At 61.3% G+C, this 55148-nt stretch carries 53 protein-coding genes, 2 tRNA genes and 1 riboswitch (1 of these 56 running past the window's edge); of the genes, 38 read left to right on the top strand and 17 right to left on the bottom strand.

All coding sequences use genetic code 11. From position 1 onward, the window contains the following. From C1X29_RS22830 to C1X29_RS22820, 3 genes are all read left to right on the top strand, one after another. Positions 1 to 357 carry the 3' portion of a PaaI family thioesterase gene (locus C1X29_RS22830; protein WP_007959014.1) on the top strand. Its footprint begins 96 nt before the window's first position, so 357 of the gene's 453 nt are visible here — the last part of the coding sequence; its start codon lies beyond the left edge, outside the window; it ends in the stop codon at positions 355 to 357. A gap of 81 nt (positions 358 to 438) precedes the next feature. Continuing rightward, the gene (htpG, locus tag C1X29_RS22825) at positions 439 to 2343 is read left to right on the top strand and encodes a molecular chaperone HtpG (RefSeq protein WP_102718433.1); all 1905 of its coding nucleotides are present in this window, start codon (positions 439 to 441) and stop codon (positions 2341 to 2343) included. Positions 2344 to 2411: 68 nt separating this feature from the next. After that, the gene (locus tag C1X29_RS22820; protein ID WP_085747076.1) at positions 2412 to 3140 is read left to right on the top strand and encodes a dienelactone hydrolase family protein; all 729 of its coding nucleotides are present in this window, start codon (positions 2412 to 2414) and stop codon (positions 3138 to 3140) included. Positions 3141 to 3341: 201 nt separating this feature from the next. On the opposite strand, the gene C1X29_RS22815 is transcribed toward C1X29_RS22820, so the two are convergent. Both C1X29_RS22815 and C1X29_RS22810 read right to left on the bottom strand, forming a co-directional pair. Beyond that, positions 3342 to 4208 carry a pirin family protein gene (locus C1X29_RS22815; RefSeq protein WP_102718428.1) on the bottom strand — a complete coding sequence of 289 codons (867 nt, stop codon included), beginning with the start codon at positions 4206 to 4208 and terminating at the stop codon, positions 3342 to 3344. Between the two features lie 61 nt (positions 4209 to 4269). Beyond that, entirely contained in the window at positions 4270 to 4686 is a 417-nt protein-coding gene (locus tag C1X29_RS22810) for an OsmC family protein (protein WP_102718427.1), read from the bottom strand. Positions 4687 to 4839: 153 nt separating this feature from the next. Here C1X29_RS22810 and C1X29_RS22805 point away from each other — a divergent pair, with 153 nt between their 5' ends. Next, entirely contained in the window at positions 4840 to 5871 is a 1032-nt protein-coding gene (locus C1X29_RS22805; protein ID WP_173940211.1) for an amidohydrolase family protein, read from the top strand. Between the two features lie 130 nt (positions 5872 to 6001). After that, a complete protein-coding gene (locus tag C1X29_RS22800; RefSeq protein ID WP_102718425.1) occupies positions 6002 to 7627 on the top strand; it encodes a methyl-accepting chemotaxis protein in 1626 nt (541 codons plus the stop codon). A gap of 53 nt (positions 7628 to 7680) precedes the next feature. Here C1X29_RS22800 and C1X29_RS22795 read toward each other — a convergent pair whose 3' ends face one another. From C1X29_RS22795 to purM, 3 genes are read right to left on the bottom strand one after another with little or no spacing between them, the layout of a single operon-like run. Further along, entirely contained in the window at positions 7681 to 8394 is a 714-nt protein-coding gene (locus C1X29_RS22795; protein ID WP_085747072.1) for a DUF3108 domain-containing protein, read from the bottom strand. Between the two features lie 8 nt (positions 8395 to 8402). Next, entirely contained in the window at positions 8403 to 9053 is a 651-nt protein-coding gene (purN, locus tag C1X29_RS22790) for a phosphoribosylglycinamide formyltransferase (protein WP_085608847.1), read from the bottom strand. After that, positions 9053 to 10111 (bottom strand): phosphoribosylformylglycinamidine cyclo-ligase, encoded by a 1059-nt coding sequence (purM, locus tag C1X29_RS22785; RefSeq protein ID WP_007950393.1) that lies wholly within the window; start codon positions 10109 to 10111, stop codon positions 9053 to 9055. Before purM ends, purN begins: the two co-directional genes overlap by 1 nt. A 376-nt stretch (positions 10112 to 10487) precedes the next feature. Between purM and C1X29_RS22780 the strand changes: the two genes are divergently transcribed. The 5 genes from C1X29_RS22780 (at position 10488) to C1X29_RS22760 (ending at position 15161) form a co-directional block, all read left to right on the top strand. Continuing rightward, a complete protein-coding gene (locus C1X29_RS22780; protein WP_102718424.1) occupies positions 10488 to 11546 on the top strand; it encodes a DUF2066 domain-containing protein in 1059 nt (352 codons plus the stop codon). Between the two features lie 35 nt (positions 11547 to 11581). Further along, a complete protein-coding gene (locus tag C1X29_RS22775; protein ID WP_007950395.1) occupies positions 11582 to 12655 on the top strand; it encodes an AI-2E family transporter in 1074 nt (357 codons plus the stop codon). A gap of 210 nt (positions 12656 to 12865) precedes the next feature. Further along, entirely contained in the window at positions 12866 to 13570 is a 705-nt protein-coding gene (gene hda / locus C1X29_RS22770) for a DnaA regulatory inactivator Hda (RefSeq protein WP_007950396.1), read from the top strand. Between the two features lie 214 nt (positions 13571 to 13784). Then, positions 13785 to 14405, top strand: a complete 621-nt coding sequence (locus tag C1X29_RS22765; protein WP_007950397.1) for a C40 family peptidase — start codon at positions 13785 to 13787, stop codon at positions 14403 to 14405. Positions 14406 to 14624: 219 nt separating this feature from the next. Beyond that, positions 14625 to 15161: a C40 family peptidase gene (locus tag C1X29_RS22760; protein WP_102718423.1), complete on the top strand. Its 537-nt coding sequence runs from the start codon at positions 14625 to 14627 to the stop codon at positions 15159 to 15161. Positions 15162 to 15225: 64 nt separating this feature from the next. On the opposite strand, the gene C1X29_RS22755 is transcribed toward C1X29_RS22760, so the two are convergent. Both C1X29_RS22755 and C1X29_RS22750 read right to left on the bottom strand, forming a co-directional pair. Next, complete coding sequence (locus C1X29_RS22755) at positions 15226 to 16539, bottom strand: sorbosone dehydrogenase family protein (protein WP_102718422.1); 1314 nt, start codon at positions 16537 to 16539, stop codon at positions 15226 to 15228. 65 nt (positions 16540 to 16604) lie between these two features. After that, a complete protein-coding gene (locus tag C1X29_RS22750) occupies positions 16605 to 17189 on the bottom strand; it encodes a hypothetical protein (RefSeq protein WP_039769816.1) in 585 nt (194 codons plus the stop codon). A gap of 166 nt (positions 17190 to 17355) precedes the next feature. Continuing rightward, a riboswitch (cobalamin riboswitch) is annotated at positions 17356 to 17582 on the top strand. 80 nt (positions 17583 to 17662) lie between these two features. Here C1X29_RS22750 and cobO point away from each other — a divergent pair. The 14 genes from cobO to C1X29_RS22685 are packed head-to-tail and all read left to right on the top strand — an operon-like array spanning position 17663 to position 28906. After that, complete coding sequence (gene cobO, locus C1X29_RS22745) at positions 17663 to 18274, top strand: cob(I)yrinic acid a,c-diamide adenosyltransferase (protein WP_064378669.1); 612 nt, start codon at positions 17663 to 17665, stop codon at positions 18272 to 18274. Further along, the gene (locus C1X29_RS22740) at positions 18271 to 19566 is read left to right on the top strand and encodes a cobyrinate a,c-diamide synthase (RefSeq protein ID WP_102718421.1); all 1296 of its coding nucleotides are present in this window, start codon (positions 18271 to 18273) and stop codon (positions 19564 to 19566) included. The genes cobO and C1X29_RS22740 overlap by 4 nt, the downstream gene beginning before the upstream one ends. Beyond that, entirely contained in the window at positions 19563 to 20213 is a 651-nt protein-coding gene (bluB, locus tag C1X29_RS22735; RefSeq protein ID WP_085747066.1) for a 5,6-dimethylbenzimidazole synthase, read from the top strand. The genes C1X29_RS22740 and bluB overlap by 4 nt, the downstream gene beginning before the upstream one ends. Then, positions 20210 to 21118 carry an adenosylcobinamide-phosphate synthase CbiB gene (gene cbiB / locus C1X29_RS22730; protein WP_102687980.1) on the top strand — a complete coding sequence of 303 codons (909 nt, stop codon included), beginning with the start codon at positions 20210 to 20212 and terminating at the stop codon, positions 21116 to 21118. The genes bluB and cbiB overlap by 4 nt, the downstream gene beginning before the upstream one ends. Next, complete coding sequence (gene cobD, locus C1X29_RS22725; RefSeq protein WP_102718420.1) at positions 21111 to 22118, top strand: threonine-phosphate decarboxylase CobD; 1008 nt, start codon at positions 21111 to 21113, stop codon at positions 22116 to 22118. Before cbiB ends, cobD begins: the two co-directional genes overlap by 8 nt. Continuing rightward, positions 22115 to 23581: a cobyric acid synthase gene (locus C1X29_RS22720; protein ID WP_102718419.1), complete on the top strand. Its 1467-nt coding sequence runs from the start codon at positions 22115 to 22117 to the stop codon at positions 23579 to 23581. Before cobD ends, C1X29_RS22720 begins: the two co-directional genes overlap by 4 nt. Continuing rightward, positions 23569 to 24090, top strand: a complete 522-nt coding sequence (gene cobU / locus C1X29_RS22715; protein ID WP_102718418.1) for a bifunctional adenosylcobinamide kinase/adenosylcobinamide-phosphate guanylyltransferase — start codon at positions 23569 to 23571, stop codon at positions 24088 to 24090. The genes C1X29_RS22720 and cobU overlap by 13 nt, the downstream gene beginning before the upstream one ends. Then, the gene (gene cobT, locus C1X29_RS22710; protein ID WP_102718417.1) at positions 24087 to 25142 is read left to right on the top strand and encodes a nicotinate-nucleotide--dimethylbenzimidazole phosphoribosyltransferase; all 1056 of its coding nucleotides are present in this window, start codon (positions 24087 to 24089) and stop codon (positions 25140 to 25142) included. The genes cobU and cobT overlap by 4 nt, the downstream gene beginning before the upstream one ends. Then, the gene (gene cobC / locus C1X29_RS22705) at positions 25139 to 25714 is read left to right on the top strand and encodes an alpha-ribazole phosphatase family protein (protein ID WP_102687984.1); all 576 of its coding nucleotides are present in this window, start codon (positions 25139 to 25141) and stop codon (positions 25712 to 25714) included. The genes cobT and cobC overlap by 4 nt, the downstream gene beginning before the upstream one ends. Before the next feature lies 1 nt (position 25715). Then, positions 25716 to 26447 (top strand): adenosylcobinamide-GDP ribazoletransferase, encoded by a 732-nt coding sequence (locus C1X29_RS22700; protein ID WP_102718416.1) that lies wholly within the window; start codon positions 25716 to 25718, stop codon positions 26445 to 26447. A gap of 56 nt (positions 26448 to 26503) precedes the next feature. Further along, a complete protein-coding gene (locus tag C1X29_RS22695; RefSeq protein WP_007950413.1) occupies positions 26504 to 26908 on the top strand; it encodes a MarR family winged helix-turn-helix transcriptional regulator in 405 nt (134 codons plus the stop codon). A 54-nt stretch (positions 26909 to 26962) separates the two neighbouring features. Next, positions 26963 to 28171 carry an MFS transporter gene (locus tag C1X29_RS22690; RefSeq protein WP_102718415.1) on the top strand — a complete coding sequence of 403 codons (1209 nt, stop codon included), beginning with the start codon at positions 26963 to 26965 and terminating at the stop codon, positions 28169 to 28171. Continuing rightward, entirely contained in the window at positions 28168 to 28290 is a 123-nt protein-coding gene (locus C1X29_RS29730; protein WP_256584388.1) for a hypothetical protein, read from the top strand. The genes C1X29_RS22690 and C1X29_RS29730 overlap by 4 nt, the downstream gene beginning before the upstream one ends. Before the next feature lie 55 nt (positions 28291 to 28345). Beyond that, on the top strand, positions 28346 to 28906 hold the full coding sequence (locus C1X29_RS22685) for a glutathione peroxidase (RefSeq protein ID WP_102687988.1): 561 nt from the start codon (positions 28346 to 28348) through the stop codon (positions 28904 to 28906). Between the two features lie 97 nt (positions 28907 to 29003). Here the strand turns inward: C1X29_RS22685 and C1X29_RS22680 are convergent, their stop codons facing one another. The 3 genes from C1X29_RS22680 to C1X29_RS22670 form a co-directional block, all read right to left on the bottom strand. Continuing rightward, on the bottom strand, positions 29004 to 30275 hold the full coding sequence (locus C1X29_RS22680) for an OmpP1/FadL family transporter (protein ID WP_102718414.1): 1272 nt from the start codon (positions 30273 to 30275) through the stop codon (positions 29004 to 29006). A 146-nt stretch (positions 30276 to 30421) separates the two neighbouring features. Further along, complete coding sequence (locus C1X29_RS22675) at positions 30422 to 30904, bottom strand: hypothetical protein (RefSeq protein ID WP_102718413.1); 483 nt, start codon at positions 30902 to 30904, stop codon at positions 30422 to 30424. Between the two features lie 276 nt (positions 30905 to 31180). Beyond that, positions 31181 to 31405 carry a hypothetical protein gene (locus tag C1X29_RS22670; RefSeq protein ID WP_007950419.1) on the bottom strand — a complete coding sequence of 75 codons (225 nt, stop codon included), beginning with the start codon at positions 31403 to 31405 and terminating at the stop codon, positions 31181 to 31183. Between the two features lie 954 nt (positions 31406 to 32359). On the opposite strand from C1X29_RS22670, the gene C1X29_RS22660 reads away from it, so the two are divergent. Further along, positions 32360 to 32683, top strand: a complete 324-nt coding sequence (locus C1X29_RS22660) for a hypothetical protein (protein ID WP_085611478.1) — start codon at positions 32360 to 32362, stop codon at positions 32681 to 32683. 175 nt (positions 32684 to 32858) lie between these two features. Continuing rightward, a complete protein-coding gene (rmuC, locus tag C1X29_RS22655; protein WP_165369556.1) occupies positions 32859 to 34223 on the top strand; it encodes a DNA recombination protein RmuC in 1365 nt (454 codons plus the stop codon). A gap of 9 nt (positions 34224 to 34232) precedes the next feature. On the opposite strand, the gene C1X29_RS22650 is transcribed toward rmuC, so the two are convergent. Next, entirely contained in the window at positions 34233 to 37703 is a 3471-nt protein-coding gene (locus C1X29_RS22650; protein WP_102718412.1) for a hybrid sensor histidine kinase/response regulator, read from the bottom strand. Positions 37704 to 37837: 134 nt separating this feature from the next. Continuing rightward, the gene (locus C1X29_RS22645) at positions 37838 to 38380 is read right to left on the bottom strand and encodes a TetR/AcrR family transcriptional regulator (protein ID WP_102718411.1); all 543 of its coding nucleotides are present in this window, start codon (positions 38378 to 38380) and stop codon (positions 37838 to 37840) included. 91 nt (positions 38381 to 38471) lie between these two features. On the opposite strand from C1X29_RS22645, the gene C1X29_RS22640 reads away from it, so the two are divergent. The 4 genes from C1X29_RS22640 (at position 38472) to C1X29_RS22625 (ending at position 43266) form a co-directional block, all read left to right on the top strand. After that, a complete protein-coding gene (locus tag C1X29_RS22640; RefSeq protein WP_102718410.1) occupies positions 38472 to 39659 on the top strand; it encodes an MFS transporter in 1188 nt (395 codons plus the stop codon). A 53-nt stretch (positions 39660 to 39712) separates the two neighbouring features. After that, a complete protein-coding gene (locus C1X29_RS22635; protein ID WP_102718409.1) occupies positions 39713 to 40024 on the top strand; it encodes a cupin in 312 nt (103 codons plus the stop codon). Positions 40025 to 40129: 105 nt separating this feature from the next. Then, positions 40130 to 41281, top strand: a complete 1152-nt coding sequence (locus C1X29_RS22630) for a TDT family transporter (RefSeq protein ID WP_102718408.1) — start codon at positions 40130 to 40132, stop codon at positions 41279 to 41281. 110 nt (positions 41282 to 41391) lie between these two features. Continuing rightward, positions 41392 to 43266 (top strand): MFS transporter, encoded by a 1875-nt coding sequence (locus tag C1X29_RS22625; RefSeq protein WP_102718407.1) that lies wholly within the window; start codon positions 41392 to 41394, stop codon positions 43264 to 43266. Between the two features lie 104 nt (positions 43267 to 43370). On the opposite strand, the gene sugE is transcribed toward C1X29_RS22625, so the two are convergent. The 3 genes from sugE to rdgC form a co-directional block, all read right to left on the bottom strand. Beyond that, positions 43371 to 43685, bottom strand: a complete 315-nt coding sequence (gene sugE / locus C1X29_RS22620; RefSeq protein WP_039769847.1) for a quaternary ammonium compound efflux SMR transporter SugE — start codon at positions 43683 to 43685, stop codon at positions 43371 to 43373. A 118-nt stretch (positions 43686 to 43803) separates the two neighbouring features. Next, positions 43804 to 44769: a bile acid:sodium symporter family protein gene (locus tag C1X29_RS22615; protein WP_064378690.1), complete on the bottom strand. Its 966-nt coding sequence runs from the start codon at positions 44767 to 44769 to the stop codon at positions 43804 to 43806. A gap of 74 nt (positions 44770 to 44843) precedes the next feature. Continuing rightward, complete coding sequence (gene rdgC, locus C1X29_RS22610; RefSeq protein WP_007950430.1) at positions 44844 to 45764, bottom strand: recombination-associated protein RdgC; 921 nt, start codon at positions 45762 to 45764, stop codon at positions 44844 to 44846. A gap of 159 nt (positions 45765 to 45923) precedes the next feature. Between rdgC and C1X29_RS22605 the strand changes: the two genes are divergently transcribed. Both C1X29_RS22605 and C1X29_RS22600 read left to right on the top strand, forming a co-directional pair. Then, positions 45924 to 45999, top strand: a tRNA-Val gene (locus tag C1X29_RS22605). Between the two features lie 19 nt (positions 46000 to 46018). After that, positions 46019 to 46095 (top strand) — tRNA-Asp (locus tag C1X29_RS22600). A 144-nt stretch (positions 46096 to 46239) separates the two neighbouring features. Here the strand turns inward: C1X29_RS22600 and C1X29_RS22595 are convergent. Together C1X29_RS22595 and C1X29_RS22590 are read right to left on the bottom strand one after the other, a co-directional pair. Beyond that, the gene (locus C1X29_RS22595) at positions 46240 to 47376 is read right to left on the bottom strand and encodes a catalase family protein (protein WP_173940212.1); all 1137 of its coding nucleotides are present in this window, start codon (positions 47374 to 47376) and stop codon (positions 46240 to 46242) included. 26 nt (positions 47377 to 47402) lie between these two features. Beyond that, entirely contained in the window at positions 47403 to 49211 is a 1809-nt protein-coding gene (locus tag C1X29_RS22590) for a di-heme-cytochrome C peroxidase (protein ID WP_102718432.1), read from the bottom strand. A gap of 270 nt (positions 49212 to 49481) precedes the next feature. Between C1X29_RS22590 and C1X29_RS22585 the strand changes: the two genes are divergently transcribed. The 6 genes from C1X29_RS22585 to C1X29_RS22560 all read left to right on the top strand — a co-directional run. After that, positions 49482 to 50198 carry an FKBP-type peptidyl-prolyl cis-trans isomerase gene (locus tag C1X29_RS22585; RefSeq protein WP_007950433.1) on the top strand — a complete coding sequence of 239 codons (717 nt, stop codon included), beginning with the start codon at positions 49482 to 49484 and terminating at the stop codon, positions 50196 to 50198. Positions 50199 to 50492: 294 nt separating this feature from the next. Then, positions 50493 to 50948 carry a YkvA family protein gene (locus C1X29_RS22580; protein ID WP_007950434.1) on the top strand — a complete coding sequence of 152 codons (456 nt, stop codon included), beginning with the start codon at positions 50493 to 50495 and terminating at the stop codon, positions 50946 to 50948. A 114-nt stretch (positions 50949 to 51062) separates the two neighbouring features. Next, complete coding sequence (locus C1X29_RS22575; RefSeq protein WP_102688669.1) at positions 51063 to 51404, top strand: helix-turn-helix transcriptional regulator; 342 nt, start codon at positions 51063 to 51065, stop codon at positions 51402 to 51404. After that, positions 51401 to 51772: a hypothetical protein gene (locus C1X29_RS22570; protein ID WP_003223109.1), complete on the top strand. Its 372-nt coding sequence runs from the start codon at positions 51401 to 51403 to the stop codon at positions 51770 to 51772. The genes C1X29_RS22575 and C1X29_RS22570 overlap by 4 nt, the downstream gene beginning before the upstream one ends. After that, positions 51773 to 52180, top strand: a complete 408-nt coding sequence (locus C1X29_RS22565; RefSeq protein WP_064378694.1) for an SEL1-like repeat protein — start codon at positions 51773 to 51775, stop codon at positions 52178 to 52180. It begins immediately after the preceding gene. 225 nt (positions 52181 to 52405) lie between these two features. Beyond that, a partial coding sequence (locus tag C1X29_RS22560) for a DUF6531 domain-containing protein (protein ID WP_146023266.1) occupies positions 52406 to 55148 on the top strand: 2743 nt, incomplete at its 3' end.

The following is a 55148-nucleotide window of genomic DNA, read 5'->3' as shown; positions in this document are numbered from 1 at the left end:
GTCGAGTGCTCGCGAGTCGGTGATGATTTACTGTTCAAGTTGCCGGCCAACAAGGACAACATTGGTAACCCTTTATTGCCGGCGATCCACGGCGGGGTGATTGCCGGGTTCATGGAGCTGTCTGCGGCCCTGCACCTGCTGATTTTCACCGGCGCGCCGGGTGTGCCGAAGATTATCGATTTCTCCCTCGATTACCTGCGGGCCGGGCAGTTTCGCGACACCTGGGCCCGGTGTCAGGTCTGCCGTCAGGGCCGGCGGGTGGCCAACGTCGCGGTCACGGCGTGGCAAAGCACCGAAAGCGAACCGATTGCCACTGCCCGCGCGCACTTCAAAATCGATGAGCCCTTGAAATCCTGAAGCACGCCCCCAACTCACAGAACAACCCGCCGCCGACCAGCAAGGTCGCGGCCAATGCCATCTGATTGGAGTTTGATGACCATGAGTGTGGAAACTCAAAAGGAAACCCTGGGCTTCCAGACCGAGGTGAAGCAACTGCTGCACCTCATGATCCATTCGCTGTATTCCAACAAGGAAATCTTCCTTCGCGAATTGATCTCGAACGCCTCTGACGCCGTCGACAAATTGCGCTTCGAAGCCCTGGCCAAGCCTGAGTTGCTCGAAGGTGGCGATGAACTGAAAATCCGTGTGAGCTTCGACAAGGACGCCAAGACCGTCACCCTCGAAGACAACGGCATCGGCATGAACCGTGACGATGTGATCACCCACCTGGGTACCATCGCCAAATCCGGCACCGCCGATTTCATGAAAAACCTGTCCGGCGATCAGAAGAAGGATTCGCACCTGATCGGTCAGTTCGGTGTGGGCTTCTACTCGGCCTTCATCGTCGCTGACAAAGTTGACGTGTACAGCCGTCGCGCCGGCACCGCCGCCAGCGAAGGCGTGCACTGGTCGTCGAAAGGCGAGGGCGAATTCGAAGTCGCCACCATCGACAAGCCGGAGCGCGGCACCCGCATCGTTCTGCACCTGAAATCCGGTGAAGACGAGTTCGCCGATGGCTGGCGTCTGCGCAACATCATCAAGAAGTACTCCGACCACATCGCGCTGCCGATCGAGCTGCCGAAAGAAGTGGCCGCTGCCGAAGGCGAAGAGAAGCCTGAAGTTGAATGGGAAACCGTCAACCGCGCCAGCGCTCTGTGGACCCGTCCTCGCACCGAAGTGAAGGACGAGGAATACCAGGAGTTCTACAAACACATCGCCCACGACTTCGAAAATCCGCTGTCGTGGAGCCACAACAAGGTCGAAGGCAAGCTCGAGTACAGCTCGCTGCTGTACGTGCCGGCCCGCGCACCGTTCGATCTGTACCAGCGTGAAGCGCCAAAAGGCCTGAAGCTGTACGTGCAGCGCGTGTTCGTGATGGATCAGGCCGAGTCGTTCCTGCCGCTGTACCTGCGCTTCATCAAAGGCGTGGTCGATTCCAACGACCTGTCGCTGAACGTGTCGCGGGAAATCCTGCAGAAAGACCCGATCATCGACTCGATGAAATCGGCGCTGACCAAGCGCGTGCTGGACATGCTGGAAAAACTGGCGAAGAACGAGCCTGAGCAATACAAGGGCTTCTGGAAAAACTTCGGTCAGGTCATGAAAGAAGGCCCGGCAGAAGATTTCGCCAACAAGGAAAAAATTGCCGGTCTGCTGCGTTTCGCATCGACCAACGGCACCGATGGCGAGCAGATCGTCGGTCTGGCCGAGTACCTGGCGCGCGCCAAGGAAGGTCAGGACAAGATCTACTACCTCACCGGCGAAACCTACGCGCAGGTCAAGAACAGCCCGCACCTGGAAGTCTTCCGCAAGAAAGGCATCGAAGTGCTGCTGCTGACCGACCGTATCGACGAATGGCTGATGAGCTACCTCAGCGAATTCGACGGCAAGACGTTTGTCGACGTCGCGCGCGGTGACCTGGACCTGGGCAACCTGGACTCGGAAGAGGACAAGAAGGCTGCTGAAGAAGTCGCCAAGTCGAAAGAAGGTCTGGTCGAGCGTCTGAAAACCGCACTGGGCGATTCCGTTGCCGAAGTCCGGGTTTCCCATCGCCTGACCGATTCGCCAGCCATTCTGGCCATCGGCGAGCAGGATCTGGGTCTGCAAATGCGTCAGATCCTCGAGGCCAGCGGGCAGAAAGTGCCGGATTCGAAGCCGATCTTCGAATTCAACCCGAGCCACCCGCTGATCGAGAAGCTCGACAACGAGGCCAGCGAAGATCGCTTCAGCGACCTGTCGCACATCCTCTTCGACCAGGCCGCCCTGGCGGCGGGCGACAGCTTGAAAGACCCGGCCGCTTACGTGAAGCGTCTGAACAAGCTGCTGGTTGAACTGTCGGTTTAACCAAGCTGCAGAAAAACCCGCTTCGGCGGGTTTTTTCATTCTGGTGTTCAACCAATCAGGAGTCAGAAATGAGCCAAGTCACTGTACGTTCCGTGGTCTATCAGATTGACGGCCAGCCTTATGAAGGTCGCCTGGCGTTCGACGCCGAGCACAAAGGCGCGCGTCCGGGTCTGTTGATGGCGCCGAACTGGATGGGTGTCAGCGCTGGCGCTGAAGAGATCGCCAAATCGGTGGCGGCCAAGGGTTATGTGGTGCTGATCGCTGACGTGTACGGCCAGGCGGTGCGTCCGCAGAATGCCGATCAGGCCGGTGCGGCGATGATGCCGCTGAAGGACGACCGCGCGCTGCTGCGCAAGCGTATGCAGGCCGCGTTCGAACAATTGCAGAAGCAGGGCGAGGCGGCGGTCGATACCTCGAAACTGGCGGTGTTCGGCTTCTGCTTCGGCGGTTGCTGTGCGCTGGATCTGGCCCGCACCGGTGCGCCGGTGAAAGCGGCGGTGTCGTTCCACGGCACGCTGGATTCGCCGAACCCGGCGGACGCGAAGAACATCAAGGGCTCGGTGCTGGTGCTGCACGGTGCTTCCGATCCGCTGGTGCCGAAAGAGCAGTTGCCGGCATTCGAAGACGAGATGAACGCTGCTGGTGTGGACTGGCAGTTGCTGAGCTACGGCGGCGCGGTGCACTCGTTCACCGATCCGCACGCCAATGTGCCGGGCAAGATGATGTACGACGCGAAGACCGCAGCGCGTGCGTTCAAGTCGATGCATGACTTGCTGGAAGAAGTGTTCAAGGGCTGAAGCCTAAGAGCAAAAGCCCCTCACCCTAACCCTCTCCCAGAGGGAGAGGGGACTGACCGTAAGTTTCTCGAGAGTTGCATCGACCTGAAAGTGAATCACCGAATCCATAATCGACTCGGTGTTTCAGGTCGATGTATGACATAAGACACCTCGGTCGGCTCCCTCTCCTCCTGGGAGAGGGCTGGGGTGAGGGCAGGCGGTTTAACGCGGTAATTCAATCCGCTCGACTTCCCCCGGCACCGTCGGCCAATCCGCGGCCGCCCACTTGCGCCGCGCCTCATCGATCGCCGCCGGATCGCTCGCGACAAAATTCCAGTTGATCCGCCGTGGCCCGTCCAGTGGCGCACCGCCGAACAGCACCGCGTGGCTGTCGCTTTCGGCGAACAGGCTCATCTCTTCCCCGGCCGGCAACACCACCAGCGCATGGGGTTCGACCGCTTCGCCATTCAATTGCACATCACCACTCAAGACATACAGCGCCCGCTCTTCATGCTCGGTCGGGATCAGCAGTGTGGTCGCGGTTTGCATCTTCAATTCGGCATACAGCGTAGGAGAAAGCACTGGCACCGGTGATTCCAGGCAAAAGCCTGACCCGGCGATCATGCGGATCTGCACGCCGAGGTTATCGCTGACCGGCAACGTGGAAGCCGGGTGGTGGCTGTAATGCCCCGGGCCTTGTTCGTGATCCTTGGGCGAGGCGAGCCAGATTTGCAGGCCGTGCATCTTGAAGCTTTGTTCCCATAGCGGGTCGGGCGTGCGCTCGACGTGAGCGATCGCCGTGCCGGCGGTCATCCAGCTGACATCGCCGGCGCTGACCACCTGATCCGAACCCAGGCTGTCCTTGTGCTGGATCTGCCCGTCGAACAAATACGTAAGGGTCGACAGACCGATGTGCGGATGCTGTCGGATGTTCATGCCTTTGCCCGCGGGATAAACCGTTTCGAGCATGTGGTCGAAAAACACGAAAGGCCCGACGCTGCGGCATTTGGCTGACGGCAGCGGGCGCAGAATCGGCTGCCCTTCGACGTCTTCGGCGCGCGGGCGGATGATCAGGGGTTGGGTGTCCATGGTCCATTCCAGGCTGAGCGGGTGATGCGTGGAGCATAACCCGCCGGTATCGTCGGGGTGATTACTGGCTGTCGAAGCCGACGGGGGCGTGGGTTTCGATGGTGACTTCGCTGGTGGTCATCAGTTTGTGGATCGGGCAGCGATCGGCGACGCGCAGCAGTTCTTCGCGCTGGGCATCGGTGAGCACGCCTTTGAGGGTGAGGGTCAAGTGCAGGGCGTATTTGCCTTTCTGTTCCTGGCTGTTGTCGCGTTTGACCTCAACGCCGACGCCGGTCAGCGGGATGTCCTTTTTCTTCGCGTACAGCTTCAGGGTCAGAGCCTTGCAGGCGCCGAGGGCGGCGTCGAAGTAATCGTGCGGCTCCGGAGCCGAGCCTTCGCCGCCGGCGGTCGTCGGGACGTCTGTAAACAGCTCATGCTCATCGATCTGTACGGTGTGGCGAAAACCTTCGGCGGACACAGTATTGACGGTAACGGTCATGTGAACCTCGCAAGCTGTAGGAAAAGGGATTCGATCAAAAAAGACCTTGCAGGTATAGAGCATTTCCCACACAGGCGCGTTCCACTTTCTTGCCGGGTGAACCCTCATTGCCCGGCGAGGGTCTAGGCTATGCCTGTCTGCCGGAGAATGCTTGTGTCCTTGTTTCGTTTGAGCCTTGCCTGCCTGATGGCTTTCACCGGCGCCGCCAGTGCCCGGGAATACACCTACAGTGACGCGCACCTGCATTACGTGGATTTTTTCCAGGAAACTGCCGGCATGCCGAAATTGCTCACGGCCATGAAGGAAAACTCCATTGAGCACGTGATGATTTCCGGCATTCCCGTGGCGAAGAAATGGCACGAAGACGAGCCGAAGCGCCCGCGTTATTACGCTGGCGATGATGCCGATGCCTATTGGTACAGCGCGACTGACGTGATCGTCGCCGACGCGGTGCAGAAGCTGACACCTGAGCAACGCCAGTACTTTCACCCGTTTCTTTCAGGCTTCAACCCCAACGACAAGAACTCCGCCACGCACATCCAGCGCATGCTCGATCTGTATCCCGGCTTGTGGCAGGGCATCGGCGAGGTCTTCACCCGTCACGACGACCTCACCGCACTGACCTCCGGCGATACGCCGCGTGCCAATAACGAAGCCATGACCCGCATCTATCACCTGGCCGCCGAGCACGATCTGCCGGTGATGCTGCATTCCAACATCACCTCCAAGCGTGAGAAGAATCCGCTGTACCTGAAGGAAATCGAAGAGCCGCTGCGTAATCATCCGCACAGCCGGTTTATCTGGGCGCATGCCGGCACCAGTGCTGAAATCCATCGTCATCAGACGCAGCTGGATTTTCTGCTGCCGACCCTTACCCGAATGCTGGAGGCGTATCCGAACCTGTTCATCGATCTGTCGTGGAGCCTGCTGACGCCTTATCTGCTGGACGAAAAGAGCCAGCCGCGAGCCGAGTGGGTGCAATTGGTGGAGCGCTATCCGGATCGCTTCATGATCGGTTCGGACGTGGTCGGGCGATTCAACAAACTCGGCAAGGAAATCCATGGTTTCAAGCCGTTTCTCGACGCCTTGCCTGAGGCGGTCGCGAAAAAAATCGCACGGGACAACTTCCTGGGGATATTGCCGCGAACAGCGCTCAAGTCCGGCAAAACCGCGCTGAATCGTTAATGCTCCAGGTTCGAAGTATTAAGGCCTTTTGATATCACGTTTTGGTCTTACGCAATTTTCCAAAGGGCCGATACCTTCTAGAGCAACCAGCTGCAGGGTTGATGCAGCGCTTTTGGAAGGAACCAGAGCAATGAGTATCCGTAGTCTCAATATTGCGCCCCGGGCCGGGCTGGGTTTTGGCGTGCTGGCGCTGATGGTGTTTGCCCTTGGCGCGTTCGCCCTGCTGCAGATGTCGAACATGCGCGCGCAGTCCGACGAGGTCGACAACAACTGGCTACCCAGCGTGATGGCGGTGGGCGAGATGAGTCAGGACATGCTGCGCTTGCGTGCGCTGACCATGCGCCTGTTGCTCAATCGCGATCCGCAGGCGCTGGATCAGAATGTGGCCAAGCTCAATGATTTGCGCGGTGTGCTGAGTGAAGCCCAGCAACGTTACGACATCCTGATCGTATTGCCCGAAGAGCGCGCGCTGTTCGACCGCTTCAAGGTCGCTGAACACAAGTACCTGGAGCTTCAGGCGCAGGTGATGACGTTATCTGCTCAGGGACGAGTGGAGGAGGCCGCCGCCATTCTCAACGGACAGATGAGCCCGTTGGCGGATGAGATTGCAGTGAGCCTGCGTGAGCTGGTCGAGCTGAACAAGCACAACGCCAACCTCGCCACTGAGGCCGCACGGCTGGTGTTCACCAATTCCCGGGTCTGGGTCGGGGTGATGATCGGCATCACTGCGCTGATTACCATCGCGCTGGCGTTATTGCTGACCCGCAGCATCGTGCTGCCGCTGTCGCAATCGCTCAATGTGGCGGAAGTGGTGGCCGGCGGCGATCTGACCGGGGATATCAGCATTTCCGGCAAGGACGAGCCGGCGCGGCTGCTGCACGCGCTCAAGAGCATGCAGCACAACCTGCGTGACACCATCCGCCGGATCTCGGAGTCCTCCAGTCAACTGGCTTCGGCCTCGGAGGAGTTGAGCTGCGTCACCGAAGACGCCACGCGAGGGCTGCACCAGCAGAGTCTGGAAATTGAACAGGCGGCCACGGCGGTCAATCAGATGACCGCCGCGGTGGAGGAGGTGGCGAGCAATGCCGTCGCGACTTCCGAGGCTTCCCGTGAGTCTGATCGCATTGCCCAGCATGGTCGCGAGCAGGTCCAGCAGACGGTATCGTCCATCGAGTTGCTGGCGGACGATGTCACGGCGAATGCCACGCAGGTGGAAGATCTGGCGCAGAAGGTCTACAGCATCAGCAAGGTGCTGGATGTGATCCGCTCGATTGCCGAACAGACTAATCTGCTGGCGTTGAACGCGGCGATCGAGGCTGCGCGGGCGGGGGATGCCGGGCGGGGTTTTGCGGTGGTGGCGGACGAGGTGCGGGCGCTGGCCCATCGCACTCAGCAATCGACGCAGGAGATCGAACAGATGATCGGCGGCATCCAGCAGGGCACCGATTCGGCGGTCAGCTCGATGCAACAGAGCAACGTTCGGGCGCGCTCGACCCTGGAGTTGGCGAAGGCGGCTGGCGTGGCGCTGGAGGAAATTGCTTCGGCGTTCACCTTGATCAACGAGCGCAACCTGGTGATCGCCAGTGCGTCGGAAGAGCAGGCGGCCGTGGCGCGGGAAGTTGATCGCAACCTGATGAACATCCGTGACCTGGCGATGCAGACGTCTGCAGGGGCCAATCAGACCAGCGCCGCGAGTCAGGAGTTGTCGCGGCTGGCGGTGGATCTGAACAGCATGGTCGCCAAGTTCTCGGTTTGATCAGCGTTCGGCAGGCGAAAAAAAGCCCCGCGTTTGCGGGGCTTTTCGTTGAATCAGCTGCCTTTGACCGTCTTGCCGTTGACCGTGCCGTCGAGGAGCATGATGTTGTACTCCTTGCCGTCGGTTTCGACCTGTTGCAGGCGAACCAGCAGATAATCCCAGTCCTTGGCGAACCACAGGACGGTGATGCGCTTGCTTTGTGTCGGATCGCGAACGCGCTCGACCTTGATCGCATCGATCTGGCCGGCCTTGGTTTCGACTTTTTCCGAACCCAGCACGCGGAAGTCGTAGGTATCGACTTCACCATCATCGACCACCTGATAGCTCATGCTTTTCTTGCCGGCGGCCACGTCATGCTGCAGCGCCAGTTGATAGGTGGATTTGTCGACCATGCCGCGGTTGAGCGGGATTTTCACCGCGTCGCCGCGGTCGGTGCCGGTCACCAGCTTGTTGGCCCAGTCGAAGTCCAGGTCAGCCTTTTTCGCCTTGCCCAGACCACCGCGTTCGAAGTGGTAGGACTGTGGCAGCAGGGTGTCCTTGTCCAGGGTCAGGGTGCTTTCCTCGGACAGGCTGGCAATCATCATCGAGGCCTTGAAGCTGAGCTTCCAGACGCCGTTGGCTTCCTTGGTCAGACTGCGTTCTGCAGTGCCGCTCATGGGCAACTGCTTCCAGTCGGCGGTGTAGCTGGCGGAGAACGGTTGAAGGTCTGCCGCCTGGGCAAAAGGCAGGGCGAGCAGAGCGCAAGCGAAGAGCAGGGCGCGACGCATAAAATCTCCTAGTTTCGAATCAAGTGACCGCTGGCCCCGAGTAGCTGGCCATCCAGTAAAGCACCTTGCTCGCCGAGGCTCAGCCGTCCTTCGGCGAACCAGCGTACGGCCATCGGGTAGATCAGGTGTTCCTGAACGTGAACCCGTTGCGCCAGACTTTGCGGCGAATCGTGCAACTCTACCGGTATTACTGCCTGTACGACCAGTGGTCCGCCATCGAGTTCCTCGGTGACGAAGTGCACGGAGCAGCCGTGTTCGGCGTCGCCGGCTTCCAGCGCGCGCTGATGCGTGTGTAACCCTTTGTATTTGGGAAGCAGCGACGGGTGGATATTGAGCAGGCGACCCTGGTAGTGACGGACGAAGTCAGCGCTGAGAATGCGCATGAAGCCGGCCAGTACCACGAGTTTGGGGTTGAATTCGTCGATCAGTTCGATCAGCGCGGTATCGAAGGCCTCGCGGCCCTCGAATCCCTTGTGATCCAGCGAGCGGGTGGCGATACCCGCGTCACTGGCGCGTTGCAGGCCGTAGGCGTCGGCGCGGTTGGAAATCACCGCAGCGATGCGGACCGGGCTGTCGCCGGTCCGCGTGCTGTCGATCAGGGCCTGCAAGTTACTGCCGGTGCCGGACAACAGCACCACGACATCACAGGTCTGGGACATCAGTGAGCCTTGAGGTTCTTCAGTTCGACCTGAGCCGCGCCTTCGGCAGCGACAGCGATCTGACCGATGACCCAAGGCTGCTCGCCGGCGTCACGCAGGGTGTTCAGGGCCACTTCAACGTGTTCCTGAGCCACGCAGATCACCATGCCCACGCCGCAGTTCAGCACGCGGTGCATTTCGGTTTCGTCGACGTTGCCTTTCTCTTGCAGCCAGTCGAAGACGGCCGGGCGGTTCCAACTGGCCACGTCAACCACGGCTTGAGCGCCTTTTGGCAGAACGCGCGGGATGTTGTCCAGCAGGCCGCCACCGGTGATGTGGGCCATGGCCTTGACGGCGCCAGTGTCTTTGATCAGCTTGAGCAGCGGCTTCACGTAGATGCGGGTCGGGGCCATCAGCAGTTCGGTCAGCGGCTTGCCGTCGAGCTGAACGGTTTCGATGTCGGCGCCAGATACTTCGATGATCTTGCGGATCAGCGAGTAGCCGTTGGAGTGCGGGCCGGACGATGGCAGGGCGATCAGGGCATCACCGGTGGCGACTTTCGAGCCGTCGATGATTTCGGCTTTTTCCACGACACCGACGCAGAAACCGGCCAGGTCGTAGTCTTCGCCTTCGTACATGCCAGGCATTTCAGCGGTTTCGCCGCCGACCAGCGAGCAGCCAGCCAGTTCGCAGCCTGCACCGATACCGGTGACCACAGTGGCGGCCACGTCGACGTTCAGCTTGCCGGTGGCGTAGTAGTCGAGGAAGAACAGCGGCTCGGCGCCGCACACCACCAGATCGTTGACGCACATGGCGACCAGGTCCTGGCCGATGCTGTCGTGCTTGTTCAGGTTCAGCGCCAGGCGCAGCTTGGTGCCGACGCCGTCAGTACCGGAAACCAGTACCGGCTGCTTGTAACCGGCCGGGATCTCGCAGAGGGCGCCGAAACCGCCCAGGCCGCCCATGACTTCCGGGCGCGCAGTGCGCTTGGCGACGCTCTTGATGCGTTCGACCAATGCTTCACCGGCGTCGATGTCTACACCGGCGTCCTTGTAGCTCAGGGAGGGTTGCTTGCTCATGATCCAGGCCTTTAGGGGAGGGGATTCAGGGGTAACGACCGAGTTCAGCGGGAACGCCGAATCCGACGGGGGCGATTGCCTCACGCGAAGTTCGGGGTGCCCGGCTGTTGCCGGTCTGCGAAGGCGCGCGATTTTATCAGGCTTGAGGGGCAGCGGCCATCCTCACGCCGACGGGCAGGGGCATATCGGTGGAAAAAATTTTGCAATTGACGCTGTGGGTGACATCACGGGTGCCTGTATAAGGAACCGTCTATCGTTAGGACTGTGCAAAAACTTACCGACCGCGTGTGAATGTTTTGCGACGGCCTGTGGTCACAGGCTTGCCACAACGGTGCACGCGGCCTGTTCCAGCCGCTCTTGTCGACGGGAATTCTCCATGCGTTTTTGTAAATGGCTGTTAGTAGGTGGCTTGTCTCTGATCAGCCTGGCGAGCCAGGCCGAAAATCTCAAAGGTCTTTATCAGGTGCGCGAACCGGTCACGGGTCAGTCGCCGGAGGAGCGTGATCGCGCGACCCAGGCTGCGCTGGATACGCTGGTGCTGCGGCTGACCGGCGACTCGAAAGCCCCGCAGAACCCGGGACTGGCGCCGGTTCGCAAGGATCCGCAGCAGATCATCAGTCAGTTCGGTTTCGATGCCGGGCCGCCGGAAGTGCTGAAAGTCGATTTCGATCCGGGAACCACCGAGCAGGCGTTGCGCCGCGCCGGGCTGGCGCTGTGGGGCGCCAATCGGCCCTCGATCCTGAGCTGGTGGCTGAACGATTCGACCGAGGGTTCGAGCCTTGTGGGCGACGGTCAGGCCAGCGCCGCGCCGTTGCGCCGTGCGGCCCAGCACCGTGGATTGCCTTTGCGCCTGCCGTTGGCGGACTTGAGTGAGCAATTGGTCGCCACGGCACCAACGCTCGAAGGTGCCGACCCGGCGCCGCTGCGCAACGCTTCCGAGCGCTACAACGCTGACGCCTTGCTTGCTGTGCATGCCCGCGAAGAAAGCGGGCAATGGCAGGCCAAATGGCAATTGTGGCTGGGCGACAAAAAAGAGGCGGGCAACGTGCAGGGCGCGGATCAAGCCGCGGTGGCCGATGCGGTGATGCTGGCGGTCACTGAACGTCTGGCGCCACGCTTTGTTGCCAAACCGGGCGCGTCCGGCCAGCAGACCCTGGAAGTGCAGGGCATGAATCTGGAGCACTACGCAGCGCTGCTGCGGTTACTCGAACCGTTCGGCGTGCGTCTGCAGAGTGTCGATGCCGATCGCATCCTCTATCGGGTCAACGGCAGTGCCGATCAATTGCGAGCGCAATTGTCGCTGGCGAAGTTGCAGGAACTTCCGGCCGAGGCGCCGGCTCCGGTCGCTGCGCCTCAGCCTGCGGTCGCCGGGGCGCCGCCAGTTGCTGCGCCGACGCCGACACCGGCGGCGCCGTCCTTGCGGTTCCGCTGGTAGGTTTTCTTTCTTATATATAAGCAATGGAGTGTTACATGGCCGATACGCGGCGTTGGTTCTGGCTCGGTGGGGTGCTCCTGCTTTGCGCGTTTGTCTGGTTGCTGCATCCGATCCTCACGCCGTTTCTGGTGGCGCTGTTGCTCGCGTATCTGTTCGATCCGCTCGTTGATCGTCTGGAGCGCCTGGGGTTGTCCCGCACCTGGGGTGTGATCACGGTGTTCGCCTTGTTCACCCTGATCGTCACCGCGCTGTTGCTGGTGCTGGTGCCGATGCTCGCCAAGCAATTGCTGCGGCTGTATGAGCTGGCGCCGCAAATGCTCGACTGGTTGCAACACACCGCCGTGCCGTGGGCGCAATCGAAGCTGGGGCTGTCGGACGGCTTCTGGAAGTTCGACAAGGTCAAGGCCGCGATCAGCGAACACATGGGCCAGACCACCGACATCGTCGGTGTAGTGCTGAGTCAGGCGACGGCTTCGAGCCTGGCGCTGATCGGCTGGCTGGCGAATCTGGTGCTGATCCCGGTGGTGAGCTTTTACCTGCTGCGCGACTGGGACGTGATGATGGCCAAGATCCGCGGCCTGTTGCCCCGTGATCGCGAAGAGCGCGTGGTGGCGCTGGCGGGTGAATGCCATGAGGTGCTGGGCGCGTTCGTGCGCGGGCAGTTGCTGGTGATGCTGGCCTTGGGTGTGATCTATGCGGCCGGCCTGATGATTGTCGGGTTGGAACTGGGTCTGTTGATCGGTCTGATAGCAGGGCTGGCGGCGATCGTTCCGTACATGGGGTTCGTGATCGGTATTGGCGCCGCGCTGATTGCCGGGTTGTTCCAGTTCGGTGGCGATCTGTATCCGATGATCGGAATCGTCGCGGTGTTCATGGTCGGTCAGGCGCTGGAAGGCATGGTGCTGACGCCGTTGCTGGTGGGGGACCGGATCGGTCTGCATCCGGTGGCGGTGATCTTCGCGATTCTGGCCGGTGGCGAGCTGTTCGGCTTCACCGGTGTGCTGCTGGCATTGCCGGTGGCGGCGGTGATCATGGTGCTGGTGCGACACGTTCACGATCTGTACAAGGATTCCGACATCTATAGCGGGGTGGATGAGCCGGAGTTGTAATCGTGGCGCGCGGGCTGCCTGGTGGATTGCCGGGTTGGCCCGTCTCATGCAGGCCATGGCGCCAAAGAAACTGTCATAAAACCAGCACGTTAACGCAAACCTTTGATTTTGCTTGGGGTCTGTCGCATTGTGCGCTCCGCTTCACGGGTATAAACTTCGCTCACTTTACACAGAGGCCACTAACGGTTCCTTGGGAACTGTTCAGTCAGCATGAAACCGATTCAGCTGCCCCTAGGTGTGCGTCTGCGTGACGACGCCACCTTCATCAACTACTACCCAGGCGCCAATGCCGCTGCACTCGGCTATGTCGAGCGTCTATGCGAAGCCGACGCCGGCTGGACCGAAAGCCTGATCTATCTGTGGGGCAAGCACGGGGTAGGGCGCACGCATCTGTTGCAGGCCGCGTGCCTGCGCTTCGAGCAGATGGGGGAGCCGGCGGTGTACCTGCCGCTGGCCGAGTTGATGGATCGCGGCATCGAAATTCTCGACAACCTCGAACAGTACGAACTGGTCTGTCTGGATGACTTGCAGGTGATTGCCGGCAAGGCGGACTGGGAAGAGGCGATGTTTCATTTGTTCAACCGTTTGCGCGACAGCGGTCGGCGTCTGCTGATCGCCGCATCCACTTCACCGCGTGAACTGCCGATCAAACTCGCCGACCTGAAATCACGCCTGACCCTGGCGCTGATCTTCCAGATGCGTCCTCTCTCCGATGAAGACAAATTACGTGCCCTGCAATTGCGCGCATCCCGTCGCGGTCTGCACCTGACCGACGAAGTCGGGCATTTTATTTTGACTCGCGGTACCCGCAGCATGAGCGCGCTTTTCGATCTGCTGGAGCAGCTCGATCAGGCCTCTTTGCAGGCTCAGCGCAAGCTGACCATTCCCTTCCTGAAAGAAACCCTGGGCTGGTAAAACCGGGGCTTTCAGCCGGTTTCGGCATATTTCAGGCGCCAGAAAACCCGCTTTCCTGTGGGTTGCACAGGCCGCGTCTCGATTCAAATAGGCTTAAGCGCTTAGATGTTAACGAGAAACCGGGAAGTCACAAAAAGATCGATTGAATTTGCAAATGAGGCTGATAGCGGGCATAGTCTCGGCTTCTTTACAACTATCAGCCACGGTCGTGCCCATGCTAAAGCGCTTCGCACCCCTCGTGCCTCTCGCACTCGTCACCCTGTTGTTCGGTTGCGCTGCTCATTCACCTGTTAATCAAGAGCAGCAACAACAGGCTAAAAATTCTGCCACCGCCCAGTCTTCCGTTATTTACCAGGAAGAGCTGGACACCGAAAAAGAACTGGCCGACTTCAACGGCAAGAAGCCTTACCAGCTTCCGGTTCTGGCCGACAGCATCCTCGAACGCGGCATGTCCCTGATCGGTACCCGTTACCGTTTCGGCGGTACCTCTGAAGCCGGTTTCGATTGCAGCGGTTTCATCGGCTACCTGTTCCGCGAAGAAGCCGGCATGAACCTGCCGCGCTCCACCCGCGAAATGATCAACGTTGATGCGCCGCTGGTTTCGCGCAGCAACCTCGAGCCGGGCGACCTGCTGTTCTTCGCCACCAATGGTCGTCGCGGTCGTGTAAGCCACGCCGGGATCTACCTGGGCGACAACCAGTTCATCCATTCCAGCTCTCGTCGCAGCGGCGGTGTTCGCATCGACAGCCTGGGCGACAGCTACTGGAGCAAGACCTTCATCGAAGCCAAACGCGCTTTGGCGAACGCTCCAACCGTGGTTACCGCTCGCAAGTAATCACTCGATTGTCGCCACGCTCGTGGCGACAAAGCGGCCCTTCCGAGGCAATAGACTTAAACTTTACAAGGTGAAGTTAAAGTCTTACTTGAAGTTTGCCGCGTAGCCGCTAGAATCCTGTTCTATATTGATGGCAAACCGCCTGCGTCCCAACGCAGGCGGTTTTGTTTTCTGTCGAATCGGCAGTCAAAGCCTCAGCCAGATCAGGATGTTCTGCATATGACGATGTCGGCCCGCTTTGCCTTGATGTTCTTCGCAGCGCTGCTCAGCGGCTGCGCCAGCCGCACTCCGCCACCTGCGCCGGTGGTTCGTGCTCCGATCGTGTTCGGATCCTCTCAGACCTTTTCACCCGCTGCCGAAGACGTGCTGTTCCGCGCGCTCGGGCTGGTGGGCACACCTTATCGTTGGGGTGGCAATACACCGGACTCCGGGTTTGATTGCAGCGGCCTGATCGGCTTTGTCTACCGCGATGCCGCAGGCATCAGCCTGCCGCGTTCTACCCGCGAGATGATCGTCATGCAGGCGCCGAATGTCGGCAAGGAAGGGCTGCAGACTGGCGACCTGATTTTCTTCGCCACCAATGGCGGCTCACAGGTCAGCCATGCGGGGATCTACGTCGGGGAAGGGCGCTTCGTTCATGCGCCGGCCACCGGCGGCACGGTTAAGCTGGACAGCCTGTCGAAGGCGTATTGGCAGAAAGCCTATCTGAGCGCCAAGCGCGTTTTGCAGCCAGAGCATCTGGCGCATAACCCGTAACCCAGATACATAAAAACCCGTGGGAGCTGAATGGCTCCCACGGGTTTTTTATGCCGGCAACACACTAGCGGGTCGCTGACACCCGCCACACCTTGTTACCCACGTCATCGGCTACCAGCAATCCACCTTGTTGGTCGATCACTACGCCGACCGGGCGACCCAAAGCGTTCTCGTCCTTGTCGAGGAAACCTGTCAGCACGTCCACTGGCGTTCCGCTCGGCTTGCCGGCGGCAAACGGCACAAAGATCACCTTGTAACCGCTATGCGGCTTGCGGTTCCACGAGCCGTGCTGGCCGATGAATGCGCCTTCCTTGAACTGAGCCGGCAAGCGATTGCCTTCGGCGAAGGTCAGGCCCAGTGATGCAGTGTGCGGGCCAACGGCGTAGTCGGGAGCGATGGCCTTGGCCACCATGTCCGGCCGCTGGGGTTCCACGCGCACATCAACGTGCTGGCCGTAGTAGCTGAACGGCCAGCCATAGAAACCACCGTCCTTGACCGATGTGATGTAGTCCGGCACCAGATCGCTGCCAATCTCATCGCGTTCGTTGACGGCAGTCCACAGCGCACCGCTTTGCGGCTCCCAGGCCAGGCCGTTGGGGTTGCGGATGCCCGAAGCGAAAATCCGGTGGTTGCCGGTGGCGCGATCCACTTCCCAGATCGCCGCGCGGCCTTCTTCCTGATCGAGGCCGTTTTCGCCGACGTTGCTGTTCGAGCCGACCGTCACGTACAGCTTGCTGCCGTCCTTGCTGGCGATGACGTTCTTGGTCCAGTGGTGGTTGAGCGTGCCGCCCGGCAGATCCACGACCTTGATCGGCTGGCTCTTGATTTCGGTCGCGCCGGGCTCGTAGTTGAAGCGCAGCAGGCGATCGGTATCGGCCACGTACAGATCGTTGCCGACCAGGGTCATGCCGAATGGTGAGTTGAGGTTCTGCAGGAACACCGTGCGGGTTTCGGCCACGCCGTCATGATCGGCATCGCGCAGCAGGGTGATGCGGTTCGGACTGGGCACGCCGGCACCGGCACGCCCCATGACTTTTTTCATCACCCAGCCACGAATGCCCTTGCTGTCGTCCGGTTTTGGCGGGGCGTTGGTTTCTGCCACGAGTACATCGCCGTTCGGCAGTACGTAGAGCCAGCGCGGATGATCGAGATTTTCGGCGAAAGCCGCCACCTGAGTGCCTGCCGCTGCCGTCGGCTTCGCGCCGGCCGGCCAGCCAATGGCCGGGGCGATGTTCACCGTCGGGATCAGGGTCTTGTTCGGTTCGGGCAGTTTCGGTGACGGACCGGTGCCGTCGGAGACTTGCAGGCTGGAGGATTCACCACAGGCGGCGAGCCCTCCGGCGATCATGATGACGAAAACGAACTGGGGCTTGCGCATTGCTGATCTTCCCTATGAATGCATTCCTAAACATAGAGAAGCGCACAAGCCCGATGGTTCAACCCTCAGCCGCGGGCTTCCTTGAACAGCACGGCAATGCCGGGGTGATAGTTGCCGGCTTCGCTGCGCAATTTGCGGTAGGCGTAGGGAAAGTACCAGGCGACGGCGCAGGTGTGTTCCTTTTGCAGGTCGTCGACCATGTCCTGCAACTCTTCCGGGCTGGCGCTGTGCTGGGCCTTTTGCGGGGCGACGAACAGACAACCGAGTTTCAGGTCGCTGGCGTAGCTGATGCGCTTGGCGTCGCTGGTGATATCCGCCAGGGCCTGCGTCAGATTCAGGCTGGTGACGCGCGGCCAGCGTTGGGTGGCCTGAATGAAGGCGCGATCCTCGGCGCCAGCGATAAACAGGTCGGCGCGGGCATTGCGCTCGCCTTCTTCGTTTTGTTTGCGGGTGGCGGTGTCGCGCAGAGTGACCAGTTCGGCCATCCACGCAGCGGCCGACAGCAGGCCGAGGTTGGCTTTTTCGTCGTGCCAGTAGGGCGTGTCATTGTCGCCGCGCACGGCGTTGTAGCGGTCGATACAGTCAAACCAGCGTTCCAGCACCGGGCGCAGGAATTCCAGCCGCGGATTGCTGATGATCATGCCTTGCATGGTGCTCTCCCTTGTTATTGTGATGTGCTCTCTGCAGTCAAAAAGCATGGCTCTTTGATATCACTGCTGGCAGTGTGGCACAAGATTGGCGTCAGTTAATTGATCGACGGCAGTTATTCGCCGCACAAGCCCCTCTTCAATTGACGCTCCACCCCCAACCCTCTAACCTTCGCGGCTTGTTTCAGGTGCTCTGTGGCGCATGTCGACAGAGTGAAACAGGGAAGCCGGTGAGGCGGGTCTTCAAGCGATGAACCCTCACGATCCCGGCGCTGCCCCCGCAACGGTAAATGAGTAAAAGCTGCGTCTGATGCCACTGCGTAAAAGCGGGAAGGCGCGCAGCCAGGCCAACGCCGCTCATGAGCCCGGAGACCGGCCTGATCCATCCAGCGGCATCACGGTGGGCGATGCCAGGCTTGTTGCCGTCTATTCTTGTGCCTGCCCGCCGTTATCCAGCCTCAACGGAGAGCTCCCCCATGACTGATTCCCCCGAACGCGACGAGCGCCACCTGGCGCGCATGCAGCGCAAAAAAGCCGTGATCGATGAGCGCATCGCCAATTCGCCAGACGAATGCGGCCTGGTGCTGGTGCTGACCGGCAACGGCAAAGGCAAAAGCAGCTCGGCGTTCGGTATGCTCGCCCGCGCCATGGGCCACGGCATGCAGTGCGGCGTGGTGCAGTTCATCAAGGGGCGCAACAGCACCGGTGAAGAGCTGTTCTTCCGCCGCTTCCCCGAGCAAGTGCGTTTTCATGTGATGGGCGAGGGCTTCACCTGGGAAACCCAGGACCGCCAACGCGACATCGCCGCCGCTGAGGCTGCGTGGGAAGTCTCCCGCGAACTGCTGCGTGATCCGTCGATCGGTCTGGTGGTGCTCGATGAACTGAACATCGCCCTCAAGCACGGTTACCTCGATCTGGATCAGGTACTCAGCGATCTGCAAGCGCGTCCGCCGATGCAGCACGTGATCGTCACCGGCCGCGCTGCCAAGCCGGAAATGCTCGAGATGGGCGACACCGTCACCGAAATGGGCATGATCAAGCACGCCTTCCAGGCCGGCATCAAAGCGCAGAAAGGCGTCGAACTTTGAATCAACCACGTCACTGCCCGGCGGTACTGATCGCCGCACCGGCTTCCGGTCAGGGCAAGACCACCGTCACCGCCGCGCTGGCCCGTCTGCATCGCAATCAGGGGCGCAAGGTTCGCGTATTCAAATGCGGCCCGGACTTTCTCGACCCGATGATCCTTGAGCGCGCCAGCGGTGCGCCGGTCTATCAACTGGACATGTGGATGGTCGGCGAGCAGGAAAGTCGTCGCCTGTTGTGGGAAGCCGCCGCGGAAGCCGATCTGATCCTGATCGAAGGCGTGATGGGTTTGTTTGACGGTACGCCGTCGAGCGCCGATCTGGCGCGGCATTTCGGTGTGCCGGTGCTCGGTGTGATTGACGGCACGGCCATGGCTCAGACCTTCGGCGCACTGGCCTTGGGTCTGGCGCGCTATCAGCCGGACCTGCCGTTTGCTGGCGTGCTGGCCAACCGCGTCGGCACCGTGCGTCATGCGCAATTGCTCGAAGGCAGCCTCACCGAAGGCCTGCGCTGGTACGGCGCATTGTCCCGGGAAACCGGGATCGAATTGCCAAGCCGCCATCTCGGTCTGGTGCAGGCCAGCGAACTCAATGACCTCGACCTGCGCCTCGACGCCGCCGCCGAAGCATTGGCCGGCACTTGCGAGGTAGCGCTGCCACCCGCCGTGGAGTTCGCCGCGCCAGCAATCGTTGAGACAGAAAAACTACTAGAAGGCGTACGAATTGCCGTCGCCCGCGACGAAGCCTTCGCTTTTACCTACGGCGCCAGTCTCGATCTGTTGCGGGCGATGGGCGCCGAGTTGAGTTTCTTCTCGCCGATCCGCGATACGCAATTGCCCGACGCCGACAGTCTGTATCTGCCAGGCGGTTATCCGGAATTGCACCACGTTGCCTTGTCGCAGAACGCCGACATGCTCAAAGCGATCCGCGCGCATCATGCGGCCGGCAAACCGCTGCTCGCCGAATGTGGCGGCATGCTGTACCTGCTCGACTCGCTGACCGATGTCGAAGGCACCCGCGCTGATTTGGTCGGCTTGTTGAGTGGCGACGCCGTGATGCAAAAGCGCCTCGCCGCACTGGCGCTGCAAGAGGTCGACCTGCCGGAAGGCATGCTGCGCGGCCACACCTATCACCATTCCCTGACCACCACCGAACTGACCCCGATTGCCCGTGGCCACAGCCCCAACGGCGGGCGCGGTGCCGAAGCGGTGTATCGGCAAGGCCGGATGACCGCGTCGTACGTGCATTTTTACTTCCCGTCGAATCCGTCGGCGATTGCCGCACTGTTGGTGCCATGACCGACAACGCCTTCACTGACGCCGAGCGCGAAGCGGTCTACCGCGCCATCGCCGAACGCCGCGACATGCGCCACTTCAGCGGCGGCACGGTCGAGCCTGAACTGTTGCGCCGTTTGCTTGAAGCCGCGCATCAGGCGCCGAGTGTCGGCCTGATGCAGCCGTGGCGCTTCATCCGTATCAGCGACCGCGCGCTACGGGGCCAGATCCAGAACCTTGTTGAAGAGGAGCGCGTGCGCACCGCCGAAGCCCTCGGCGAGCGCAGTGACGAATTCATGAAGCTCAAGGTCGAAGGCATCAACGACTGCGCCGAAGTGTTGGTCGCGGCGTTGATGGACGATCGCGAGCGGCATATTTTCGGTCGTCGCACGCTGCCGGAAATGGACATGGCGTCGTTGTCCTGCGCAATCCAGAATCTCTGGCTCGCCGCGCGTGCCGAAGGCCTGGGCATGGGCTGGGTGTCGCTGTTCGAGCCACAGGCGCTGGCCGATCTGCTGAAACTGCCGGCCGGGGCCAAGCCGCTGGCGGTGCTTTGCCTGGGGCCGGTCAAGGAATTCTATCCGGCGCCGATGCTGGTACTCGAAGGGTGGGCGCAGGCGCGTCCGCTCAATGAGCTGCTGTATGAAAATTTTTGGGGAGTGAGTCAATGAGTGTGGCGTTGTTGAGTGTCGCCGCGGTTGCGCTGGATGCGCTGCTGGGTGAACCGAAACGCTGGCATCCGCTGGTGGCGTTCGGCAATTTCGCCGGGCGCATCGAGCAACGTTTCAATAGCGCTGGTCGTGGCTGGCGCAGCCATGGTGTCACCGCGTGGGTGATCGCGGTGCTGCCGCTGACCCTGCTGGTCACGGCGTTTTCCTGGGCGCCGTATGTGGGCTGGGTCGTCGAGATTCTTGCGCTGTATTGCGCCCTCGGCATGCGCAGCCTGGGTGAGCACGTCGAGCCGGTGGCCAAGGCTTTGCGCGCCGATGATCTGGAGGAGGCGCGCAAGCGTGTGGGTTATCTGGTCAGCCGTCAGACCGATGAGCTGGACAGCACCGCCGTCGCCCGCGCCGCCACTGAATCGGTGCTGGAGAACGGCAGCGATGCGGTGTTCGCCGCGCTGTTCTGGTTTGCCGTGGCCGGTGCGCCGGGCGTGGTGCTCTATCGTCTGAGCAATACGCTCGACGCGATGTGGGGCTATCGCAACGAGCGCTTCGAGCGTTTCGGCTGGGCAGCGGCAAAAATCGACGACGTCCTCAACTACATTCCTGCACGGCTGGTGGCGTTGACCTACGCCTTGCTGGGCAAGACCCGACTGGCGTTGAAATGCTGGCGCACCCAGGCGCCGAAATGGGACAGCCCGAACGCCGGCCCGGTGATGGCCGCCGGGGCGGGTGCCTTGGGCGTCGAGCTGGGTGGCCCGGCGATTTACCACGGCGAGCTGCACGAGCGTCCGCAACTGGGCGAGGGCGTGCCGGCGGATGCCGATTCCATTGATCGCGGCTGGCAATTGGTCCAGCGCGGGGTATGGTTATGGCTGCTGATTCTCTGCGTGGGGGCTGAATTCTATGCTTGAGCACGGTGGCCGGTTGCGCAGGGCGGCGCTCGAATACGGCATCGCGGAAGAAGACTGGCTCGACCTGTCCACGGGTCTGGCGCCATGGCCGTTTCCGGTCCCGGAGATTCCGCTGCGGGCGTGGGCGCGCCTGCCGGAAAACGATGACGGTCTGGAGCAGGCCGCCTGCGATTATTACGGTGCCAGCCAGGTGCTGCCGGTGGCCGGTTCGCAGATGGCCATTCAACTGCTGCCGCGATTGCGTCGCGCCGGTAAGGTCGGCGTGCTCTCACCGTGTTATGCCGAGCATGCCGAAGCCTGGCGGCGCAGCGGCTATATCGTGCGCGAGGTGCTGGAGCAGGAAGTCGACTTCTTTCTCGACAGCCTCGACGTGTTGGTGGTGGTCAATCCGAACAATCCAACAGGTCTGAATCTGACCCCGGCACGTCTGCTCGACTGGCACGCACGGCTGGCCCAGCGCGGCGGCTGGCTGGTGGTCGACGAAGCGTTCATGGACAACACGCCGCAGCTGAGTCTCGCCCCGCATGCGCATCAGGTTGGGTTGATCGTGCTGCGCTCGTTCGGCAAGTTTTTCGGTCTGGCCGGTGTGCGGCTGGGCTTCGTGCTGGCCGAGCGCAAGTTGCTCAGGTTGCTGGCCGAACAGGTCGGCCCTTGGGCGGTCAGCGGACCGACGCGGGTGCTGGGTCAGGCCTGTTTGCGCGACACCGAAGGCCACACGCGTCAGCGGATTCGCAGCGACGAGGCCAGCGAACGGCTGGCTGCGTTGCTTGAGCGCCACGGCTTCAAACCGCAGAGCGGCTGCGCACTGTTTCAGTGGCTGATCACCGAACAGGCCGCCGCGTTGCACGAATTCATGGCCCGCCGCGGCATTCTTCTGCGCCTGTTCGCGCACAACAGCAGCCTGCGTTTCGGGCTGCCCGCCGATGCCGCCGACGATGCGCGCCTTGAGCAAGCCCTGCAAGCATTCGCCAAGCATTGCTCCATGGAAAAACCAGCATGACCACATTAATGGTGCAGGGCACCACCTCCGACGCCGGCAAAAGTACGCTGGTGACGGCGCTCTGCCGCTGGGCCACCCGCCAGGGCGTTGCCGTGGTGCCGTTCAAGCCGCAGAACATGGCGCTCAACAGCGCGGTGACTGCCGACGGCGGCGAGATCGGTCGCGCGCAAGCGGTGCAGGCCCAGGCGGCGTTTCTCGAACCGCACACCGACATGAACCCGGTGCTGCTCAAGCCCAACAGCGACACCGGCGCCCAGGTCATCATCCACGGCCGCGCGGTCACCAGCATGAACGCCGTCGCCTATCACGACTACAAAGCCATCGCCATGCAGGCCGTGCTCGCTTCCCACGAGCGCTTGAGCGCCGCCTATCCGCTGGTGATGGTCGAAGGTGCGGGCTCGCCAGCCGAGATCAATCTGCGCGCCGGCGACATCGCCAACATGGGCTTCGCCGAAGCGGTGGATTGCCCGGTGCTGCTGATCGCCGATATCAATCGTGGCGGCGTGTTTGCCCATCTGGTGGGCACGCTGGAACTGCTGTCGCCGAGCGAACAGGCGCGGGTCAAAGGCTTCATCATCAACCGTTTTCGCGGCGACATCGCCTTGCTGCAACCGGGCCTCGACTGGCTGGAACAGCGCACCGGCAAACCGGTGGTGGGCGTGCTGCCGTACGTGATGGACCTGCATCTGGAAGCCGAGGACGGCATCGACCAGCGCCAGACTGACAAGGCCGAGCAAGTCCTGAAAGTGGTGGTTCCGGTGCTGCCGCGCATCAGCAACCACACCGATTTCGATCCGCTGCGTCTGCATCCACAGGTGGATCTGCAATTCGTAGGGCCCGGACAAACAATTCCACCCGCCGACCTGATCATCCTGCCGGGCTCGAAAAGCGTGCGCAGTGACCTGGCGTATCTGCGCGCCAATGGTTGGGAATCGGCCATCCGCCGTCACCTTCGTTACGGCGGCAAGCTGTTGGGGATCTGCGGCGGTCTGCAAATGCTCGGCGAGCAGGTGCACGATCCGCTGGGCCTGGAAGGCGCGCCGGGCTCCAGCGCCGGTCTGGGGCTGCTGGCGTTCGAAACACAGCTCGAAGCCGAGAAACAATTGCGCAATGTGCGCGGGCGCCTGGCTCTGGAAGATGCCGAGGTCAGCGGTTATGAAATTCATGCCGGCGTGACCACGGGATCTGCGCTGAAAAATGCTGCCGTGCATCTGGACGATGGTCGTTGCGACGGCGCGCAAAGTTTCGACGGGCAGATTTTCGGCACTTACCTGCATGGCCTGTTCGAATCGCCGGCTGCCAGTGCCGCGCTGTTGCGCTGGGCCGGTCTGAACGATGTGCAGGAGGTGGATTACCACGGCTTGCGTGAACGCGATATCGAGCGGCTGGCGGATCTGGTGGAGAAGCACCTGGATACCGGGCTGTTACGTGAACTCTGTGGAATCTCCCCATGCTCCAGTTGATCCTCGGCGGCGCCCGCTCCGGCAAAAGTCGCCTGGCCGAAAAACTCGCCACTGACAGCGCACTGGCCGTCACTTACATCGCCACCAGTCAGCCACTGGACGGGGAGATGAATGAGCGCGTCGCCCATCATCGCGCCCGCCGTCCTGTCGAATGGGCGTTGATCGAAGAGCCGCTGGAACTGGCCCGTGTCCTGCGCGAAACCGCCAGCCCCGAACGTTGCCTGCTAGTGGATTGCCTGACGCTGTGGCTGACCAATCTGCTGATGCTCGACGACGCCGAACGCCTCGCCGCCGAACGCGAAGCCCTGCTCGAATGCCTGGCGTCGCTGCCGGGTGAAATCATTTTTGTCAGCAACGAGACCGGAATGGGTGTCGTGCCGCTGGGCGAATTGACTCGCCGCTACGTCGATGAAGCCGGTTGGCTGCATCAAGCTCTGGCCGAGCGTTGTCAGCGAGTCGTCCTGACGGTCGCCGGCCTGCCTCTGACTCTGAAAGGACCTGCGTTATGACCCAAGCCTGGTGGCTGAACCCGTGCAAATCGGTGGATACGGACGCCGTCGAAAACGCGGCGGCGCGTCAGCAGCAATTGACCAAACCCGCCGGCTCGCTCGGTCAGCTTGAATCGGTGGCGGTGCAACTGGCCGGATTGCAGGGCCAGGTCAAACCGACACTCGATCAGGTCTGGATTTCGATTTTTGCCGGTGACCACGGTGTTGTCGCCGAAGGGGTTTCCGCATTTCCGCAGGAGGTCACCGGGCAGATGCTGCTGAATTTCGTCAGCGGCGGCGCGGCGATCAGCGTGCTGGCGCGGCAACTCGGCGCGCAGCTGGAAGTAGTGGATCTGGGCACTGTGAACCCGTCGTTGAACTTGTCGGGCGTGCGTCACCTGAACATCGGCCCGGGCACAGCGAATTTCGCCAAGGGCGCGGCGATGACTCGGGCCCAGGGTGAACTCGCCTTGCAGGGCGGCCGTGACAGCGTGCTGCGCGCGAAGGCGGCGGGTGCGCAATTGTTCATCGGCGGCGAAATGGGCATCGGCAACACCACTGCCGCCAGTGCGCTGGCCTGTGCGCTGCTCGATTGCCCGGTGGCGCATTTGACCGGTCCTGGCACCGGGCTGAATGCCGAAGGCGTCAGCCACAAGGCGCAGGTGATCGAGCGGGCGCTGGCCCTGCACGCAGCACAGCGCGGCGATGCGTTGCAGACCCTGTTCAATCTCGGCGGCTTCGAGATTGCGGCTTTGGTCGGCGCGTATCTGGCCTGTGCGCAGGAAGGTGTGGCGGTTTTGGTGGACGGTTTTATCTGCACGGTCGCCGCGCTGGTGGCGGTGCGTCTGAATCCGGCTTGCCGTGAGTGGCTGCTGTTCGGTCACCGCGGTGCCGAGCCGGGCCATCGCCATGTGCTGGAAACCCTTGGCGCGGAGCCGCTGCTTGAACTGGGTCTGCGTCTGGGCGAGGGCAGTGGCGCGGCGCTGGCGGTGCCGTTGCTGCGTCTGGCCTGCGACCTGCACGGGCAGATGGCGACCTTCGCCGAAGCCGCCGTGGCGGACCGCCCGGCATGACCTTGCGTCTGGATCTGCTGCGCCACGGTGAAACCGAACTCGGCGGCGGCCTGCGCGGCAGCCTCGACGATGCGTTGACCGAAAAAGGCTGGGCGCAGATGCGCGAGGCGGTGAGCGGGCAGGGGCCGTGGGATCGGCTGGTCAGTTCGCCGTTGCAGCGTTGCGCGCGGTTTGCTGAAGAGTTGAGCGCGCAACGTGATCTGCCGGTGTCACTGGACAAGAATCTGCAAGAACTGCATTTCGGTGCCTGGGAAGGGCAGAGCGCGGCGGCGTTGATGGAAACCGATGCCGAGGGCCTGGGCTTGTTCTGGGCAGATCCCTATGCGTTTACCCCGCCGCAGGGTGAGCCGGTCAGCGACTTTTCGGCGCGGGTGCTGGCGGCGGTGATGCGACTGCACGCGGCGCACGCGGGTGAGCGGGTGTTGCTGGTCAGTCATGGCGGCGTCATGCGTCTGTTGCTGGCGCAGGCCCGTGGCTTGCCCCGTGAACAACTGCTGAATGTCGAAGTCGCTCACGGCGCGCTGTTTTCGCTGATCGTCGAGGCCGACGGTTCGCTCAGGGAAGTGCTCTGACATGTTGCCCCTGTGGATCGCCCTGCAATTTCTCAGCAGCCTGCCGATTCGTCTGCCGGGCATGCCGGCGCCTGAACAGCTCGGGCGCTCGTTGCTGTTTTATCCGCTGGTGGGCTTGCTGTTCGGCGTGATTCTCTGGGCGCTGAATATCGCATTGGCCGGCGCGCCATTGTTGCTGCACGCGGCGCTGTTGCTGACGGTGTGGGTGCTGCTCAGTGGCGCGCTGCACCTCGATGGGCTGGCGGACAGCGCTGACGCGTGGCTCGGCGGTTTCGGTGATCGCGAGCGCACGCTGACGATCATGAAGGATCCGCGCAGCGGGCCGATCGCGGTGGTGACGCTGGTGCTGGTGTTGCTGCTCAAGTTCGCCGCGTTGCTGGCCTTGATCGAACAACAGCAGGGCATGGCGTTGATCATCGTGCCGCTGATCGGGCGTGCGGCGCTGCTCGGACTGTTCCTCACCACGACTTATGTGCGGGCCGGTGGATTGGGGCAGGCGCTGGCCGATCATCTGCCACGCAAGAAGGGTTGGCAGGTGCTGGCGGTGAGTGCGGCAGCGTGCGTGGTGATCGCCGGGTTCAATGCTGTCGTGGCGTTGCTGCTGGCGGTCGTCGTGTTCATCTGGCTGCGGCATTTGATGGTGCGGCGACTGGGCGGAACCACCGGTGATACGGCCGGTGCGTTGCTGGAATTGCTGGAGATGTCAGTGCTGGTCGGGCTGGCCTTGTTTTGATAAGTAACTTTGATCTGTAACTTGATTTAACACAGTCGCGGGTATATACACGCATCATGCTTCCTTCTCAGTGTTTGTGCACCAACCTGCGACGCGCCGCGCGTGGCGTCAGCAGGCATTACGACGGCGCTCTCGACGGCTTCGGGATCAACGTTGCCCAGTATTCTTTGCTGTGCAACCTGCAGCGTCTGGATCAGCCGAGCATTTCCGAACTGGCCGAGGCGATGGGCCTTGATCGCAGCACCCTCGGGCGCAATCTGCGGGTGCTGGAAGGCGAGGGGCTGGTGGCGCTGGCCGAGGGCGAGGACATGCGCAACCGCATCGTCCGGCTCACCGAAACCGGTGCACAACGCCTGGCAGCAGCTTTGCCGGCCTGGGAAGCGGCGCAACAGCGGTTGATCGACCGACTGGGTGCCGAGAAGCGTGAAACCTTGCTGCGGCTGTTGGATGAACTGGCCTGAGGGCCGGTTTTTTCCGAATCTAAGCGGGTATATACCCGCGACTGGAGAATAACAATGAGTTCGATGTGGCGTACGTGCGGTTGGGTGTTGCTGGGGAGTGCGCTGATTCTGGCGTTGTCGTTGGGCGTGCGGCACGGTTTCGGGCTGTTTCTGTCGCCGATGAGTGCCCAGTTCGGCTGGGGCCGTGAAGTGTTCGCCTTTGCCATCGCCTTGCAGAATCTGATCTGGGGCCTGGCGCAACCGTTCACCGGCGCACTGGCCGACCGCTTCGGCGCGGCAAAAGTGGTGCTGATCGGCGGTGTGCTCTACGCCTTGGGCCTGGTGTTTATGGGGCTGTCGGAAACGGCGTTGGGTCTGTCCCTGAGCGCCGGCTTGCTGATCGGCATCGGTCTGTCCGGCACCTCGTTCTCGGTCATCCTCGGCGTGGTCGGCCGCGCTGTGCCGCCGGAGAAACGCAGCATGGGCATGGGCATCGCCAGTGCTGCCGGTTCTTTCGGCCAGTTCGCCATGCTGCCGGGTACCCTCGGGCTGATCGGCTGGCTCGGCTGGTCGGCGGCGTTGCTGGTGCTGGGCTTGCTGGTGGCGCTGATCGTGCCGCTGGTGAGCATGCTCAAGGACAAGCCGCTGCCGGTGCTCGGCCATGAACAAACCCTGTCCGAAGCCCTGCGCGAGGCGTGTTCGCACTCCGGGTTCTGGCTGCTTGCGTTCGGCTTCTTCGTCTGCGGATTTCAGGTGGTGTTCATCGGCGTGCACTTGCCTGCGTATCTGGTCGATCAGCATCTGCCGGTGAGTGTCGGCACCACCGTGCTGGCGTTGATCGGTCTGTTCAACATCTTCGGTACTTACACCGCCGGTTGGCTCGGTGGGCGCATGTCTAAACCGCGTCTGCTGACCGGACTTTATCTGCTGCGCGCCGTGGTGATCGTGCTGTTCCTGTGGCTGCCGGTGACGACGACCTCGGCCTATCTGTTCGGCATGGCCATGGGCTTCCTGTGGCTGTCGACGGTGCCGTTGACCAACGGTACGGTGGCAACCTTGTTTGGCGTGCGAAACCTGTCCATGCTCGGCGGTATCGTGTTCCTGTTCCATCAGTTGGGGTCGTTCCTCGGTGGCTGGCTGGGCGGGGTGGTGTATGACCGGACCGGGAGTTATGACTTGATCTGGCAAGTAGCGATTCTTTTGAGCCTGTTGGCGGCAGCGCTGAACTGGCCGGTGCGCGAGCGTCCGGTCGAGCGCCTGCAACCGCGTGCGAGCGCTGCATGAACCGTTTCTGGCCGCAGATCGTCGTCACCGCACTCGGCGCCGCGTTGCTGGTGCTGGTGTGGTGGGGCTGGCATCAGGGCGGGCTGGCGCTGATGCAGTTGGGCATGGGTGCTTGCTAGACCGGCGGGAGGGCGAGTAACGTCGAGGTCTGACGATTGCTCAAGGATGCCCGACATGCTCAAGCGCTGGTGTGCTGTTCCCGCGTTGCTGATGGCGTTGACCGGACTGGCCCAGGCCGCGGACTGTCCGGATCTGTTGCGAGGTTCGTTGCCCAAGTTGCGGGCCAAGGAATCCATCGACCTGTGTCAGCGCTACGCCGACAAACCGCTGGTGGTGATCAACACGGCCAGCTTCTGTGGTTTCGCGCCGCAGTTCGAGGGCCTGGAAGCGCTCAATCAGCGCTACAAGGCCCAAGGCCTGGAAATGCTCGGCGTGCCCTCCAATGACTTCAAGCAGGAGTCCAAGGACAGCGCCGAGACCGCCAAGGTCTGCTACGCCAACTACGGCGTGACGTTTACCATGACCGAGCCACAGAAGGTCCGGGGTGACGATGCGACTCACCTGTTCCAGGTGCTGGCTAAACAGAGCAGCGCACCGAAGTGGAATTTCTACAAATACGTCATCGACCGCCAGGGCAAGGTGATCGCCAATTTCTCCAGCCTGACCAAACCGGATGATCCGGAATTTCTCGCAGCCATCGAGAAAGCCATTGCCTCCCAGCCGCTGAAACCCTGATCGACGCCCATCAAAAAGCCCCGCCTCTGTGAAGAGAGCGGGGCTTTTTAATGGGCGAGGCCTCAAATGGTAAGGAGCTCAGCCTCGCCGTACAGCATCAGAAGCGGTAGGTTGCGCCGACACCGAAGCCATTTGCCGAGTTTTCATACTGGGAGTTGTAGGTCTGGCCGCGATCGTTTTCGTTGCGGATGTTGACCTTCTCTTCCTTCAGGTACGAGTAGGCAACGTCGATGGTCAGGTCTTCGGTCGGGCTCCAGCCGGCACCGATGCTGAAGATAGTCCGGTCGCCGGTCGGGATGCGTGGCGAACGGTCGACGTTGTTGGTCGGCGACTCGTCGAAGGTCAGACCGGTACGCAGTACCCATTCCTTGTTCAGCTGGTAGGACGTACCGATGGCGTAAGCCCAGGTGTCATGCCAGTTCTGTTCTTCGGTGATCTCGCCGAACTGGCCAGCCAGCAGCGGCTGAACGCCGGAGTTCTTGACGGTGATCTTTTCCAGCTGGCTCCAGCGAGTCCAGGTGGTACCGGCGTAGACGTTCCAGCGATCGTTGATCGCCTGAGTGACCGAGAGGTCCACGGATTCAGGCGTGGTGATCTTCAGCGAAGCATCATACTTCTGGTTCGGGCTCAGGCCGATCGCGCCCAGCACACCGTAGTTGACCTTGGTGTTGCCTTCGAGCTTGTAGTCGACTTTCGAGTGGTAGGTCAGACCCAGGCGAGTACTGTCGGTAGCCTGTACCAGCACCCCGATGTTGTAGCCCAGTGCGGTGTCGTCACCCTTGATCTTGACCTTGCCGTCCGGCGCAGCCTGAGTGATCGACAGGTTGGATTCCAGCGAGCCGTCGATACGGTTGATGGTCGGGCCGAAACCGATCGACACGACATCGTTGAACTTGTAGCTGACGGTTGGCTGGAAGGTGATGATCTTGACTTCGGACTTGCTGCCGAAGTAACGGCCGGCGAAGCCGTTTTCATAGTCGGTGATCAGGCCGAAGGGTACGTACACACCCAGACCGAATGCCCAATGCTCGTCGATCGGCTTGACGTAGTAGCCCATAGGTACGGAGGTGAAGGGCACCATGTCGCCTTTGTTGCTGCCGCCGTTCGGGCTGGAGCTGGCGTCGCTGATATCGGTTTTTGCGTCGAGGAATGCAACACCGCCAGTGACTTGTTCGCGCGTGATGCGCGACATGCCGGCAGGGTTGCCGTAAACAGTGCTTGCGTCGTCGGCAGAAGAAGATCGCCCGGCGTACCCAGTCCCCATCCCGCTGATGCTGTGTTCGTTGATGGCAAAGCCAGCTGCGAAGATCTGGGTGGATGCCACGGTTACGGCAAGGCTAAGGGTGGTTTTGAGCATGACTTTTTTCATTATTAGAACTCCTGGTGATCACCGGGGCGAAAATTACCAACATTTTCGTCCCAGCGCTATAGTCCGTATGCCTTGAGTTAGAGCGGTTTTGTAGGACAATCCGACCAGATTCGCGACCCGTTGGGCGATGTTGTGAAACCGGCGGGTCAGTAAGCGACCTGATTCAGCGGTGAAACACAGGTTTGCCAGGCGCAGGTGAAATCGCGCAGACGACCTTGAGGCTGGAAAGTCTGACGCCAGATGCGCGCCATGCCCAGCAGATCGTCCGGCTCGGGGAGGATGGGGTTTTGTTCTTCCACCAGAAGCCATGCAATGGCCGTGGCGTAACGCAGGTTGACCGTCAGTTCGAGGTGCGGCCCGCTGAGAAATGCATGTTGGCTGGCGAGGCCGCGAACCAGGCTGGCGCGTTCCGGGTCCAGCGCCAGGTAATGGTCCCAGAGGGCCTGGTGACGATGTTCGGCAATCCGGTACAGGCCGTGGCCACGGCGGTCATGCAGGGCGGAACCGAGGGCGGACTGGCTGGCGGCAATGCCCAGCAGAAGGGATTCGGCAGTTGCGCAGTGGCGTCCCAGGTAGATCAGCGTAGGACGGATCACGTAGCGGCACAGTTCGCTGGCAGCGATACCCATAAAACCCTCGGATCTTGTTATCGGGCGGCGAGACCTGAAGGGGAGCTTGGCAGCTGTGGATCGACTCAGGCTCGCCGGAAGCGGATCACGCCGCTTGAGTTGAAGTGTAGTGTCATATTCGCGACGTAAAGGCCTGTTTTTAAAATATTTCCGGCGACGCGTTATAACCGTTATATCGGTTAGTGATTAGGCAGAAATTGGCAAAAGTGAAACATCGGGCAATAAAAAGCCCCGCATTTTCAGCGGGGCTTTTGCTTTTGCAGCCATTTCGGCCTCTCAGGCGATCAATGCCTGACGGGTGCGATCAATCACGGCCTGCAGCGGTTCGGCGCTGGAGTATTGATCGGGGTACAGACGCTCGCTGTGGCGGGCGATCCCGTGTTCATTGACCACGGTGAAGCTGAAGCAGCCTTTGCGAGCGGCCATGATCAGGCAGTTCATTGGGGCAAAAGCGTTGGTTAGGGTGCGAATGGCATCCTGAGTCTGGATTTGAGTCGACATAGTTATTAGGTGTTCCTACAAATGACACGGATAAGAACCGTGCAACGTTAAAACGTTCCAGTAACGTCAACCACCATTGGTCGAACGAAGAACCCGACTGGAACAAGGCAGCCAGTTCGAGCGCTATAAAAGTTGGCGCGCTTGGGCTGGCAGGTAGGTACTTAGGAGGACAGGCAACACATCGAGGGCAGAGGTTCTGGGCCCTTGGTGAAGATCCTGATCAATTTGCAGGTTGGTTCGGTCAGAGTAAGTGGTCTTCGCAACACCCTTTGCATTCGATTCAAAGGCGGTGTCGTCGCAAGATTTACCTGGAAACCATCGAGGGGTCGATCCCGCTTTTTCCGGTGAAGACTTCTGTGAGAGAAACTTGACCGTGGGGGTGTGTTCGACCGGAATTGACTTTCAGCTTGGTACTAACGCCGCGGATACTAACGGAACGGTCTGAAGAAGGCAAACCCGATCATCAAAAAAATCCCGGGCGCGGTGCCAGGACTCCGCGCGTGCCCCGATCTGACTCGCTAAACGACCGTCGGTCGCCACTACCCGACAGATGCGAACGCTCGGCGCAGGGGCTTATCCCCAGCCCGAATGCCAAAACGACCCGAAAAGGCGCATCGATATAACCGCGTAACAGGTACTTGTGCACATTAGTTGCGCAGACTGTAACGGCGCTGTCACAACAATCCTGACCCCGATGGCTGCCTGCATCGAAAGTTTAAGTCAATGAAAAACATCGCTTTTTTTAACTGGTGAAAAAATCGTCAGTTTGACTGCGAGCCCCGTTCCACAAGGCTTTGCGGCGACTGGAGGGCGGTTGTCCACTGAGTTATCCACAGCTTCTGTGGATTGTCCCGAGCGCTTGCTCTAGCACGGGCGTGCCGGGTTTTTTTCGACTTTACCTGTGCGAAAAAAAGAGTAGAGTGGCGCGCCTTCCGATCTGTCCCACAGTGCTTTATGAAGTTTCGTTCAGCTCCAGAATCTGTTACCTCCCAACTCCCTCGTGTTACCGCTCCCAAGCGATTTTCCGTGCGCGTGGCCGAATGGCTGCTCGACAGCCCGCGTCTTGGCGACAGCCAGAATGCCAAGCACCTCGCCGGCCGCCTGCTCAAGCAACCGGCCCGGGAAGGGGTGGTCGCCGCGCAAAGTCGTCTCGGTCAGTTGATGTGCCGCGAGTGCGGCAATGCCCGGGATCGCCGGATCGGCCAGGACCTGCTGCGCCAGGCCGCCCGCGCCGGTGACCGACGCGCGCAACAGGAACTCGGCCTGATCGAAGACTGAGCTGTCCAAGACCAGACGCCTTGGTTAACCTTCAGGCTTTATCGGATCGGCGGGAATCACTATGGCGATGGACTTGACCAGCATCCTGCTGGGGCTGGCAGGCGCGGCCGTGCCGCTGCTGGCGCTGGCCTGGCAACTGCAACGCCGGGCCAGTCAGAACCAGTCTGAAGTCGCCTTGCTCGAAGAGCGGCTGGCCATGGCACAAATGGCCCAAGACGGCCTCACTGCTCAACTTGAAGCCTGCCGCGATGAAATCGCCGATCTCGGCCAGGCCAACGCCTCCAAACAAGCTGATCTCGCGGCCGTGCGCCGGGAAGTCGAGCTGTTGCAGATCGAGCGCGATGATGCCCGTGACGCTGCCCATGCCTGGAACCTCGAACGCGCCAACAAAGAAGCCGAGTTACGGCGCCTGGACGCCCAAGCGGCTTCGCTGAATGCCGAATTGCGCGAGCAACAGGAAAGCCATCAACAACGCCTGGATGACCTGCAAGGTTCCCGTGACGAGCTGCGCGCACAGTTCGCCGAACTGGCCGGCAAGATCTTCGATGAGCGCGAACAACGCTTCGCCGAAACCAGCCAGCAGCGCCTCGGCCAATTGCTTGATCCTTTGAAGGAACGCATCCAGTCGTTCGAAAAACGCGTCGAGGAAAGCTATCAGGCCGAAGCCCGCGAGCGTTTTTCGCTGGCCAAGGAGCTGGAGCGTTTGCAGCAACTGAACCTGCGCCTCAGCGACGAAGCGACCAACCTGACCCGCGCCCTGAAGGGCCAGAAGACTCAGGGCAACTGGGGCGAGCTGATTCTCGAGCGTGTGCTTGAGCATGCCGGGCTGGAGAAGGGCCGCGAGTACCAGACCCAGGTCAATCTCAAGGGCCCGGACGGCGAGCGTTTCCAGCCGGACGTGATCATTTATCTGCCGGGCGACAAGCAGGTGGTGGTCGACTCCAAGGTGAGCCTCACCGCGTATCAGCAATACGTCGCGGCGGACGACGATGCCATCGGCCAGATCGCCATGAAGCAGCACGTGCTGTCCTTGCGCAGCCACGTCAAAGGCCTGGCCGGCAAGGATTACAAACGTCTGGAAGGTTTGCACAGTCTCGATTTCGTCTTGCTGTTCGTGCCCATCGAAGCGGCGTTTTCCGCCGCGTTGCAGGCCGAGCCGACGCTGTTTCAGGAGGCCTTCGACCGCAACATCGTGATCGTCAGCCCGACCACGCTGCTGGCCACTTTGCGAGTCATCGACAGCCTGTGGAAGCAGGAGCGCCAGAGCCAGAACGCCCGGGAAATCGCCGAGCGCGCCGGTTGGCTTTACGACAAGTTCGTGCTGTTCATTCAGGATCTGGACGAAGTCGGCAATCGCTTGCAGCAACTGGACAAGGCCTACAGCGCGGCGCGCAACAAGCTGACGGAAGGGCGGGGCAACCTGGTCAGCCGCAGCGAACAGCTCAAGCTGCTCGGCGCGCGGGCCAGCAAAAGCCTGCCCGCAGACCTGCTGGAGCGCGCAATGACCGATGCCGACGGCCTGGTCGAACTGCCTGAATAAGCCGCTCTGCTAGAGCGGCAAATAGCGACTCAACAACGCCCGCAACGCCGCCGGTTTCACCGGTTTGGCCAGGTAATCCAGCCCCGCTGCGTGAACCTGGGCCACGGTTTCCGGATGCCCGTCGGCGCTGATCACCACGCCGGGCACCGGTTCGCCCAGCCTTGTGCGCAACCAGGCCATCAGATCGGTGCCGGTTTCGCCGTGATCAAGGTGATAGTCCACCAATGCCAATTGTGGCCGCACGCCGTCGTCGAGCAGTGCCGCACATTCTTCGCGGTTGCGTGCGGTCCAGACCTGGCAGCCCCAGCGCGTGAGCAGGCTGTTCATGCCGATCAGAATGCTGTCTTCGTTGTCGATGCACAGCACCTGCGCGCCGCTGTGCAATTTGCCATTGATTTCCACCGCCGCCGCCGGCTGTACCGTCTGCGCTTTGGCCAACGGTACGCGGACACTGAACACGCTGCCGCGCCCCGGCCATGAGCGCACGCGCAAGGTATGGCCGAGCACGCGGCAGAGACCATCGGCGATCGCCAGACCCAGGCCCAGACCTTTTTCGGCGCGGGTCTGGTGGCTGTCGAGGCGTTTGAATTCCTCGAAGATCACTTGCTGTTTGTCCTCCGGAATCCCCGGCCCGCGATCCCACACTTCCAGACAGATTTCGCCTTTTCGCCGACGAACGCCCAGCAGTACCGGGCCTTTTGCGTAGCGGAATGCGTTGGTGAGGAAGTTCTGCAGAATGCGCCGCAGCAGTTTGATGTCGCTGTCGATGCGTAACTGACTTCCGCGTACCCGGAAGCTCAAGCCCTGTTCCTGGGCGAGCGCCTTGAACTCCGCACCGAGAATATCGAACAGCTCATTGACCGCGAACGGCTTGCGATCCGGGTTGATCTTGCCGTTTTCCAGACGGGAAATGTCCAGCAGGTCGCTGATCAGGTCTTCGGCCGAACGCAGCGAGCTGTCCAGATGCTGCACCAGTTTCTGCGCTTCGCCGCTCAGGCCGTCGTCCTGATGGGAGAGGGCGGCGGAGAACAGCCGCGCCGCATTCAACGGCTGCATCAAGTCGTGGCTGACGGCGGCGAGAAAGCGAGTCTTGGACTGGTTGGCTGCCTCGGCATTGCCCTTGGCTTCGGTCAATGCGACGTTGAGTTGCGACAGTTCCTGGGTCCGTTCGCTGACCCGTTGCTCCAGCCCTTCGTTAGCTTCGGTCAAGGCCTGCTCGGCTTCGCGGAACGCGGTGATGTCGGTGAAACTCATGACGAAACCGCCGCCGGGCATCGGGTTGCCGATCAGCTCGATCACCCGGCCGTTGGGGAACAGCCGCTCAGACGTGTGGGCGCGGCCCTGACGCATCCAGTGCAGGCGCCGGGCGACATGGACTTCTGCTTCACCGGGGCCGCACAAACCACGCTCGGCGTTGTGGCGAATGATGTCGGCAATCGGTCGGCCAACGCTGATCAAACCGTCCGGATAGTTGAACAGTTCCAGATAGCGCCGGTTCCAGGCCACCAGTTTCAGCGACTGGTCGACCACGCTGATGCCTTGGGTAATGTTTTCGATGGCGCCTTGCAGCAGCGCACGGTTGAACTGCAGCACTTCCGAGGCTTCGTCGGCGATCCGGACGACGTCCTCCAACTGCATTTCCCGACCTTCGATGGCGGCTTTTACTACAGCTCGCGTCGAAGAGGCGCCAAGGACACCGGCCAGTAATCGCTCGGTGTGGGCGATCCATTCGCCGTCAGCGTTCTGATTCGGGTTGAAGCCTTTGCCCTGGCGATAGGCAAAGCGGATGAAGCTCTGCCGCGCGCGTTCTTCACCGACAAACCGCGCGGCCAGTTGCAGCAAGTCATCAATCTGCACCGCCAGCATCGAGCGGGCGCTCGGCCGTGCGCTGATCTCCTGACCGATAAAACGTCCGGCCTGCCAGTGCTCCGACACCCGGGTGCGCGACAGCACAGATACCCAGGCAAACAACGTGAAGTTGCCCGCCAGCGACAGCACCACGCCTTGGGTCAGCGGGGTGATCGGCAGGTTCAGCGGGTTGCTGTGCAGCCAGGCGAGCCCGGGGAAACTGTCCAGCGACCAGCCGAGGCTGCGCGCAGCGATCGGCAGGATCAGGGTGTAGAACCACAGGAACGTGCCGGCGGCGAGGCCGGCGAACACGCCGCGGCGGTTGGCCTGTTTCCAGTACAGCGCGCCGAGCATCGCCGGGGCCAGTTGAGTGACCGCCGCGAAAGCGATCTGGCCGATGGTTGCCAGGCTCGCGGTCGATCCGAGCAAGCGGTAGCTGACGTAAGCCAGCAACAGAATCACCACGATGCTGACCCGGCGCACCGAGAGCATCCACTGGCGGAAAACTTCGAACGGCCGCTCGGCATTGTTGCGGCGCAGCAGCCACGGCAACAGCATGTCGTTGGAGACCATGGTCGACAGCGCCACACTCGCCACGATCACCATGCCGGTGGCGGCCGATGCACCGCCGATAAACGCCAGCATCGCCAGCGCCGGGTGAGCCTGGGCCAATGGCAGGCTGATAACGAAAGAGTCGGGGATGACCGAGCTGGGCAGCATCATCTGACCGGCCAGGGCGATCGGGACGACAAACAACGCGGCCAGTGCGAGGTAGGCCGGGAACACCCATTTGGCCAGGCGCAGATCCTGCGGGTCGATGTTCTCGACCACCGTCACGTGGAACTGCCGGGGCAGGCAGATGATCGCCATCATCGCCACGCCGGTCTGCACCACCATCGACGGCCAGTTGATGGTTTCTTTCCAGTATTCCTCAAGGCGCGGGGCGAGCATCGCCTGATTGAACAGGTCGTCGAAGCCGTCATACAGCCCGTAGGTGACGAAGGCGCCGACGGCGAGGAAGGCGAACAGTTTGACCAGCGACTCGAAAGCAATCGCCAGCACCATGCCCCGGTGGTGCTCGGTGGCATCGAGGTTGCGCGTACCGAAAACGATGGTGAACAGCGCCAGCACCAGTGACACGATCAGCGCCGTGTCCTGGGCGCGGGTGCCCATGGCGTCGGCGCCGGCACCGATCAGCAGGTTTACGCCGAGGACAATGCCTTTGAGTTGCAAGGCTATATAAGGGAGAACGCCGACCAGACAGATCAGCGCGACGACCACCGCCAACGACTGGGATTTACCGTACCGGGCGGCGATGAAGTCGGCGATGGAGGTGATGTTCTCCTGTTTGCTGATCATCACCATCTTCTGCAGCACCCACGGCGCACCGAGCAGCAGCAGGATCGGCCCCAGGTAGATCGGCAGGAACGACCACAGCTGTTCGGCCGCCTGACCGACCGCGCCGAAAAACGTCCAGCTGGTGCAGTAGACCGCCAGCGACAGGCTGTACACCCAGGCGCGCACCCGTGGCGGCAGCGGTGCGCTGCGACGGTCGCCGTAGAAGGCGATGGCGAACATGATGGCCATATAGGCCAGGGCGACGGCGGCGATCAGCCCGGTGGACAACGACATGGAACACTCCCGACAGAAAACGACCGGACTCGCGCCCGGTCAGACAGTCTCGCACGGGCGCGACGGTTAGTCAGTGTCGACCAAGGTCGTGGCGCGGCGGGGTGTCGCAGGAACAGAACCGGGCAGTTCTGGGGTCAGTCCGGTTTGAGCGCGATGTCGATCAAGCGGTGCAGTTCTTCGACTTCCAGCGGCGCTGCCGAAAACAGAATGCGGAACACCACCGGGGACACCACCAGATTGATCAGACGATCCACGCTCGGCGCCGTTTCCTTGGGGTGGCGCTCGATGATGGTCTGGAGTTGCGCGCCGATGATCGTTACGCAATAGCCCGGCGTCGCGCTCGCCTGCACGTCGCGCATCATGTTGCGTCCGGGCTCCGAACTCATTTCGTCGAGATACTGTTCGGCCCATGCACGGATGTCGCTACGCAGGCTGCCGGTTTCAGCCGGCTCGCTGTCGGGACGCATGCGGGCGAGGGCGACGTCGGCCAGCAAGGCGGCCAGATCTCCCCAACGCCGATAAATCGTCGACGGCGTCACGCCGGCCCGCGCCGCGATTTGCGGGACGGTCACCGTTGAGCGCTCCTGTTCTTGCAGAAGCGCGCGGACTGCCGAATGAATCGACTCCTGCACCCGGGCGCTGCGACCGCCAGGGCGTAAACCTTCTTTAATAGCCATGCGGCAGACCTTAACACAAAGAATTTGCTTTAAGCGCAAGCCGAGAGCACACTCCGCAAAAGCAAAAAATTAGCTTTTGCGGAGTGTGCCCATGACCAGCCTTGCTTCCCATCGTTCCAGCCTGTGGTTTCTGGCGATCACCTTACTGAGTTTTCTCGCCGCTTCCACTGCGCCGACGCCGTTGTATCACCTGTATCAGGATCAGCTGCATTTCTCGGCAGCGGTACTGACCCTGATTTTCGGCGTCTATGCGTTGAGCCTACTGGCCGCATTGCTGACGGTCGGTTCGCTGTCGGATCACCTGGGACGCAAACCGGTGATCTTCACCGCCGTGACGCTCAATGCGCTGGCAATGCTGCTGTTTATCTACGCCGACAGCGTGGGCTGGCTGATCAGCGCGCGAGTGCTGCAAGGTTTCGCCACCGGCATGGCCACCGCGGTGTTGAGCGCGACGCTGCTGGACACTGATCGCCAGCAAGGGCCGTTGATCAACAGCGTTGCGCCGTTGCTGGGCATGGCTTTAGGCGGCATGGGCTGCGGCTTGCTGGCCGAGTTCGCCCCGGCGCCGTTGCAGTTGACCTATTGGTTGCTGCTCGCGCTGTTTGTGTTGCAGGGCATCTATGTTTGGCGCCTGCCGGAAAGCGTCTCGCCGCAGGCCGGGGCATGGGCCTCGTTGCGGCCGACCCTGCATGTGCCGGTGCAGGCGCGTTCGACGCTGTGGCGAGTCTTGCCGCTGAACACCGCGACCTGGGCGCTCGGCGGTTTTTATGCCTCGCTGGCACCGTCGCTGGTGCGCACGGCCACCGGTTCCACCTCCAACCTGATCGGCGGCGCGACCGTGGCGGCGCTGACCGTGACCGGTGCATTGATGATCTACACCTTGCGCAATCGTCCTGCCTCCCGCGCGCTACAACTTGGGGCGAGTCTGCTGCCGGCCGGTATCGTGCTGATTCTGTTGGGCGTGCACAGCGCCAGTCTGTCGCTGTTCTTCTTCGGCACGCTGGTGGCCGGTTGTGGCTTTGGCTCGGGTTTCCTCGGAACGGTACGCAGTCTGGTGCCGCTGGCATTGCCTCATGAACGCGCCGGTTTGATGTCGGCGTTCTATGTGTTGAGTTACCTGGCGTTCTGCCTGCCGGCGTTGCTGGCCGGACATTTCACCCACAGCGTGGGCCTGCTGACCACCACCGATGTGTATGGCGCGGTGCTGATTGTGCTGGCGGTCGGTGCGCTGCTGATGAGTTTCCGGGCGCAAGCGGCCAAGACTTGCAGCGCTCCATAAGCCCGTCAGATTCGGTTAGCCTTGGCCAGCCCATTCTTCTCACGGATCGACGCATGAAGATCATCCGCAGCAAGACCTTCACCGCCGAGCGCGCCTGGGGCGCGCTCGACATCGCCAACATGAACGGCATCACCACGCGCCTGCACTGGACCGACCAGCCCTACAAATGGCACGTCAATGACGGTGAAGAAGTGTTCGTGGTGCTCGATGGTCAGGTGCTCATGCGCTATCGCGAAGAAGGTGAGGAGAAGCAGGCCTTGCTTGATGTTGGCGACATCTTCTTCGCGTCCATCGGCACAGAACACGTCGCTCATCCTCAGGGTGCGGCTCGGATTCTGGTGATCGAAACCGAAGGCAGTGTCTGACTGCATATCTACAAAACAGATAACAGTTAGAGATATTACCCGTTATATAGATATTCGATTCGGTTCTACCATGATCTCAACCTCACCTGAGGACAGGAGTTCATGATGATTTGCCCCAACAGCGTCAAACCCGGTATCAAGCCATTCAGCCAGCTTCAGCACCCGCTTGAAGTGATCCGCCAATTCACCCCGAACTGGTTCGCCGCCACTATGGGCACCGGTGTGCTGGCGTTGGCGCTGGCGCAATTGCCGGTGTCCATTCCCGGCCTGCACGCCGTGGCCGAAGGGCTGTGGTTGTTCAACATTCTGTTGTTCGTGCTGTTTACCGTTGCCTACGCCGCCCGCTGGATTCTGTTCTTCGACGAGGCGCGGCGGATCTTCGGCCACTCCACGGTTTCGATGTTCTTCGGCACCATTCCCATGGGCCTGGCGACCATCATCAACGGCTTTCTGCTGTTCGGTCTGCCGCGCTGGGGTGAGGGCGTCATTCATCTCGTCGAAGTACTGTGGTGGCTGGACGTGGCGATGTCGCTGGCCTGCGGCGTGCTGATTCCCTACATGATGTTTACCCGTCAGGAACACAGCATCGATCAGATGACCGCCGTCTGGCTGCTGCCGGTGGTGGCCGCGGAAGTGGCGGCGGCCAGTGGTGGACTGCTCGCGCCGCATCTCGCCGATGCCCATTCGCAACTGGTGGTGCTGGTGACCAGCTACGTGCTCTGGGCCTTTTCTCTGCCGGTGGCGTTCAGCATCCTGACCATCCTCTTGCTGCGCATGGCCTTGCACAAACTGCCCCACGAAAACATGGCGGCGTCGAGCTGGCTGGCTCTCGGCCCGATCGGCACCGGAGCCTTGGGCATGTTGCTGCTGGGCGGCGATGCCCCGGCGATCTTCGCGGCCAACGGTCTGCCAGGCATCGGCGAAATGGCTTCGGGCCTGGGCCTTGTCGCCGGGATCACGCTGTGGGGCTTCGGTCTGTGGTGGATGTTGATGGCGCTGTTGATCACCGTGCGTTATCTGCGTGACGGCATCCCGTTCAACCTTGGCTGGTGGGGCTTCACCTTCCCGTTGGGCGTCTATTCGCTGGCAACCCTGAAACTGGGCAGCACCTTGCACCTGACTTTCTTCAGTGTGGTCGGTTGTGTACTGGTGGCGTTGCTGGCGGTGATGTGGCTGATCGTCGGTAAACGTACGCTGCAAGGTGCATGGCGCGGCGAGCTGTTTGTTTCACCGTGCATTGCAGGTTTGAAGAAATAACCTGCAAAGATTAGGTAATGTGTGGCCTGGATCGCGGTTCGAGATTCTTATAAGCGTAGCCAGGCCACTCGCTACCTTCTCTTTCCAAAAACAACAGGGTCACACGGAAGATGAGTCACCCCTCACAGTTCAACCTGCTGCGCACCCGGCGCTTCCTGCCGTTCTTCATTACCCAGTCGCTGGGCGCGTTCAACGATAACGTGTTCAAGCAGTCGCTGATCCTCGCCATTCTCTATCGGCTGACCATCGAAGGTGACCGCTCGATCTGGGTCAACCTGTGTGCGCTGCTGTTTATTCTGCCGTTCTTTCTGTTCTCGGCGCTGGCCGGGCAGTTCGGGGAAAAATTCGCCAAGGACGCGTTGATCCGTCTGATCAAGCTGGCAGAAATCGCCATCATGGCCGTGGGATCCGTCGGCTTCCTGTTCGATCACCTGTCGCTGATGCTGGTGGCGCTGTTCGCCATGGGCACGCACTCGGCGCTGTTCGGGCCGGTGAAATATTCGATCCTGCCGCAGGCCTTGCGCGACGATGAACTGGTCGGCGGCAACGGGCTGGTGGAGATGGGCACGTTCCTGGCGATCCTGGCCGGGACCATCGGTGCCGGAGTGATGATGTCGTCGGCCAATTACGCGCCGGTGGTGTCCGCCGCGATTGTCGGCATCGCCGTGCTGGGCTATCTGGCCAGTCGCAGCATTCCCCGCGCCGCGGCGGCCACCCCGGAGATGCGCCTGAACTGGAACATCTTCAGTCAGTCCTGGGCGACCTTGAAACTGGGCCTGGGGCAGACGCCAGCGGTGTCGCGCTCGATTGTCGGCAACTCGTGGTTCTGGTTCGTCGGGGCGATTTATCTGACGCAGATCCCGGCTTACGCCAAGGAGTGGATGCACGGCGACGAAACCGTGGTCACCCTGATTCTGACGGTGTTTTCGGTCGGTATCGCGCTGGGTTCGATGCTGTGCGAGAAACTTTCCGGACGCAAAGTCGAGATCGGCCTGGTGCCGTTTGGCTCGTTCGGCCTGACGGTTTTCGGGCTGTTGCTGTGGTGGCATTCCGGTGGAATTCCAGAAAGCGCTGTTGGCCATAGCTGGACCGAAGTGCTGAGTTTCGGCCATGCCTGGGCGGTGTTGGTCGATGTGCTGGGCCTCGGGATCTTTGGCGGTTTCTACATCGTCCCACTGTACGCGCTGATCCAGTCGCGCACCGCCGAGAACGAGCGGGCGCGAGTGATTGCCGCCAACAACATTCTCAACGCGCTGTTCATGGTGATTTCGGCGATTGTCACCATCGTGTTGCTGAGCGTGGTCAAGCTGTCGATTCCGCAGCTGTTCCTGGTGGTGTCGCTGCTCAACATCGGCGTCAACGCCTACATCTTCAAGATCGTCCCCGAGTTCAGCATGCGTTTCATGATCTGGCTGCTGAGCCATTCCATGTACCGCGTCGAGCATCGCAACCTTGAGGCGATTCCCGATGAGGGCGCGGCGTTGCTGGTGTGCAACCACGTGTCGTTCGTCGATGCGTTGCTGATTGGTGGCGCGGTGCGTCGGCCGATTCGCTTTGTCATGTACTACAAGATCTACAACCTGCCGGTGCTGAACTTTATCTTCCGCACGGCGGGGACGATTCCTATCGCCGGACGTCAGGAAGACATTCAGATCTACGAAAAGGCTTTCACCCGGATTGCCCAGTATCTGAAGGACGGTGAGCTGGTTTGCATCTTCCCGGAGGGCAAGTTGACCGCCGATGGCGAGATCAACGAGTTCAAGGGCGGGTTGACGCGGATTCTCGAAGAGACACCGGTGCCGGTGATTCCGCTGGCGTTGCAGGGGTTGTGGGGGAGTTTCTTCAGTCGCGATCCGAACAAAGGGGTATTCCGGCGCTTGTGGTCGCGGGTGACGCTGGTGGCGGGTGCACCGGTCGCCGTGGAAGCGGCGCAGCCGGCGGAGTTGCAGGCGTTGGTCGGGGAATTGCGCGGGACAGTCAGGTAGCTGTTGATTGTGCGGGCCTTATCGCGAGCGGGCTCGCTCCCATATTGGAACTGTAAATGCAGAACTACTGTGGGAGCGAGCCTGCTCGCGATAGCGGCAGTGAATCAGGCGCTGACCTTGAGCCCGATCAACCCGGTGACGATCAACGCCACGCTGGCCAGGCGAATCAACGCCATCGATTCGCCAAACAGAATGATCCCGGCAATCACCGTGCCCACGGCACCGACGCCAGTCCAGATCGCATAGGCCGTGCCCAGTGGCAATTCCTTCATTGCCAGACCCAGCAGGCCAAGGCTGACTGCCATGGCGGCAACGGTGAGAACGGTCGGAAGCGGACGGGTGAAACCGTCGGTGTATTTCAGGCCGACGGCCCAGCCGACTTCGAACAGGCCGGCGAAAAACAGAATGATCCAGGACATGAAAAACCTCCATCGATTGACGGGGCCGTCCCCAGATTGAAAACTCGATTGAGCCGCAGGGTCGTCCCCGCGTGGCGCACATACTACCGAAAATTGTGCGCCGCGCCTCGATCCGGGATCAGTCGGCCGCCTGTTGCGCCAGAGTCTCACGGTCTTGTTTTTCGCTCATCCGTCGGAAGTACGTCGACAGCAGCGCCCCGGAAATGTTGTGCCACACACTGAACAACGCGCTCGGCACCGCCGCCAGCGGCGAGAAGTGCGCACTGGCCAGCGCAGCCCCCAACCCCGAGTTCTGCATACCGACTTCCAGCGCCAGGGATTTGCGCTGTGGCAGCGGCAGGCCGAACAGGCGCCCGGTGAAATAGCCCAGCAAATAGCCGAAGCTGTTGTGCAACATCACCACGGCCATGATCAGCAGGCCGGATTCGGCGATTTTCGCCTGGCTGGCGGCAACCACGGCGGCAACAATGATCACGATGCTGACCACCGACACCAGCGGCAATACTTCCACCGCGTGGCGCACCTTGTCACCGAGCACACGTTGCGCGACCACACCGAGGACGATTGGCAGCAGCACCACTTGCAGGATCGACCAGAACAATTCCATGAACGAAACCGGCAACCAAGCCGAGGCTAGCAGCCAGATCAGCGCCGGGGTCAGCAGCGGGGCGAGGAGGGTGGTGACGGCGGCGATGGCCACCGACAGCGCCAGGTCGCCACGGGCCAGCCAGGTCATGACGTTCGATGAGGTGCCGCTTGGGCAGCAACCGACCAGAATCACGCCGACGGCGATTTCCGGCGGCAGATGAAAGATCTGGCACAGCAGCCATGCCATCCCCGGCATGATCACGAAGTGCGCAACTACGCCCAACGCGACGCGCCATGGATGGCGGGCGACGGCGGCGAAGTCGTCGAGTTTGAGGGTCAGGCCCATGCCGAACATCACCAGCCCGAGCAACGGCACGATCGCGCCTTTGAGGCCGAGGAACCAGGCCGGTTGCAGGAACGCGATCACCGCGAAAATCAGAACCCAGTAAGCGAAGGTGTTGCCGACAAAACGACTCAGTGCAGCCAGTGCGCGCATGGCCTGTTCCTTATTATGTGAAAACGCCACCGAAGCGGTGGCGTTTGAAGATAACCCAAAGACTGCGCAGAGGCTTAGATCCCCTGCGGAGTCTCTTCGCCGCCCAGTGCTTCAACCAGCGCCGGCAGGAAGTCGCCGAACGTCAGCATCATCAGGGTGAAGCTGGCGTCCAGTTGGCCGAGGGCTTCGTCGCCGCCGTCCTGTTCCGCCTGATCCTGCAACAGATCTTCGAACTTCAGGCGCTTGACGGTCATCTTGTCGTCGAGCATGAACGACAGTTTGTCCTGCCAGGCCAACGACAGTTGAGTCACCACCTTGCCGGTGCTCAGGTGCAGCTGGATTTCTTCGCTGGTCAGGTCCTGACGCTTGCAACGCACGATGCCGCCGTCTTCGTGGGTGTCGCGCAGTTCGCACTCGTCCAGCACGAAGAAGTCCGGGGCGGCTTGCTGGGTGGTGACCCATTCGGTCATCACGGCGGTCGGCGCGGTTTTCACGGTCAGCGGGCGAACCGGCAGGGTGCCGATCACTTCACGCAGGGTGGAGAGCAGGTCTTCGGCGCGTTTCGGGCTGGCCGAGTTGACCAGGATCAGACCCTGTTTCGGCGCGATGGCGGCGAAGGTCGACGAGCGGCGGATAAAGGCGCGCGGCAGGAAGGCCTGGATGATTTCATCCTTGATCTGATCGCGCTCCTTCTTATAGACCTTGCGCATCTGCTCGGCTTCGATCTCTTCGACCTTTTCCTTGACCGCGTCACGCACGACGCTGCCCGGCAGGATGCGTTCTTCTTTACGGGCGGAGATCAGCAGGAAGTCACCGCTGACGTGCACCAGTGGAGCATCTTCGCCCTTGCCGAACGGCGCGACGAAACCGTAGGTGGTCAACTCCTGGCTTGCACATGGACGCGCCAGTTTGGTGGCCAGTGCAGTTTCCAGCGCCTCGGCATCGACAGGCAGGTCTTGGGTCAGGCGATAGATAAGCAGGTTTTTGAACCACATGGGGTGAGTCTCTCCTTTATACAAAGGGGGGCATTATTGTCTTCGCCGGGTCATAGGCCAACCCTTCTCTAAGCCTTTGGAAGGGCTGAGAAAATTATTTAAAAAAGTGCTTGCCAGAGGTTGGGTCGCTCCGTAGAATGCGCGCCACACCGAAGCGAAGGGTGATTAGCTCAGCTGGGAGAGCGTCTGCCTTACAAGCAGAATGTCGGCGGTTCGATCCCGTCATCACCCACCATTCGTTTCAAGTGTTTAGCGCAGCGGTAGTTCAGTCGGTTAGAATACCGGCCTGTCACGCCGGGGGTCGCGGGTTCGAGTCCCGTCCGCTGCGCCATATTCGGTAACCTGGAACACTGAACGCCAGGTCACCACGGAAAACCCGCCTAGTGCGGGCTTTTTGCTGTCCGGGATTTGGCTTTTGCCGGCCTGAACATGAGAAAGCGACCTTTGAAGGTCGCTTTTTTCGTTTCTGGCGCTGCTATTGCGCCGAGTTGCGGCTGTGGCGGTAATCGCTGACCGCTTCATACACCGCCTTGCGCAGGCGGTTGATCCCGCCAATCGGGCGATGGGCCTCGATGCCGAACCAAGGGTTGAAGGAAAGGTTGTCGCATTGCAGGTTCAGCGCCGGGGTGTCGAAGTCCTGCGGGGGCAGGGTGATCCGCGCCACTGTCTGGAATGGGCTGTCCTGCTCGCGCCATTCGATGCTGGTGTCTTCGATCGGCATGTACTTGTTCGCGTCCTGCCGCTGAATTTGCAACACGAAACACGCCGGAATCCGGTCGGTGGACAGCTGTTGATTCAGCGCATTGCGCAGGAAGTTCGGCAGATCCTGGTTCTGTTTCGGCAAGGTATAAGCGGGGCAGCGCTCCGGATCCGGCATCACCCGGAATTTGGCATTGGCCTCGCCGAACTTGTAGGGCGATACCGAGAAATAGGTCGTGCGGGTCGGGCTTTCCGGCGGTGGCGATAGGGTTGCCAATGCAATGAACAAATGCCGGATCTGCCAGCTGCGCGGATCCCACCCCGGAAAAAACGCCATGACCTTCTTGCCGTCAGCCTGCGCCGCCACATTCTGACGATACTCGGCGACATCGCTGACAAAGAAGTTCGGGTGACTGAACATCACGAAATCCTGCTCGTGCAGCCCCTGACGGTCCCCCAGCAACTGCTTGCCCGGCACATCGAGCAATTTGAGCGCCATGCCCCGGGCATCGCGGATGCTGTCGAATTGCGGATAGGCGTTGCCGTTGGACAGGCGCATCGTCGCTTTCCACAGCTTGCCCGGTTCGCTGAAAACGCCCTGGCGCAATTCCTGAGCCAGATCCGGCAACACCTGCACATCGGCCTTCACGCAGCCATGAGCCTTGGCATGTGCATCGCGCAGGTAGCGGGTGCTTTCGCGGTGCTGATCGACGATGCGCACGGCGGTCTGAATCACGTCCTGGGTCATGGCGGCTTCGCCATCTGGAATCTGCTCCAGCGCCGACACCGGGCCACGGTGCTGCCAGGCGAACCACGCGCTGGTCAGGGCCCAGCCGATCAGGCCGATCACCAGCAGGATCAACAGGGTTTTACCCAGTAACCGTCCCAGCCAGAGCCAGAAACGCGCCAGTATCGAAGGTCTTGTGAAGGAATTGAAGATCATGGCAGTTGCGCCTCCAGCGGGCCGCCCAGCACTTTCAGGTATTCCAGCAGCGCCCAGCGCTCTTCTGGCTGCAGCAGTCGGCCGATGACGCCGTTGCCGCGCTCGCCGGCGCGGAATTCGTGGCCGCTGTGGTGGTTGCCGGTGATGCGGGTGTCGAACAGGAAACCGTTGGTGAAGGCTTCGGTGCGGTAGCCCAGATGGCGCGGGTCGTATTCGAAGGTGCCTTTATAGAAGGTGGTGGCGCGCTCGTCCTGAGGCGACAGCAACTGATAAAGGCTCGGCACCGAGCCGTTGTGCAGGAACGGGGCCGTGGCCCATACGCCGGCAAGCGGACGCGCCTTGTAGGCAACTTTTTCGCGAACGCCGATCGGCAGACCGAAGCCGTCGAGCTGTGGTTTCTCGGCGGCGGTGACGCCTGCTTCACGGTACGCACGGTTTTCCACGAAGGCGGTGACGTAAGCCAGTCCCTTGGCCACTGACAGCTGGCTGAGGTCCAGCGGTTCCTTGGGTTTGGGGTGCAACTTCACGTCCATTTGTTCGAGTTCCGCCGGGTTCCATTGCAGGGCGGTCAGGTCGAAACGGTGATTGGCAATGTTGTTGGCGGAGTTCGGGTCGGTGCCGATGACGTCCACCGGGAGCATGCGCAGATGTTGCACCCAGCGCTCGCCGTCCTGGGTCTGGCGCGGTACGTGGCACCCGGCGCAATTCTCGGCGAACAGGGCTCGCCCCTTGGCTGCCAAGGGTTTGTCGACGAGCCCAAGTACCTCTTCAGGCCAGGCTGGCGGTCGCAGTTTTTGCAGGGTTTCTTCGATCGTGTGCAGATCACGCACACGCACGCTGGAGGCATAGCGGTCATCGCCCTGCAGCGGCTGGCCGTTGGCGTCGAAGAAATTCAGGGTGGCGCCGACGCCCAAAGCCTCGCCGATATTGCGCGCCATCGGTTGTTGCGCCGAACCGTTCCACTGCACCCAGTCGAACGTCCACATGTCCCACAGTTGCGGGTAATCCACCGGGGCGTTGGCCACGCGGTAGTTGTCCGGGGAAATCGCGTCGCCGAAGGTCGCGTTGGCGATACGCCCGAACGCGTCGGTGCGGCCCGGGCCTTCTTCGGTGGGGTAGAGGCCGCGATGGGTGTCGTTCCAGGCCACTTTGATGAAGGTGTTCAGTGAGTGTTTGAAGTCTTTGCGCAGTTGTTCGTGGCGGGCGTCGTAGTCGTTGCCCAGCACGTGGCGAGCGAAGCGTTCGAATTTCCACGGGTTGTAGTAAGTCGAGGTAAGACTGGCGACCAATGCCTGTCCGAAACTGCCGCCGCGCAATGTAGGAACGCTGGAGGGCAACACATGCTGGGCCGAGCCGCCGTCAATACGGATTGCCTGGCCATTGAAGTGCAGTTCACCGGTGTGGCAGGCCGCACACGTGATGTCGAGATATTGCTCGGCGCTGCCGGGATTCTGGTGCCGGGCGAAACCTACCGGCAGATTCCCCGGGTTGTCCGGCGTGGCTTTCTGCTGCGGATCGATCAGAAAGCCGAAGCGCGCGAGGTATTCCGGGGAGGCAAAACGTTGCTGCGAGAATGGCAGCTCCAGCGCCTGAAACCATTCGTAACGAAGGCCTTTGACCTGCGTTCCCTGCGGAGTGAAGTAGTAGGTCTGGCGCTCTTGCTCAGTCCACTGGTTCAGGTAATGCACCTGTTTTGCGGGCGCAGGGAAGGGCAATCTCGGATTGGCGACATAGTAAAGAACCACCGCCAGGACCAGTCCCAGCAGCACCACGATCAGCGTCAGCACACGGTATAAGAGGCGCAAGATGAACATCCTTGTCGAGTTGTTGCGCTGTTATGCCTGAGCCGAGTCATGTGCGGCAAGTGGCCATTACGCCAAGTGTTGTGGGAAGCGGCATCAATTGCTGTCGGCGAAAGATGACAGAAGCTTCATCGTGCCTTTCGCCAAATGCTTTTTAATCCCTGAACTTATCGGAAGATTCCTGCTCTCATGCCGGTAGCCATTGGTCGTGGCGGCCTGATAAGCTCGCGGCTTTACTCGATTGCCCTTTCGGCGCATGAACAAGGAAATAGCATGAAACAGCATCGGTTGGCGGCGGCGGTTGCCCTGGTTAGCCTGGTACTCGCGGGTTGTGATTCGCAGACCAGCGTAGAGCTGAAAACCCCGGCGCAAAAAGCTTCCTACGGTATCGGCCTGAACATGGGCAAGAGCCTTGCTCAGGAAGGCATGGATGATCTGGACTCCAAAGCGGTAGCCCAGGGCATCGAAGATGCCGTCGGCAAGAAAGAACAGAAGCTGAAAGATGAAGAACTGGTCGAAGCTTTCGCCGCGCTGCAAAAGCGTGCCGAAGAGCGCATGGCCAAGATGAGCGAAGAGTCGGCAGCCGCCGGCAAGAAATTCCTCGAAGAAAACGGCAAGAAAGCCGGCGTGACCACCACCGCTTCCGGTCTGCAGTACGAAGTGGTCAAGAAAGCCGACGGCCCACAGCCTAAGCCGACCGACGTCGTGACCGTTCACTACACCGGCAAGCTGACCAACGGCACCGTTTTCGACAGCTCCGTCGAGCGCGGCAGCCCGATCGATCTGCCGGTCAGCGGTGTGATCCCGGGTTGGGTAGAAGGCCTGCAACTGATGCACGTTGGCGAGAAGTACAAGCTGTACATCCCTAGCGATCTGGCTTACGGCGCACAATCGCCGAGCCCGGCAATCCCGGCCAACTCGGTTCTGGTTTTCGACCTGGAACTGCTGGCCATCAAGGATCCAGCCAAAGAAGACGCCGCCGCCAAGTAATCTGCGCCGGTTTCAACAACAACGCCTCGCTTATGCGGGGCGTTGTTGCATCTGGACGATGGTCGGCGTAAACAGACCGAACCGATGCCGGTCATGGCAGTCCTAGACTTTAAGGTTGCCCGCGCTAGACGCCCGGGGCTGCCAAGTCAATGAAATATTGAGATTTTTTATGTGAGTAAAAAACGCCCGATCTGAGCGCAGCCCTTATGAAACGGGGCTCTCAGCGCTGAAATGCAGCTCTGTTCACAAGGTTATCCACAATTTGTGTGGATAACATTTCAACGGGAGAAATAAATGAAAGCGCCGTGGAATTTCGCCCGATTCCTGCCTTTGGCCGGACGCCTGCTGGCTCGAGGTCGCTTGCCGACCTTGTTGTTCGCCGTGGCCAGCAAAGGCGCTGCTCAGGGCAATCGTCTCGGCAAGCTGAAGGACGATCTGCGTCTGTTGCAGGCGTTGTGTCTGGCGTACTGGCGCGGCGAGTACCGTGCGATCAGCGCCAAGGCCATCGTTTCGGTGGTGGCGGGTCTGATGTACTTCCTCAGTCCGGTGGACGCCATCCCGGATTTCATTCCCATGTTCGGCATGCTCGATGACATCGCCGTCCTCGCCTGGCTGATGAAAACCCTCGACGATGAACTGAATGCCTTCCGCCTGTGGCGCCAGCGCCAGGCTCCGGAAAAGCTCAGAGTGGTCGAGCGTTTACCCGATACACCCGAGCAACTTCAGCTTCAGGGGCCGAAAAAGTCCTGAATCGCGACAGCCTCGTACACAGATAGATACCCCCCACGACCTTGGCCGCTGTTAGGATTACACTTCTAGGGAAAAGTGCCGACTCGCTAAGTGTTGTTGTCCTACGGGGTAGTCATGGATATTCAGATAATTGCACGCGATGGCGAGCCCGAATATGCGGTTCTGCCATGGGCTCAGTATCAGGCTCTACTGAAAGCAGCAGGCATCAACGAAGCACCGTCGCAACTGGCTCCAGCGCCGCTTGCGGCAACCCCGGACCCGATTCTTCCAGGTCTGGATCAGTTACGCAGTTTGCGCGAAGGGAAGGGCATCGCCATCGAGGCGCTGGCCCGCACGGTAGGCATCAGCCCGTCTTACCTGGCCATGATCGAAAGTGGCGAGCGTCTGCCCGACGCCGCGATTCGCCGCAGCCTGGCCTGGGAGTTGACGGTGCCAGGGTGGAGGGAACAATCGTGAGCGTACGCATCAGTCGTCAACATTGGGACGGATTGCTGGGGGAGCTGGATCAGGCGCGCAGGCAGCGCCATCTTTTGACTTATCGAGCCTTGCTTGAACGCCTGCAACTGCCCACGCCGGCCATGCAGACATTGACCGCGGCACTTGAGCATCTCGCCGCACTGGACGCGAAAGCCGAACAACCGTTGCGCAGCTCGCTGGTGATCAGCCAGGGTGCCAGCCGCCTGCCACGCACCGGTTTCTTTGAGTGTGTCGAGCGTCTGGGGCGCTTTTCCGGGCCGTCCGACGGCGTTGCCGCCGCCTCCTGGCATGCTTCGGAAGTGGTGCGGGTGTTTGAGTACGAGTACCCGGAATCGGCGGAGGCCTGAGTGTTTTTACGACTCAAGGCGCGGGCAAGTTACTGGCTGGCCCGTAGGCTGTTTCACTGGTCGTGGTTTGTCCGTCAGCCCCGCGGCTGGCGCTGGCTCGAAGGACAGTTTGCACGCATGGCCAACCTGGGCGATGTCGGTGCGCAAAGTTTTTACGGGCACATCCTGACGTTTCGCGGGGTTGGCCTGGGCGCACGTGAAGAAGGTGTGCGGTTGTTGCGACTGGCTGCGCTGGCCGGGGATGGCAAGGCGGCGTATCAAGTCGGTGTCATCAGTCTTGCAGGTACGCCGAGCAAAGCGCCAGATCCTTCGGAGGCCGCTCGCTGGTGGACCATGGCCGCGAAGGCCGGGCATCCGTTGGCGGAGCTCAAGTTGAAAGAGCTGGCCGGCCGAGACGCTTCTCGATAAGCAAATCATCTGTTCCGTGAACGGGGCGTGAGGGAAACCTCCCGCCCCGTTTTTGCGTCTGCAGTTCGATAAAGATCAGTTACAGACTTCTCCTACATCCTCCGCCTACTCGCCTGACTTCTTTTCTGTTTGATCCCCCGCAAAGTCCCTCGCCTGATTTTTGCGCGAGGGAACGCACATGTTTGACCCGGTTTTTCGTTTCGCCATGCGCATGGGAATGCGCTGATGGATGCCGTCACCCGCATCGAGCAAGAACTCGACAGCTTTCCCCGCACCCTCGATCTCTATCGCGAACAGCTGAAGCACTGGCTCAGCCGCTCGGCAGACACTGTCAGTCATACGGCCGATCTGCCGTCGCTGATGGGGATGGAGCGGATCATCCGTTTCGGCGAGCGCAGCACGGCGGTTGCGATAGACGACGGCCGTTTTTCTTCTGCGGTCGTGCAATGCCCGGAAAGCGGGCCGATGGAGATCGAGAGCAAGTTCGAGTCGGCGTACGACATTCCGTTGGGCGACATCGTTGTCGATGTGGTGGCGGTGGAGGGCGGTGCAGTCGAGTCGGTCACCCTCAATGCTCAGGGCAAAGGGGAGTTCACCGGTGAGGCGGGCAAGTTCTACCGGGTGGTGGTGCACGGCGAGGCCAGCGAGAAGCAGGTTGATGCGCTGTTCGAATCCTACGCTGGCCTGACCCGGCAGCTGGATGGTTGGCTGCGCAGCGAATGGCAGGGTTTCAAGCCGCAGTGGTCGCAGTCGGTGGCCACTGCGGCAGGGAACGGCATGCTGGCCGGGAGCTGGGCGGCGATCGAGGGGGTGTGGGACAGCATCGGGTTGCTGTCGGAGATTCTCCAGGATCCCGGAAAGTTTGCCGAGCGGTTGGGCAGTGGCGCCGCACAGCTGATCGCGTTGGCAGAAACAGCGCCTGAAATGATGGAGAAGCTTCAGTTACTGGTCAGTGACGAGGCGGCGCTGTGTTTGTTGCTGCGTACTGCCAGCCTCTGGCTGGAAATGCTGCCTCCCAATGTGATTGCCGGGAAAACCGCCGAGGCGGTATCGATGGTGGTGGTTCAACTGCTGATCGATGTGTTGATCGGCGTTGTGCTGACCTTTGTCGGTGCTGGGGCGGGGATTGCGTATCTGACCTTGCGTCTGGCGGATCGTGGCGCTCAGTTGCTGTCGGCGGTGGCGCGCCTGGTGAAGGCGATGTTCGGCATCGTCAGCACCTTCATCGGCTACGTGAACCAGTACAAAACCGTCGCCGCACGAGGCATCGCCGCCGGGGTGAAAAAGGGCCGCATGCAATTGCGCTGGGATGCCCGGCGTAATGCTTCCCTGAAAAAAGACGAGCCCCATGACGACACGCCGGATCAGGCGAAGAACCCCAACGGTGACAGCGCTGATTGTGCGCCGCTGACCTGCACCAATGGGTGTCCGGTGTCGATGGTCACCGGCGAAGAGTTGTTGACCCTCACCGATGGTGTGCTCGATGGGCTGCTGCCGTTCGAGTTCAGCCGCTTGTACCGCAGCAGCGCGGCCGAGATTGATTTCGGGCTAGGGTTTGGCTGGAGTCACTCGCTGGCGCATCGGCTGGAGGTCGAGGGCGCTTCGGTGGTCTGGGTGGATCACGAGAACCGGCGCACGCGGTTTCCGTTGCCGAGCGTCGAGCGGCCGGCGATTCACAACAGCTTGTCGCGAGCGGCGATCTTTCTCGGGGATGAGCCTGAGGAGCTGATTGTTGCGCTGGCGGGGGACTCGGCGCGGTTTTATCACTTTCGGGCTGGGCGTCTGACTGCTGTCAGCGATGCCTACGGTAACCGGTTGCGTATTACGCGGGATCGTCTGGATCGCGTTGAGCGCCTCGACAACGGCGCTGGCCGCTCCTTGTTGCTGCGCTATGAGCGGGCGCATCTGATCGCGGTCGATTATCAGGTTTTTCGGGAGTCTGCCTGGCGTACCGAGCAGACGCTGGCCAGTTACCGCTTTGATGCCCGTCATCGATTGATCGAGGCGGCGAACGCGGTCGGCGAAAGCGAGCGTTACGACTACGACGACCAGCACGTCATCCTGCAACGGCAACTGGCCGGCGGCGCGAGCTTCTTCTGGGCGTGGGAACGCGCCGGCAAGGCCGCGCGCTGCGTGCGGCACTGGGCGTCGTTTTCGCAGATGGACACGCGTTACGTCTGGGATGACGCCGGCCGTGTCACGGTGCATTACGTCGATGGCACTGAGGAAACTTACGTCCACGACGACACCGCGCGGCTGGTGCGTCAGGTCGCCGCCGATGGTGGTGAGCAGCTCAAGGCCTATGACGCGCAGGGTCGGTTGGTCGCCGAGCAGGATGCGCTGGGCGCGGTCACCGAGTACCGCTATGACGACGCCGGGCGGTTGATCGCGCTGATTCCGCCGGACGATGCGCCGACGTCCTACGAGTACCGCAACGGTTTCCTGCACAGCCGCTCATGTGGCGATGCGGTGTGGACGTACCGGCGCAATGCCCAAGGGGACATCACCGAAGCGGTCGATCCCGATGGCCATGTCACCCATTACCACTACGACCCGCAGGGGCGGTTGCTGTCGGTCCGTTATCCGGATTCTGGCCGGCACGTGTTCGTGTGGAACGACCTGGGTCAGTTGGTCGAGGAAAGTCTGCCGGACGGTGGGGTTCGGAAGTTTTCCTACGACCTTCAGGGGCGGCGGATTACTGCGCAGGACGAAAACGGCGCGATCACTCGCCACGCGTGGGACGCCGTTGGCCGGCTGATCCAGACCACCTCGCCGAATGGCGCCACCCGCGCTTGGTCCTACAGCGCCTACGGCCAGATCACCGCCGAGCGCGATGAACTGGGGCGTATCACCCGCTACGAGTATGACGACGACCTGCATTTGGTCAGCCAGCGGATCAACCCCGACGGCACGCGCCTGCAATACCGCTACGACCATGCGCAGCTGCTGCTGACGGAAATCGAGAACG

This window comes from Pseudomonas sp. GW456-12-10-14-LB2 (genome assembly GCF_002884345.1).
Lineage (GTDB): Bacteria > Pseudomonadota > Gammaproteobacteria > Pseudomonadales > Pseudomonadaceae > Aquipseudomonas > Aquipseudomonas paraglycinae.
This window is presented reverse-complemented; position numbering and strand designations above follow the sequence as displayed.

What these genes read in the sequence shown, in the direction of transcription:
- htpG (WP_102718433.1), top strand. Translation starts at nt 439, where the DNA reads ATGAGTGTGGAAACTCAAAAGGAAACCCTGGGCTTCCAGACCGAGGTG.
- C1X29_RS22820 (WP_085747076.1), top strand. Translation starts at nt 2,412, where the DNA reads ATGAGCCAAGTCACTGTACGTTCCGTGGTCTATCAGATTGACGGCCAG.
- C1X29_RS22815 (WP_102718428.1), bottom strand. Translation starts at nt 4,208, where the DNA reads ATGGACACCCAACCCCTGATCATCCGCCCGCGCGCCGAAGACGTCGAA.
- C1X29_RS22810 (WP_102718427.1), bottom strand. Translation starts at nt 4,686, where the DNA reads ATGACCGTTACCGTCAATACTGTGTCCGCCGAAGGTTTTCGCCACACC.
- C1X29_RS22800 (WP_102718425.1), top strand. Translation starts at nt 6,002, where the DNA reads ATGAGTATCCGTAGTCTCAATATTGCGCCCCGGGCCGGGCTGGGTTTT.
- C1X29_RS22795 (WP_085747072.1), bottom strand. Translation starts at nt 8,394, where the DNA reads ATGCGTCGCGCCCTGCTCTTCGCTTGCGCTCTGCTCGCCCTGCCTTTT.
- purN (WP_085608847.1), bottom strand. Translation starts at nt 9,053, where the DNA reads ATGTCCCAGACCTGTGATGTCGTGGTGCTGTTGTCCGGCACCGGCAGT.
- purM (WP_007950393.1), bottom strand. Translation starts at nt 10,111, where the DNA reads ATGAGCAAGCAACCCTCCCTGAGCTACAAGGACGCCGGTGTAGACATC.
- C1X29_RS22780 (WP_102718424.1), top strand. Translation starts at nt 10,488, where the DNA reads ATGCGTTTTTGTAAATGGCTGTTAGTAGGTGGCTTGTCTCTGATCAGC.
- C1X29_RS22775 (WP_007950395.1), top strand. Translation starts at nt 11,582, where the DNA reads ATGGCCGATACGCGGCGTTGGTTCTGGCTCGGTGGGGTGCTCCTGCTT.
- hda (WP_007950396.1), top strand. Translation starts at nt 12,866, where the DNA reads ATGAAACCGATTCAGCTGCCCCTAGGTGTGCGTCTGCGTGACGACGCC.
- C1X29_RS22765 (WP_007950397.1), top strand. Translation starts at nt 13,785, where the DNA reads ATGCTAAAGCGCTTCGCACCCCTCGTGCCTCTCGCACTCGTCACCCTG.
- C1X29_RS22760 (WP_102718423.1), top strand. Translation starts at nt 14,625, where the DNA reads ATGACGATGTCGGCCCGCTTTGCCTTGATGTTCTTCGCAGCGCTGCTC.
- C1X29_RS22755 (WP_102718422.1), bottom strand. Translation starts at nt 16,539, where the DNA reads ATGCGCAAGCCCCAGTTCGTTTTCGTCATCATGATCGCCGGAGGGCTC.
- C1X29_RS22750 (WP_039769816.1), bottom strand. Translation starts at nt 17,189, where the DNA reads ATGCAAGGCATGATCATCAGCAATCCGCGGCTGGAATTCCTGCGCCCG.
- cobO (WP_064378669.1), top strand. Translation starts at nt 17,663, where the DNA reads ATGACTGATTCCCCCGAACGCGACGAGCGCCACCTGGCGCGCATGCAG.
- bluB (WP_085747066.1), top strand. Translation starts at nt 19,563, where the DNA reads ATGACCGACAACGCCTTCACTGACGCCGAGCGCGAAGCGGTCTACCGC.
- cbiB (WP_102687980.1), top strand. Translation starts at nt 20,210, where the DNA reads ATGAGTGTGGCGTTGTTGAGTGTCGCCGCGGTTGCGCTGGATGCGCTG.
- cobD (WP_102718420.1), top strand. Translation starts at nt 21,111, where the DNA reads ATGCTTGAGCACGGTGGCCGGTTGCGCAGGGCGGCGCTCGAATACGGC.
- C1X29_RS22720 (WP_102718419.1), top strand. Translation starts at nt 22,115, where the DNA reads ATGACCACATTAATGGTGCAGGGCACCACCTCCGACGCCGGCAAAAGT.
- cobU (WP_102718418.1), top strand. Translation starts at nt 23,569, where the DNA reads ATGCTCCAGTTGATCCTCGGCGGCGCCCGCTCCGGCAAAAGTCGCCTG.
- cobT (WP_102718417.1), top strand. Translation starts at nt 24,087, where the DNA reads ATGACCCAAGCCTGGTGGCTGAACCCGTGCAAATCGGTGGATACGGAC.
- cobC (WP_102687984.1), top strand. Translation starts at nt 25,139, where the DNA reads ATGACCTTGCGTCTGGATCTGCTGCGCCACGGTGAAACCGAACTCGGC.
- C1X29_RS22700 (WP_102718416.1), top strand. Translation starts at nt 25,716, where the DNA reads ATGTTGCCCCTGTGGATCGCCCTGCAATTTCTCAGCAGCCTGCCGATT.
- C1X29_RS22695 (WP_007950413.1), top strand. Translation starts at nt 26,504, where the DNA reads ATGCTTCCTTCTCAGTGTTTGTGCACCAACCTGCGACGCGCCGCGCGT.
- C1X29_RS22690 (WP_102718415.1), top strand. Translation starts at nt 26,963, where the DNA reads ATGAGTTCGATGTGGCGTACGTGCGGTTGGGTGTTGCTGGGGAGTGCG.
- C1X29_RS29730 (WP_256584388.1), top strand. Translation starts at nt 28,168, where the DNA reads ATGAACCGTTTCTGGCCGCAGATCGTCGTCACCGCACTCGGCGCCGCG.
- C1X29_RS22685 (WP_102687988.1), top strand. Translation starts at nt 28,346, where the DNA reads ATGCTCAAGCGCTGGTGTGCTGTTCCCGCGTTGCTGATGGCGTTGACC.
- C1X29_RS22680 (WP_102718414.1), bottom strand. Translation starts at nt 30,275, where the DNA reads ATGAAAAAAGTCATGCTCAAAACCACCCTTAGCCTTGCCGTAACCGTG.
- C1X29_RS22675 (WP_102718413.1), bottom strand. Translation starts at nt 30,904, where the DNA reads ATGGGTATCGCTGCCAGCGAACTGTGCCGCTACGTGATCCGTCCTACG.
- C1X29_RS22670 (WP_007950419.1), bottom strand. Translation starts at nt 31,405, where the DNA reads ATGTCGACTCAAATCCAGACTCAGGATGCCATTCGCACCCTAACCAAC.
- C1X29_RS22660 (WP_085611478.1), top strand. Translation starts at nt 32,360, where the DNA reads ATGAAGTTTCGTTCAGCTCCAGAATCTGTTACCTCCCAACTCCCTCGT.
- C1X29_RS22650 (WP_102718412.1), bottom strand. Translation starts at nt 37,703, where the DNA reads ATGTCGTTGTCCACCGGGCTGATCGCCGCCGTCGCCCTGGCCTATATG.
- C1X29_RS22645 (WP_102718411.1), bottom strand. Translation starts at nt 38,380, where the DNA reads ATGGCTATTAAAGAAGGTTTACGCCCTGGCGGTCGCAGCGCCCGGGTG.
- C1X29_RS22640 (WP_102718410.1), top strand. Translation starts at nt 38,472, where the DNA reads ATGACCAGCCTTGCTTCCCATCGTTCCAGCCTGTGGTTTCTGGCGATC.
- C1X29_RS22635 (WP_102718409.1), top strand. Translation starts at nt 39,713, where the DNA reads ATGAAGATCATCCGCAGCAAGACCTTCACCGCCGAGCGCGCCTGGGGC.
- C1X29_RS22630 (WP_102718408.1), top strand. Translation starts at nt 40,130, where the DNA reads ATGATTTGCCCCAACAGCGTCAAACCCGGTATCAAGCCATTCAGCCAG.
- C1X29_RS22625 (WP_102718407.1), top strand. Translation starts at nt 41,392, where the DNA reads ATGAGTCACCCCTCACAGTTCAACCTGCTGCGCACCCGGCGCTTCCTG.
- sugE (WP_039769847.1), bottom strand. Translation starts at nt 43,685, where the DNA reads ATGTCCTGGATCATTCTGTTTTTCGCCGGCCTGTTCGAAGTCGGCTGG.
- C1X29_RS22615 (WP_064378690.1), bottom strand. Translation starts at nt 44,769, where the DNA reads ATGCGCGCACTGGCTGCACTGAGTCGTTTTGTCGGCAACACCTTCGCT.
- rdgC (WP_007950430.1), bottom strand. Translation starts at nt 45,764, where the DNA reads ATGTGGTTCAAAAACCTGCTTATCTATCGCCTGACCCAAGACCTGCCT.
- C1X29_RS22585 (WP_007950433.1), top strand. Translation starts at nt 49,482, where the DNA reads ATGAAACAGCATCGGTTGGCGGCGGCGGTTGCCCTGGTTAGCCTGGTA.
- C1X29_RS22580 (WP_007950434.1), top strand. Translation starts at nt 50,493, where the DNA reads ATGAAAGCGCCGTGGAATTTCGCCCGATTCCTGCCTTTGGCCGGACGC.
- C1X29_RS22575 (WP_102688669.1), top strand. Translation starts at nt 51,063, where the DNA reads ATGGATATTCAGATAATTGCACGCGATGGCGAGCCCGAATATGCGGTT.